Source organism: Lysinibacillus capsici, assembly GCF_003367505.1.
Taxonomy (GTDB): domain Bacteria; phylum Bacillota; class Bacilli; order Bacillales_A; family Planococcaceae; genus Lysinibacillus; species Lysinibacillus capsici.
In genome coordinates this window covers 1-57671 of the sequence record NZ_PXXX01000004.1, presented here as the reverse complement: position 1 = coordinate 57671, position 57671 = coordinate 1, and the positions used below count along the sequence as shown (strand labels likewise).

General features: G+C 36.9%; 42 protein-coding genes, 1 pseudogene and 1 riboswitch (1 of these 44 running past the window's edge). Of the genes and pseudogenes, 29 read left to right on the top strand and 14 right to left on the bottom strand.

The features are described from left to right. From C7B89_RS01755 to C7B89_RS01735, 5 genes are all read left to right on the top strand, one after another. A protein-coding gene (locus C7B89_RS01755; protein ID WP_066038051.1) for an FAD-dependent oxidoreductase crosses the window boundary here: on the top strand, positions 1-252 show its end. The gene continues 1083 nt to the left of window position 1, outside the view; the window shows 252 of its 1335 coding nt (coding positions 1084-1335); the start codon falls outside the window, past its left edge; the stop codon is at positions 250-252. A 14-nt stretch (positions 253-266) separates the two neighbouring features. After that, complete coding sequence (locus tag C7B89_RS01750; protein WP_048390772.1) at positions 267-743, top strand: glutathione peroxidase; 477 nt, start codon at positions 267-269, stop codon at positions 741-743. Between the two features lie 151 nt (positions 744-894). Beyond that, a complete protein-coding gene (locus C7B89_RS01745) occupies positions 895-1662 on the top strand; it encodes an ABC transporter ATP-binding protein (protein WP_115673059.1) in 768 nt (255 codons plus the stop codon). After that, complete coding sequence (locus tag C7B89_RS01740) at positions 1649-3517, top strand: ABC transporter permease (RefSeq protein WP_115673058.1); 1869 nt, start codon at positions 1649-1651, stop codon at positions 3515-3517. The genes C7B89_RS01745 and C7B89_RS01740 overlap by 14 nt, the downstream gene beginning before the upstream one ends. A gap of 1 nt (position 3518) precedes the next feature. Then, entirely contained in the window at positions 3519-3878 is a 360-nt protein-coding gene (locus tag C7B89_RS01735; protein WP_004233888.1) for a YxeA family protein, read from the top strand. 101 nt (positions 3879-3979) lie between these two features. On the opposite strand, the gene C7B89_RS01730 is transcribed toward C7B89_RS01735, so the two are convergent. Together C7B89_RS01730 and C7B89_RS01725 are read right to left on the bottom strand one after the other, a co-directional pair. After that, on the bottom strand, positions 3980-5365 hold the full coding sequence (locus tag C7B89_RS01730) for a sensor histidine kinase (RefSeq protein WP_115673057.1): 1386 nt from the start codon (positions 5363-5365) through the stop codon (positions 3980-3982). Beyond that, entirely contained in the window at positions 5362-6084 is a 723-nt protein-coding gene (locus C7B89_RS01725; RefSeq protein WP_048390763.1) for a response regulator transcription factor, read from the bottom strand. Before C7B89_RS01725 ends, C7B89_RS01730 begins: the two co-directional genes overlap by 4 nt. A 215-nt stretch (positions 6085-6299) precedes the next feature. Between C7B89_RS01725 and C7B89_RS01720 the strand changes: the two genes are divergently transcribed. The 4 genes from C7B89_RS01720 to C7B89_RS01705 all read left to right on the top strand — a co-directional run bounded on the left by C7B89_RS01720 (position 6300) and on the right by C7B89_RS01705 (position 10784). After that, the gene (locus tag C7B89_RS01720) at positions 6300-6914 is read left to right on the top strand and encodes a PH domain-containing protein (protein WP_048390761.1); all 615 of its coding nucleotides are present in this window, start codon (positions 6300-6302) and stop codon (positions 6912-6914) included. Positions 6915-6998: 84 nt separating this feature from the next. Then, entirely contained in the window at positions 6999-8357 is a 1359-nt protein-coding gene (locus C7B89_RS01715; RefSeq protein WP_054548908.1) for an acetamidase/formamidase family protein, read from the top strand. 198 nt (positions 8358-8555) lie between these two features. Continuing rightward, on the top strand, positions 8556-9110 hold the full coding sequence (locus tag C7B89_RS01710) for an HPP family protein (RefSeq protein WP_048390759.1): 555 nt from the start codon (positions 8556-8558) through the stop codon (positions 9108-9110). Positions 9111-9308: 198 nt separating this feature from the next. Continuing rightward, positions 9309-10784, top strand: coding sequence for a hypothetical protein (locus C7B89_RS01705; protein ID WP_115673056.1), 1476 nt, complete (start codon positions 9309-9311; stop codon positions 10782-10784). Positions 10785-10822: 38 nt separating this feature from the next. On the opposite strand, the gene C7B89_RS01700 is transcribed toward C7B89_RS01705, so the two are convergent. Continuing rightward, the gene (locus tag C7B89_RS01700; RefSeq protein WP_115673055.1) at positions 10823-12007 is read right to left on the bottom strand and encodes a CaiB/BaiF CoA transferase family protein; all 1185 of its coding nucleotides are present in this window, start codon (positions 12005-12007) and stop codon (positions 10823-10825) included. Positions 12008-12513: 506 nt separating this feature from the next. Between C7B89_RS01700 and C7B89_RS01695 the strand changes: the two genes are divergently transcribed. Continuing rightward, the gene (locus tag C7B89_RS01695) at positions 12514-14082 is read left to right on the top strand and encodes a sensor domain-containing diguanylate cyclase (RefSeq protein ID WP_115673054.1); all 1569 of its coding nucleotides are present in this window, start codon (positions 12514-12516) and stop codon (positions 14080-14082) included. Between the two features lie 340 nt (positions 14083-14422). Here C7B89_RS01695 and C7B89_RS01690 read toward each other — a convergent pair whose 3' ends face one another. Continuing rightward, complete coding sequence (locus tag C7B89_RS01690) at positions 14423-14779, bottom strand: winged helix-turn-helix transcriptional regulator (protein ID WP_048390751.1); 357 nt, start codon at positions 14777-14779, stop codon at positions 14423-14425. Positions 14780-14904: 125 nt separating this feature from the next. On the opposite strand from C7B89_RS01690, the gene C7B89_RS01685 reads away from it, so the two are divergent. Next, positions 14905-15531, top strand: coding sequence for a nitroreductase family protein (locus tag C7B89_RS01685; RefSeq protein WP_115673053.1), 627 nt, complete (start codon positions 14905-14907; stop codon positions 15529-15531). A 307-nt stretch (positions 15532-15838) separates the two neighbouring features. Then, positions 15839-20197 (top strand): S-layer homology domain-containing protein, encoded by a 4359-nt coding sequence (locus C7B89_RS01680; RefSeq protein ID WP_115673052.1) that lies wholly within the window; start codon positions 15839-15841, stop codon positions 20195-20197. Between the two features lie 63 nt (positions 20198-20260). On the opposite strand, the gene C7B89_RS01675 is transcribed toward C7B89_RS01680, so the two are convergent. The 5 genes from C7B89_RS01675 to C7B89_RS01655 form a co-directional block, all read right to left on the bottom strand. Continuing rightward, complete coding sequence (locus tag C7B89_RS01675; RefSeq protein WP_048390747.1) at positions 20261-21073, bottom strand: alpha/beta hydrolase; 813 nt, start codon at positions 21071-21073, stop codon at positions 20261-20263. Further along, positions 21070-22068 carry an ABC transporter substrate-binding protein gene (locus C7B89_RS01670; RefSeq protein WP_115673051.1) on the bottom strand — a complete coding sequence of 333 codons (999 nt, stop codon included), beginning with the start codon at positions 22066-22068 and terminating at the stop codon, positions 21070-21072. The genes C7B89_RS01675 and C7B89_RS01670 overlap by 4 nt, the downstream gene beginning before the upstream one ends. Before the next feature lie 45 nt (positions 22069-22113). Next, positions 22114-23298, bottom strand: a complete 1185-nt coding sequence (locus C7B89_RS01665; protein ID WP_115673050.1) for a helix-turn-helix domain-containing protein — start codon at positions 23296-23298, stop codon at positions 22114-22116. A 32-nt stretch (positions 23299-23330) separates the two neighbouring features. Further along, a complete protein-coding gene (locus C7B89_RS01660) occupies positions 23331-24965 on the bottom strand; it encodes a helix-turn-helix domain-containing protein (protein ID WP_048390744.1) in 1635 nt (544 codons plus the stop codon). Positions 24966-25062: 97 nt separating this feature from the next. Next, positions 25063-26019 carry an ABC transporter substrate-binding protein gene (locus C7B89_RS01655; protein WP_167444819.1) on the bottom strand — a complete coding sequence of 319 codons (957 nt, stop codon included), beginning with the start codon at positions 26017-26019 and terminating at the stop codon, positions 25063-25065. A gap of 222 nt (positions 26020-26241) precedes the next feature. Here C7B89_RS01655 and C7B89_RS23510 point away from each other — a divergent pair. Together C7B89_RS23510 and C7B89_RS01645 are read left to right on the top strand one after the other, a co-directional pair. Next, a pseudogene (locus tag C7B89_RS23510) lies at positions 26242-26693 on the top strand (MFS transporter); the annotation flags it as partial. A gap of 41 nt (positions 26694-26734) precedes the next feature. Then, positions 26735-26872, top strand: a complete 138-nt coding sequence (locus tag C7B89_RS01645; protein WP_233436282.1) for a helix-turn-helix domain-containing protein — start codon at positions 26735-26737, stop codon at positions 26870-26872. A 38-nt stretch (positions 26873-26910) separates the two neighbouring features. On the opposite strand, the gene C7B89_RS01640 is transcribed toward C7B89_RS01645, so the two are convergent. Next, positions 26911-27867 (bottom strand): ABC transporter substrate-binding protein, encoded by a 957-nt coding sequence (locus C7B89_RS01640; protein ID WP_115673049.1) that lies wholly within the window; start codon positions 27865-27867, stop codon positions 26911-26913. A gap of 99 nt (positions 27868-27966) precedes the next feature. On the opposite strand from C7B89_RS01640, the gene C7B89_RS01635 reads away from it, so the two are divergent. From C7B89_RS01635 to C7B89_RS01625, 3 genes are all read left to right on the top strand, one after another. Then, complete coding sequence (locus tag C7B89_RS01635; RefSeq protein WP_115673048.1) at positions 27967-29532, top strand: ABC transporter substrate-binding protein; 1566 nt, start codon at positions 27967-27969, stop codon at positions 29530-29532. Between the two features lie 101 nt (positions 29533-29633). After that, complete coding sequence (locus tag C7B89_RS01630) at positions 29634-30578, top strand: ABC transporter substrate-binding protein (RefSeq protein ID WP_054548929.1); 945 nt, start codon at positions 29634-29636, stop codon at positions 30576-30578. 179 nt (positions 30579-30757) lie between these two features. Beyond that, positions 30758-32680: an ABC transporter substrate-binding protein gene (locus C7B89_RS01625; protein ID WP_054548930.1), complete on the top strand. Its 1923-nt coding sequence runs from the start codon at positions 30758-30760 to the stop codon at positions 32678-32680. A 185-nt stretch (positions 32681-32865) separates the two neighbouring features. On the opposite strand, the gene C7B89_RS01620 is transcribed toward C7B89_RS01625, so the two are convergent. Continuing rightward, positions 32866-34143, bottom strand: coding sequence for a hypothetical protein (locus C7B89_RS01620; protein WP_066038069.1), 1278 nt, complete (start codon positions 34141-34143; stop codon positions 32866-32868). Between the two features lie 1544 nt (positions 34144-35687). On the opposite strand from C7B89_RS01620, the gene C7B89_RS01615 reads away from it, so the two are divergent. Then, positions 35688-36206 (top strand): bacterial transcriptional activator domain-containing protein, encoded by a 519-nt coding sequence (locus tag C7B89_RS01615; protein ID WP_244205548.1) that lies wholly within the window; start codon positions 35688-35690, stop codon positions 36204-36206. Between the two features lie 58 nt (positions 36207-36264). On the opposite strand, the gene C7B89_RS01610 is transcribed toward C7B89_RS01615, so the two are convergent. Then, positions 36265-37896: an FIVAR domain-containing protein gene (locus tag C7B89_RS01610; RefSeq protein WP_115673047.1), complete on the bottom strand. Its 1632-nt coding sequence runs from the start codon at positions 37894-37896 to the stop codon at positions 36265-36267. Between the two features lie 255 nt (positions 37897-38151). Between C7B89_RS01610 and C7B89_RS01605 the strand changes: the two genes are divergently transcribed. From C7B89_RS01605 to thiC, 3 genes are all read left to right on the top strand, one after another. After that, a complete protein-coding gene (locus C7B89_RS01605) occupies positions 38152-40251 on the top strand; it encodes a methyl-accepting chemotaxis protein (RefSeq protein ID WP_115673046.1) in 2100 nt (699 codons plus the stop codon). Between the two features lie 110 nt (positions 40252-40361). Beyond that, positions 40362-41291, top strand: coding sequence for an AEC family transporter (locus C7B89_RS01600; RefSeq protein WP_115673045.1), 930 nt, complete (start codon positions 40362-40364; stop codon positions 41289-41291). 60 nt (positions 41292-41351) lie between these two features. Continuing rightward, positions 41352-41466, top strand: a riboswitch (TPP riboswitch). A gap of 140 nt (positions 41467-41606) precedes the next feature. Then, positions 41607-43385, top strand: a complete 1779-nt coding sequence (thiC, locus tag C7B89_RS01595; protein WP_048390718.1) for a phosphomethylpyrimidine synthase ThiC — start codon at positions 41607-41609, stop codon at positions 43383-43385. A 123-nt stretch (positions 43386-43508) separates the two neighbouring features. On the opposite strand, the gene C7B89_RS01590 is transcribed toward thiC, so the two are convergent. Next, positions 43509-45014, bottom strand: coding sequence for a catalase (locus C7B89_RS01590; RefSeq protein WP_048390717.1), 1506 nt, complete (start codon positions 45012-45014; stop codon positions 43509-43511). A gap of 287 nt (positions 45015-45301) precedes the next feature. Next, positions 45302-46756 (bottom strand): response regulator transcription factor, encoded by a 1455-nt coding sequence (locus C7B89_RS01585; protein WP_115673044.1) that lies wholly within the window; start codon positions 46754-46756, stop codon positions 45302-45304. A 281-nt stretch (positions 46757-47037) separates the two neighbouring features. On the opposite strand from C7B89_RS01585, the gene hutH reads away from it, so the two are divergent. The 8 genes from hutH (at position 47038) to C7B89_RS01545 (ending at position 57393) form a co-directional block, all read left to right on the top strand. Next, a complete protein-coding gene (hutH, locus tag C7B89_RS01580) occupies positions 47038-48552 on the top strand; it encodes a histidine ammonia-lyase (protein WP_115673043.1) in 1515 nt (504 codons plus the stop codon). Between the two features lie 167 nt (positions 48553-48719). Next, positions 48720-50390, top strand: a complete 1671-nt coding sequence (gene hutU / locus C7B89_RS01575) for a urocanate hydratase (RefSeq protein ID WP_004233805.1) — start codon at positions 48720-48722, stop codon at positions 50388-50390. Further along, positions 50387-51664: an imidazolonepropionase gene (gene hutI, locus C7B89_RS01570; protein WP_115673042.1), complete on the top strand. Its 1278-nt coding sequence runs from the start codon at positions 50387-50389 to the stop codon at positions 51662-51664. The genes hutU and hutI overlap by 4 nt, the downstream gene beginning before the upstream one ends. Positions 51665-51817: 153 nt before the next feature. Continuing rightward, a complete protein-coding gene (locus C7B89_RS01565; RefSeq protein ID WP_048390712.1) occupies positions 51818-52618 on the top strand; it encodes an NUDIX domain-containing protein in 801 nt (266 codons plus the stop codon). Positions 52619-52698: 80 nt separating this feature from the next. After that, positions 52699-53253: a cysteine hydrolase family protein gene (locus tag C7B89_RS01560; protein ID WP_066038077.1), complete on the top strand. Its 555-nt coding sequence runs from the start codon at positions 52699-52701 to the stop codon at positions 53251-53253. A 19-nt stretch (positions 53254-53272) separates the two neighbouring features. Next, positions 53273-54730, top strand: a complete 1458-nt coding sequence (locus tag C7B89_RS01555) for a nicotinate phosphoribosyltransferase (RefSeq protein ID WP_054548939.1) — start codon at positions 53273-53275, stop codon at positions 54728-54730. 25 nt (positions 54731-54755) lie between these two features. Continuing rightward, the gene (nadD, locus tag C7B89_RS01550) at positions 54756-55370 is read left to right on the top strand and encodes a nicotinate-nucleotide adenylyltransferase (protein WP_048390705.1); all 615 of its coding nucleotides are present in this window, start codon (positions 54756-54758) and stop codon (positions 55368-55370) included. A gap of 169 nt (positions 55371-55539) precedes the next feature. Continuing rightward, the gene (locus tag C7B89_RS01545; protein ID WP_115673041.1) at positions 55540-57393 is read left to right on the top strand and encodes an SLC13 family permease; all 1854 of its coding nucleotides are present in this window, start codon (positions 55540-55542) and stop codon (positions 57391-57393) included. The last annotated feature ends 278 nt before the right edge of the window (positions 57394-57671 follow it).

The following is a 57671-nucleotide window of genomic DNA, read 5'->3' as shown; positions in this document are numbered from 1 at the left end:
ATAGCCGGCTATTATCCAGGTGCACAACGTATGTTTATAAAAGTGGTCGTTCGCAAGCGTGATCAATTGTTATTGGGTGCACAAATCGTGGGACCAGCGGGAGTTGATAAGCGTATCGATGTGTTTGCGACAGCATTATATAGTAAAATGACCTTACCTGATTTGCTAGATTTAGATTTGGCCTATGCACCACCATTCAACGGTGTTTGGGACCCTTTGCAGCAGGTGGCAAGAATGAATGGACGTTTATAATAGGAGGTAGAGAGATGAGCATTTATGATATTAATGTAACTTTAGAAGATGGTACTATCTATAGCCTTGAACGTTATAAAGGAAAGCCGATGCTAATTGTTAATACAGCTTCCAAATGTGGCTTTACACCACAATTTGAAGAATTAGAAGGTCTCTATGAAAAATATCAGGAGCAAGGTCTGGTTGTACTTGGTTTTCCATCAAATCAATTTAAACAAGAGCTAGCGTCAGCTGAAGAAGCGGCTTCCCAATGTCGACTAACATATGGAGTGACGTTCCCGATGCATGAGATCGTGAAGGTGAATGGTAAAGAAGCACATCCTATTTTCGATTATCTTACTTCCCATTCCAAAGGATTTTTAGGCAATAGTGTTAAATGGAACTTTACAAAATTCCTTGTAAACCGTAATGGAGAGGTTGTTGGACGATACGCCTCAGCAGATAAGCCAAGTAGCTTTGAGGAAGATATTCAAAAAGTATTAGCACAATAGATTAGAAAAGATTCATGCACAGTTTGTGTATGAATCTTTTTTTGTCTACAAATTTCAAAAAGCAGATGATTTAAGGTTGCTGTAAGCTTGCGACAAATTTGCTGTAAGTTTGAGGTCGTATACTAAAGTCAGAAAGAAGAGGTGAGCGTATATGACGCCATTATTAAAGGTACAAAACGTTGGGAAAAATTACGGCAAAGGCGCAAATACTTTTAAAGCGCTATCGAATATATCATTTGAAGTAGAAAAGGGAGAGTTTGTTGGGGTAATGGGTCCTTCTGGGGCTGGAAAATCTACGCTTCTTAATGTATTAGCAACGATTGATACGCCAACAACTGGTGAAATTATTATTGAAGATACTAATTTGGCACGTATGAAGGATGCTGAATTAGCGGATTTTCGTCGAGATAATTTAGGGTTTATTTTCCAGGATTATAACTTGCTCGATTCTTTAACAGTGCGAGAAAATATTGTTTTACCACTAGCGATTGCAAAAATGCCGACAAAGGCTATTAATGCAAGAGTTGATCGAATTGCTGCATTGTTTGGAATTAGTGATTTATTAAACAAATATCCTTATCAAATTTCAGGTGGGCAAAAGCAGCGTACAGCCTCGTCGCGAGCATTAGTGACAGAACCAAAACTAATTTTTGCCGATGAGCCTACAGGTGCGCTAGATTCAAAATCTGCAACCGATTTATTAGAAAGCTTAAGTGATTTAAACCAATCTCAAGCCGCAACGATTATGATGGTTACACATGATGCCTTTGCGGCTAGCTTCTGCCAGCGCATTCTATTTATTCAGGATGGACAGCTATCTAAGGAAATTCAACGTGGGACTCTAACGAGGAAGCAATTTTTCCAAGAGATCTTGCAGGTGCTATCTAGCATCGGGGGTGGAGTAAATGACGTTATTTAGTTTAGCGCGTAAAAATATTCAACGCAATTTATCGAATTACTTTTTATATATTGCCTCAATGGTATTTAGTATCGTTATTTACTTTACGTTTGTGACGCTCAAATATAATGATGATCTTTCAGCCTTAAAGCAATCGTCACAACAAATTAAAGGATTAATGAGTGCCTCGTCAGTCGTACTTCTGTTCTTCATTGTCATCTTTATGGCCTATTCCAACTCGTTTTTTATGAAGAAGCGGAAAAAGGAAGTAGCCCTTTACTCGTTACTAGGTGTACGTAAGCAAAAAATTGGCTTAATGCTCTTTTTTGAAAATTTAGTCATAGGGCTTGTCTCTCTTGTGTTTGGTATCCTTCTAGGTTTCTTTATGTCCCAAGGGCTATTAATGATACTAGTACGCTTAATGGGCTATGAAGTGGTTGGTAGCCTGACATTTTCAATGGAGGCACTAATTAATACAACGGGCATTTTTACACTACTGTTTTTATTCACATCCTTACAAGGTTACCGTGTGATATATCAATTTAAACTAATTGATTTATTTCATGCGGACAAACAGGGAGAGCAAATTCCACGTGCATCATTAGTAGCTGCTTTACTTGGCACTGTACTTATTGCATTTGGTTATTATACAGCTGCCTCTGATATGTTTACGAGTGAAATATGGAGATTCTTTACGGTATTAGGTACGCCATTAATGGTTATAGGGGTAACAATTGCAGGGACATACCTTCTATTCCATAGTGTGAGTGTCTTTGTATTAACAGCATTAAAGAAAGCAACATCATGGTCCTGGAAGGGTTTAAATTTAATCGGTGTTTCTCAGCTATTGTATCGTATTCGAGCCAATGCCAAATCGTTGTCAATCATTGCAATTTTAAGTGCCACTACGATTACAGCAGGTGGCGGTGTCTTCGGTATGTATTATAATGCAGAAGCTTCTGTACGTCAGATGCTGCCAAACACATTTATGTGGAAAGGCGAGACAGTAGAATTTTCACAACAGGATGTCTTATATAATGAAGCACTGGCTGTGAAAAATTTACGTGTGGATAATGAATTCTCATTTTTCGAATATACATTACTTAAGGAATCGGACTATAATCGCTTAGCGAAATTACAAGGCAAGGATAAAGAGCTACACATTGCAGAGGGTTCTACGGTTTTACTGGATGCAGCCTACGATGAACGATTTTCACATAATTTTACAGGTGAGGACTTTAAGCTACAAAACGGAGACTCCTTCCATGTAGAAAAGATGTACACGGAAAGCGTGTTAAACTTTATAGCAGCTGGAACAGTTCTCGTTGTGAATGATCAAGAGTTTAAAGCTACTGATGCCGATGAGATTATGATGCAGGTTGTTGGATTGGACAATGATTTGAAACAACAGGACGTGTCGAAAGACATTTACCAGCAGTTGTCTTCTGAACAACAAGAATCATTTTCTAGTGTACCGCAAAGCTATGAGGATAGTTTAGCAACAGTTGGTGCCCTATTGTTTGTGGGAAGCTTCCTAGGATTGGTCTTCCTAGCGGCAACAGGCAGTATTATCTACTTCAAAATTTTAACGGAAGCCGAAGAAGATCAGGCAAAATATGCTATTTTAAATAAAATTGGTGTAAATAGTAAGCAAATCTTAAAGACAGTAGCAGGACAGGTCGCTGTTATCTTTAGTGCGCCACTTATTGTGGGTATTGCACATAGTGTGTTTGCATTACTAGCATTTTCACAGCTATTTAACATGAATATTACAAAACCAGTCATCTTGTGGATGATTGCTTATTCAGCTATTTACTTTATTTATTATATCTTTACCGTTCGTTCGTTTTATAAAATAGTGAGACAGGGGAATTAATATGAAAAAAGTATTTTTCGGAATAGGTGCATTGTTTATCTTATTCGTAGCAGGGTTAATTGTATTGATGACTGTAGATTTTAACCGATTAAATAAAGATACCTACTATGTTCATATCACGGCTGATGGTGAGGTAGAGGAGTATAAAGCAGATAGTGGTGAAATCTTTAAAATGTATTGGTACGAGCTACCTACTTACGATAAAAATGGGGAAGAGAAAACATTAAAGTTTTCTGCTCATAAAAATTTACGCCAGGATGCTTATTTAAAGCTTTACGTGAAAAAGGAAACAGAAGTTACTTCATTTGATGAAGTGAAATTCCATGAATTACCTGCTAAAGTACAGGATCAAATGAAATAGCACAAAGAGGGAGTCTCAAATTTTGAGACTCCTTCTTTTCCACACGAAAGTTCAGTGCAAAGTATTTAGCGTTTAAATTCAACTGGTTAAATTTAGTTTATTTAGTATCCCTTTTGTAGATCAATAATAACGCATGTACCTTTTCCTTTTTCCGAGGTGATGGTTACTGTTCCTCCATGAGCCTCAATGATATCTCTAGCAATAGCTGTACCTAAACCAGTCCCAGCAGTATTGTCCGTATTTGTGCCTCGGTAATAGCGTTCAAAAATATGTTCTAGATCCTCTGGGTCTATCCCCTTGCCATTATCAGAAATTGTAAGAGTATGCTCATCAACAGACACATGGACAGATACATCGGGAGCATTATGAAGCAATGCATTGTGTAAAAAGTTCATGATAGCTCTGCGCATAAAATGTTCATCGATTTGATGCAGACTTTTCTCGGTTGTCGCCTCAAACATAAGATTAGCTTGTTCATATTGTGGTGTATTTAATGTTTCAATCACTATCTCTCGAATAAAAGGCACCATGTTCACTTCATTTAGTGTAAGTGGAAGCTGTTGATGTCTTAAACGCATCGTTAAATTTAAGTCATCCAGTAGATTTTGCATATGCAATGATTGTTTTTCTATAATTTGTGCATACTCCATTTGCTCAGTATTTGTTATTTGTGCATCATTCAATAGTTCTGCATAACCTCGAATAGAGGCAAGTGGTGTTTTCATATCGTGTGAGACATTACTAATCCATTCTTCACGCATAATCTCTAGTCTCTTTCGCTCCTGTTCATGGGCTGCCAATTCTCGTGATACTTCATTTAAGTTTTCAAAAACCGGCTTGTAGACACCACCAGGAGACTTAATAGACGTATGATCATGATTCTTTAAATGATGAATGCGATCTATCATCGCATAAAGAGGTTTCGTTAATGTACGACCAAAAAGCCACCCTACTAATGTAGCTACTAACAAGTCCGCAATCACGATGAACAAGCCAAATTTCCCTATAAACTGTAAGAGTGATGTGCCAGAAACATGCGTAACAAACCTTGTAACACCGCTACCTTTAATACCGATTAAATAACAAATGGAATCCTTACTGCCAATATACACAGTAGTATCTGAATCGAATTCTTTATATTTATATACTTGAATTAAGTCGATAGGTGCATAGTGCAATGGTGCTTTATCTGGTGCAAAATGAGCATCAATCACTTGACCATTTTCATCAAGCAATTGTATCCACGCATTTCTTTGATGCAATTGTTCGATTCCTTCTGCACGTATGGAAATTGCTCCATTTTTTATCTGGATATATTTTTGAAATTCCCGCACAAAGTTTTCCTCTTCTGTGGCAGAAACGCCTTCAGAGTCAGTTGCTAGCCGATAAGTAAGGAGTCCCATGAAGATAGCTGTATTGACGAAAATAACAATGATGACGATAGAAAGTACGGAAAGGAGAAAGCGAGCGGTTAATTTCCACTTCATTCTTGTGCCTCTTTTGGCATGACAAACTTATAGCCAAGTCCTTTTACAGTTGTGATATATAGAGGATTAGAGGCATCCTCCTCAATTTTTTCACGCAACCGGCGAATATGCACCATAACAGTGTTATCAGAACCGAAGAAATCCTCTCCCCATACACGTTCAAATAATGTTTCTTTACTTAAGATTCGATTGGGATTGTGCATAAAGCACGCCATTAATCCAATTTCCTTAGCTGTTAACTCCAATAATACGCCATTTTTATGGACTTCAGTTTCATCGGCATTCAACTGAAATGGTCCAATTTGTAGTGCTTTTTCAACAATATTCGTTATGGTATCTTGTGTTTGATAGCCAGCTCTACGTAGTTGCGCCTTCACACGATAGGCTACTTCTTTCGGGCTAAAAGGTTTTGTAATATAATCGTCTCCGCCAATGGCTAGTCCTAAAATTTTATCAATTTCCTCATTTTTAGCAGACATAAAGAGCACAGGGACATGGGATACTTCACGGATACGTCTACATAAATCGTAGCCCTCACCATCGGGAAGCATGACATCTAGAAGTATAATATCGGGTGTTGTTTGTTGAAAGCTTGTCCATGCATCGTGAATGGTACCAGCTGTATAAATTTGTTTGTAGCCCTCTTTTTGTAAGCTTACTTTTAGTAGATTCGCTAAATCTGCCTCATCATCCACTACTAAAATGGTTGGTTCTTGCACTTGTTCACACGACCTTTCGATTTGGAAGAATCTTTACTGACAATTATTATAAATGAAATGTATAGAAAAGAGGAAATGTTGGGTTGTATAGCTTAACCAGTAAATGCTTTTATTCTACAAGAGAAGAAGAACATTTTTTATATAAATCAATACATGGTGAAACCTTTACAGATTCTAAAGCGTAAAAAGAGTATTACAAATTAGGAGGAATGACGATGTTTAAAAAAATAGCAGCAGATGCACTTGGACTTTCAGATATTGGTGTGGTTGTGCCAAGAGAGGACTATGATAAGACAGATGCAGATGATTTTATCTTACATGAAATTGATGAAAAAATTTACTTTTTAATTAAAACGAAGGCAGATGAGTATTGCTTTACAAATCGTGCGATTATTCATGTAGATGGCGAAAGTGCTATGAGCAAGAAACGATTACTGCGACGCTATGACTATTCAATGTATACTGTGACAGAAGTTTTTCTCGAAACAGCAGGAACAATCGACCTTGATGTCGAAATTAAGTTTACAATCGGCAATTCCCCACTATCCATCGACATTCATAAACGCTTTATTGATGACATTAAAGATTTATATAAAGCACTACATGCCATTAGCTATGAACAAAAGAACAATGCTTATAAGCTAGAAGTAGCGGAAAAAAGTTTAAACATAGCATCATCATCACTTGGTCGAATTGGCAATGACAATATATCTCCTGCGTCGTCATTCAAAGAAATTACAAGCTTTGCGAATACTTGGATGATCGATCATAAAGATAAGTATAAAAAAGAAGACTTCTCACATATTTTTGATTTATATATGAACAATTGATAAAAATAGCTCTCTGCAAGTGTAGAGAGCATTTTTAACATATAACGATATACATAAAAATTATTCTAGGAGCGTGATTAGAAAATGACAAACGACATGCATGTGCTAGAAAAAGAAGAGGTAGAAAGTGATGATTTTATACAGCAACCTCAAGCCGCTGAAACATTGTTCGTAAATGAGTTTATTGATGGTATTTTAGATCCATCACAGAAGATGTTAGGGCCGCTTAAGGATGGTGGAACGATTATTGCCAATACAACACCTGGATGTTGGGGACCCATGCTTACTCCTACTATTCGTGGAGGACATGAAGTAACGAAGCCCGTGTTTGTAGAAGGAGCAGAGGTGGGTGACGCCATTGTTATAAAAATTAAATCTATTCAGGTCACATCTCTTGCAACTTCGTCTGGCCATGATGAAGCAATTGTAGATCGATTCATTGGTGATCCGTTTGTTTCTGTAAAATGTCCAGGCTGTGGCAAGCTTCATCCAAGCACAGTTGTAAAAGGAATAGGCCCACATGCAATTCGATGTTCTACATGTGATACAGAAACGGCACCCTTTAAAATGACAAACGGCTATACGATGGCACTAGATCATAAAGGGCAAATGGGTGTAACTGTTGGACGAGAGGGTGCTAGACGAATTGCACTTGATGCTAAAAACTACATGAGAACACCTGAAAATTCTGTACAAAATCCTGTTGTTGCATTGGCTCCAAGCGACTTAGTAGGTGTATTGGCGAGAATGCGACCATTTTTAGGTCAGCTTGGGACAACCCCTTCTAAAGCGATGCCTGATTCACATAATGCAGGTGACTTTGGTTCATTTTTAATTGGAGCACCACATGAATATGCTTTTACTCAAGAAGAATTGGATTTACATCGTACCGATGGACATATGGATATCAGCCGAGTACGAGAAGGTGCGACTATTATTTGTCCAGTCAAGGTACCAGGCGGTGGTGTATATATTGGAGACATGCATGCTATGCAAGGGGACGGCGAGATTGCAGGACATACAACCGATGTAGCGGGTATTGTGCAGCTTCAAGTTAAGGTATTGAAGAAAGTAGCTTTGGAAGGCCCAATTTTACTACCAAATGTAGAAGACTTACCTTATACAGCCAAACCCTTTACAAAGGAAGAAAAACGTCGCGCACGTGAGCTAGCGGAGGAGTTTGGTGTTAAACAGGTAGAGGATGCATTCCCAGTGTCGGTGATTGGTTCTGGTAAAACGTTAAATGAGGCGACTGATAACGCGATTAGTCGAGCTGCGAAGCTATTTGAGATGAGCGAACCAGAGGTTTTAAATAGAGCAACTATCACAGGCTCCATTGAAATCGGACGCCATCCAGGGGTTGTCACAGCCACTTTCCAAGTACCTAAAACTGTATTGAAAAAGGTAAGAATATATAAAACTATTAAAAAACAATATGACTAATAATGATTTCTTGAAAAAGCAAACTTTTAAAAGTTTGCTTTTTTGTATGAGCTACAAGTCAGATAAGTAAATGTTTGTCTGAAATTTGAAGTTTGGATTGAAATCTATTGTTGTGTTGATATAATAGTTAAAGTTTAAAAATGAATAACAGGACCTTATATAAAACAGATGAGTATAGAAGAGAAAAGTTGGTGTCTAATGACAGAAATTATAGGTGTGGAAAACAAAATAGAGAAAAAGAATAGTATAAAACCTTTTATATTAAAAATGAGAGGAGGAGGTCATGCTCCATCTCGAACAAATTTTGCTGATGCCTTTACTGGAGCAATAGGAGGATTAATATGCATTTTTGTGTTGCTATGGTTAACTAACATTACCAATTCACCTTGGTTAATGGCATCATTAGGCGGTAGCTGCGTTCTTGTATTTGTCGTCTGGAATGCACCTTTGTCCCAGCCCCGAAATATAATTGGAGGTCATTTTATTTCGGCATTTATCGGGTTGGCCATGTATTCATTACTAGGCTCCAATATATTGTCTATTAGTCTTGGTGTCGGATTAACTATATTTTTTATGGCCTTTTTAGGTGTCATACATCCTCCAGCAGGCGCCAATCCTATAATTATTATTTTAGGAGGTTATGGTTGGAGTTATTTACTAACTCCTGTATTAATTGGAGCAGTCATAATTGTATTTTTCGGTTTGTTGATCAATAATTTACGAGAAAAAAGAAAATATCCGTTGTTTTGGTAAAGATGATATCCATCTATAAAGTGTGTTCACTTATATAGGTGGTTTTTTATATTGTTAACGTTTTTGCTATGCATACCCATATTTTTTTAGCATATGTTAGTTAAGATTTGTTATATTGAAGAAAGAGTGTAAAAATCATGTATTTGAATGATAGGGGAAGATCTTTGTTGGTAGAAATTGATGGGAGGATCCATTTTTATGCTGTTGGACTGTGATGAGCAATTATTCATGGCTTATAAACAAAGAAGTAAAAAGGGTGCTGAAAATATACTAGCAACTTGGCTGGAGGCAGAGTCAAATCTGCAAGAAGATCCAAAAATACTTGGTACTTCGCTTTCACCCAATCTATTTTTAGTAAACGAAGAAACGGCTAAGAATATTACCTTTTCCACAGCACGTAAATATTGGGGTCATGTATCAACAGAAATGCAAATATATTTTGACAAATATGGTTTAGATTCAAAATTTGTGAATGAGCGTCTCAGTGCTTTTTTCTATACACAAAAAGGTAAAGATACTTTTTTTGAGCAGCTTTTTGCACAACATATAATAGACTTAGAACGATTAATTTGGTTAGTCTTTGGGAAACGAATGCAAATAGCTATGCCAGTTAATGAGCTACAATCAATTATTTTATATAAATTTCAAGATGAATATTTAGTGCATATGATGTATAAAGAGCATGCATCTTTTTGGCATTGGCTTTTCACAAAAAAAGTTTATTCACTGCTTATCCACAAACCTTTAGAGCAATTCACATTTCTTTATGAAATAATGGGACATTTCGAGCATTCTGTGAGAGAAAATTGTGAACATGTGGATAACTTTGTGAATAACTATAAAGCGATACTGGATAAGTGTATAACTCATGTGGATAAGCATAATGCTAGCTGTTTGGCAAAGAAACAGTTACGTCTATATCAAATTGTTACTCATTATTGCTTATCAGAAGGTGATTTTAATAGTGTCAAATCGTTTATTACCTCATTTGAAGCGGAATGGCGCTACTCAATGTATGCACTATCAGAGAAGGAAAAAGTGTTAATTGCCTATATTTTATTTCATATAGCAAATAGAGAACAGCAGAGTGAAAAGGTTATACACTATGGTGAATATTTATTAGAGGATGAACGAATAAATAATTATGCCATTGAAATATTACTAGAGTATAAAGAGCTATTACCAAATCGTAAACCAACACCACCTGCCATTATTAAAAATTATCAGTTAAATTATTTAGAAAATTTATATGCCATTCTACTAGAGCATTATGTAAAAATGGCACGTTATGAGGATGGCTTACTTTTATTAAAAGAGCATGTTTTAGCATCGAATAAAAAAATTAATTCTTCATTAGTACAAAAAAACTTTAGTAGTGAACAGCTTATTGCAATTGAAGCATATGTTCAACAGGATATAGCACTTCATGTGAATAACTCTCTACAACATATTGGTTTGTCTGTGGAAGAGTGGCGACGCAATTATCGTCAACCAAATGCACCATACTATGTTGTAGCACAAAGTGCCTCCCTGCATATGTTAAATATTTTAAGAGTTTTGTTTGTAACAGAGCAGTACGAGCTTTTTGAAAAGTTAATGGAGATTTACAAAAAATATCTACTAATAGATGATCATTTTGAAAACCTACGTATGTTTATTAGTGCGTATGTATAAAAAAGGTGTCTAATACATCACAGTATTAGACACCTTTTTTACTCTAAAACACCTTTTTCCTTCAAAGCCTTGATTTGTTCAGCATTAAAGCCCAGATATAGTAAAACTTCCTCATTATGCTCGCCTAATTTAGCACCAACATGCTTGTATTCAGGCTGCGTACCATCAAATTTAAACGGAGAGGCAATTTGTTTTTGCATAGTGCCATCGCTTTTGGGTATAGTCACAATCATTTCTCGTGCCTTTAGCTGTGGATGCTCACATGCTTCAGGAAATGTTAGAACTGGCTCTACACAACCTTCAAAATCCTCGTTAAACACTTCAAGCCATTCCTCATATGTCTTGGACAAGAAGGCATCGTGAACAGCCTCTTTAAAACGAATTTGCGTATAGTAGGAGTCATTGAAGGTATTATCGATCAATTCAGGAATATCGAGTGCTTCACAGAGCAATTTGCGAAATTGAGGCTCTAAACTACCGACAGAGAAAAAGCGCCCATCCTTTGTTTTGTAAAAATCATAGTAACTGCCTCCATTTAAAATTTCTTGCTCTGGCTGTGGTACACGTCCACCTCCAATAAATGCTGCACCATACATAGCATTAAGTGAAAAGACAGCATCTGTCATACTAATATCGATGAACTGTCCTTCTCCTGTTTTTTCACGATGAAGGGCAGCAGCCAGCACACCTATTGCTGCATGCATTGTCCCTCCAGCTATGTCTGCTAATTGAACGCCCATGGAAACAGGCTTTTTATCCTTATGGCGGGAATAGTCGAGTAAGCCAGCTAAGGATAGATAGTTATTATCATGTCCTGGTCGATTACTATAAGGCCCTGTTTGTCCGTAGCCAGTAATCGCACAATAAATAACCTTAGGATTTATTTCTTTAAGCGCTTCATAGCCGATGCCAAGTCGCTGCATTACACCAGGTCGAAATCCTTCGATAATAACGTCATACTCCTGTACAAGTGATTTAACAATGTCGATAGCTTCTGGTGATTTTAAATTTAGCGTTATAGATTTTTTTGATCGATTTAAATGTTGATGGATATATGCCTCGTGATCATCGTCATAGGGAGGCATAATTCGTGTTAAATCAACCCGCTTTGAAGATTCAACATGGATGACATCTGCTCCTAAATCAGCAAATATCATTGTCGCCATTGGTCCTGGTAGTAATGCAGAAAAATCGAGAATTTTTAACCCCTTTAAAATGCCCAAATCTTCCAACCCCTTTTTGTGTAGGCTACACAACCATCTGGATGATGATGGCGAGTAGCGCTTTTCTCATAATCCCCATTGTGTGAAAAGCGTATTCTATATACTGTATTATTACAGTTTATTATATTTTAATGAGTATTATAACAGATTAAATCTTAACTTGCCTATGCTAATTTTTATTATAAAATAAACGCTTCAACTTTTATATGTCAGAATAACAATAAAAGTAAAAAAATTTAGAATTTAGATTTTCTATCAAATTTCAGATAATTAGCGTCAGCTGTTGCAATCTTTAATCTAAATAACTAAAATGTTGGAATTTTGTTTGCCAGATTCTATATGATACATCCACGTTTATTGATACAATCCTAGAGGTGTGTTGGATTCTTCTTACACAATTAATACATGTTACTTTTACCTATAGGAGTCTTTGCTTATAATAGGCACTAATTGTTTAAGAATCTCTCAAAATATACATATAAAAAATCATAAATAGGAGGGGAAAAATGAAATCGCACCGATTAAAATTAAAGCATCTTATAATGGGCGTAGCAATGGCAGCATTCTTTTTAACAAGCATAGGTAGTGTTTGGGGCGGCTATAGGATGAACATTGATTCCATTAAGGAAAATACGCTAGAAACGAATAGAGTTTATGCTCAAAAATTGGCCTCAACTGCTGATTCCTATCTCCACGAAGCTTTCCAAATATTAGGATATAGCGCGGATCAGGTTAGGACGAAAATGGATGATGAACAAGTATTGAATCAGGAAACAGAGCGTTTGAGATTGCAAAATCAAATGTTCAATTCGGTGGTTATAACAAATTCAAAGGGACTTGTTTTATCTGTCTCTCCGCCATCTATAGAAATTAAAGGAGAGATTTTAACATCAATTGGCGCTAAAGAGGCATTAGCCAAAAAGACACCAATTATTTCTAAGCCATATGAGGCGATGACAGGGCGGCTCATCATTTTTATATCGCATCCTATTTTCTCGGAGTCCAATGAATATCTAGGAATGATTGCTGGCACTATTTATTTAAAGGAACCTAATGCCTTTAAAACCTTGTTGGGAGAACATTATAGTAAGGATGGTTCTTACGTATATGTAGTTGATTCAGAAGGACGAGTTATCTATCATCAAGATCCAAGTCGTATTAATGACATTGTAACGAAAAATAAAGTCGTTCAAGCTGTTACATCTGGCAAGGATGGTGCCCAACTGGTTGAGAATACAAAAGGAGTGAAAATGCTAGCTGGCTATAGTGCAGTGGCATCGACAGGGTGGGGAGTTGTTGCGCAGAAACCTTTAGAAGTAGCATTAGCCCCTTCATTTGATCGTGTACAGGAGGTCATTATAAAATCTGTACCTCTTATGTTTGTTTCCATTATCATTGTACTTTGGGCTGCAACACGTATTGCGAATCCCTTACAACAATTAGCATCATTAACAGAAGAAAGTTTAGATAAGAAAAATGTAGAAGGTTTAAAATCTGTTAGTGGATGGTACTTTGAAGCCTATTCTTTGAAGAATGCATTGGTTCGAAGTTTATCGTTTCTACATGGACAGGTCTCCTTTTTCAAAGATCAATCTACTGTTGATCCACTGACGGGGATTACGAACCGACGTACAATGGATTCAATGCTTGCTGAATGGTTAGCAAGTAAGGTACCACATGTCATTATTTTGTTAGATTTAGACCACTTTAAAAGTGTGAATGATACATATGGACATGCAGTAGGCGATAAAGTTTTACAATTTTTGGCTAGACAAATGGAATCAGTAGCTCGTGAAGGCGATGTATGTTGCCGGTACGGTGGCGAGGAATTTGTCATACTTCTGCCGAACACGACGGTAGAGGAAGCCACACTAGTCGCAGAACAACTACGAAAAACTTTGGCCGATACGGTCAGTCCATGTGGTAGACCAATAACATTATCTGCAGGAATAGCAGCCTATCCAGCAATGGCACATACAACTGAAGCGCTAATTGAAGCGGCTGATGACGCACTTTACCTTGCGAAACAAGAAGGGCGAAATCAAGTAAAAGTTGGAGTCTCAAAAAAGGGATAAAAAAATATAACAAAAGAGCTTACAACCCTAATTTTTGGGGTAATGATTAATGCAAACATCATTTGGGCAAGCTGTATATAAGTCATCAGCCACATGACTTTTAAATTATGTTCAAATGATATGTAACTCGGGCCACATCTCTTGATCGACTTGACAAGACGTAAGGTTATCCCCCTTTCCCTTATGACACCCCAAGTACGACTAGATGTATGCCTATATATCGTCAAAAGCCAAGCGAGCACCGATGCTCCTTGGCTTTTTAGCATTTTGTGGAATATTCTAACAGAGTAACAAGCTGTGGTTTTAATAGTGATTAGTACAAGGAGCCTTTAAGGAAAACTTAGCTTTCTTTTTGATGACAACAAATTTGTTGCTCCTTGGCAATTCCCTTTAAACGTGCATAATCATTTCCCCATGTACACATTGTATTTAAAACGGGTATAAATGACTCTCCTAAATCTGTTAAACTATATTCTACTTTAGGTGGTACTTCTTTAAATATTTCTCTCCGAACAAGTCCGTCTCTTTCTAACTGCTTCAATTGATCGGTTAGAACTTTTTGCGTAATTCCGGGTATTAATTCATAAAACTCTTTCGTCCTTACTGATTGTTGACTCAAGAAAAATAGTATTAAACCTTTCCATTTGCCACCTGCAATATCCATAAAAATATTGATTCCTGTATTATAGTTAACCATGTGCTTCCTCTCCTAAATAGGCACAAAAAAGTGGCTATACCACTTTTTTGTGCGTTATTTTCTTATTTATTATTGCTTACTATAATTAGAGGCGCAATACAATAAAAACTTAGGAGTTGTTCATAATGAGTGTAAAAGATATTTTAGAAAAAAGACGTTCAGTTAGACATTATGATTCAAATTATAAAATTAGTTCAGAAACATTGACTGCCTTAGTTGAAAGTGCAAGTAAGTCGCCTAACGGGAATAATATTCAAGCAACGCGATACTTAATAATCGAGGATGCGAACTTAAGAAATTTATTACTACCTATAGCTTTTAATCAACAGCAAATAGTAGAAGCTTCAACGTTAATCGTCATGTTGGGCGACTATCAGGCATTTAACAAAGGTAATATTATTAAAATTCATGAGGAGGGGTACCAGGCAGGTTATTTTGATGAATCATTAAGAGACTATCTTGCGAATGCTGCAATAAATTATTATGAAAGTAAGACAAAAGAAGATCTAAAGTTAGAGTTAACTAGAGATGTAAGTCTTGCCTCAATGTCCTTAGTTTTGTTAGCCAATGAAGCTGGTTTTGACACAATTACGATGTCAGGCTACGATTCTAAGAAATTGAAAGAGATCTTAAATATTTCTGATAGGTATCTAGATGTTATGCTGATTGCTATTGGTAAAGGTATAAAAGCAGGTCATAAGACTGTTAGGCATAATGTAAACAAGGTAATTTATAAAAATGAAATAATTTAGTGTTTTTAAACTAACCGAACTTTTAAAAGTCCAAAATTAATATCTAATAAAGAGAAGCCAATTATGAATGTAACTTTACTGGCTTCTTTTTTATGTATTGCAAACTATGAATTTTTAAATATTCAGTGATGGAAAGCTTATGGACTTGCATAGTAAAGAAATCGTATTTTAGTCTCTAACTCTAGAAGAAATTTACCCTACTATTTTAGATTTATCTATGAAGGTTCACTAGTCTTTGGTCGATATAAAGGATATGAGCAAATGATATTTGTACGTATCAAAATACATAAACGAAAGGAAGAGTGGAATGGATAAATCTAAAATCCAAAAAGTAAATAAAGCCTTGATTGCAACAGTATTTGCTTCAAGTGGGATTGCTGCAGTAGTATCGCCACCAAAAGCAGCAGCGGCTACTTCTCCCTTTACGGATATTAACCAATACTCGGATAATTATAATGAAATATTAAAACTATATTCTCAGGGCGTAATGAGCGGTTTTGCGGATAATACTTTCCGTCCTGATGTCAGTGTAACTCGTGGAGAGGCAGCGAAAATGCTGGCAACTGCGTTAAAATTGGATACAAAAAATATCCAAGATCCTTACTATAAGGATGTTCCAAAGGGCAATCAATATTATAAATACGTAGCGGCATTGCAAAATGCAGGTATTATGTCGGGCTATTCAAATGGCATGTTTATGCCGAATGAAGTGTTGACTAGAGGGGAACTAGCCAAAATGGTTGTAGTTGGATTCCATCTAGAGGTATCCCCTACATACAATAATATTTTCAAAGATGTGAATAGCAAAACAAACAATGCCATCTATATTCAAACTTTAATCGATTTGAATATTACAAAGGGCACAACTCCTGTTACATTTTCTCCATTTGATCCTGTTACTCGCGGACAGTTTGCTTCGTTTGTAGTGGGTTCACAAGAGAAGAAAAATAATGAAACATCTTACAAAATCACAAATGTGGATGATGACGCAGTTTATATAAATGGCCAGTCATATACAATTCCAGAGAGTCTTGCTCATATTTTTAACGAATATAATGCTCCGGTGTTAAAAGGTGCATTCATTGAGGGAGATTTATCGAGTAAGGGAATTCGCTCCATTTCAAAATTGACCCTTAATGCAAGTGGGACAAGCACACGTTCTCTAGATTTTGATGGAAATTACGGTTCTTTTGGTGCAACGATTGTAGTAAATGGTAATTATATAGAATTCTCGAATATGACGCTGACAGGGACAATGTTTGTCAACGAAACCGTTCGCCCACCATTGCATTTAGGGGCTACTTACAATCAACCATTAGCTCTTGGTCGTGTGGCAAGTAACAATATTTCATTTATTAATTGGTCAAACCCAGATAACAATAAAGGCGATGATTCGTCAAATAACAATTCGAACGATCTTCAAAATTGGACAAAACCAAATACTGAAAATGACAAGCCTTTTGTTAACTGGTCTAAAGAAAAAGAGGAAATGAAAAATGTTGAGAAGTATTTAGAATTCTATAACAGCAGTGTTTCTCGGCTAGTAGTTTCTCAAACTGGTACAAAAATTGAAACAAATACAAAACTACCACGTGTAGACATCATTGGGAATGTCCGAGAGTTTGAAATTCAAGGCAATATTGGCACGTTAAATTTAAATACTGAAACAAAGCTTACAATTTATGGTTCAGGAAATATCGATTGGATCAATTACAATAGCTACACAGATCTAGAGCTGTATATTGATGGACGAATTGGCACATTATTTGTTGATAATTCATATGGCAAAATTGATATTGGAGATTATACGTATATTGATAAGGTCATCTTACCTAAGGATGGATCACCAAATAATATCTTCGACGATTTCCTCGATGATAAAGATAATATAGGCAATATTACTGATCCAGATGGCAAACCAATTGATAAAGAGGAAAATGAGAATCAAAATCCTGATGATAAAACAAAACCAATCATTAGTATTACGAATGTAAAAGTCCTAAATGGCAGCGAAATTCAAGCAGATTTCACTTCTGATGAAGTCGGTACGTACTATTATATTGTGCGTGAAAAGGGCGCAGAGGTACCAAATAAAAGTGAAATGGTTAACCGTCTCTCAAATAAGAACGTAGCACATGGAACTGCGGCAGCCATCAAAGGAACAAACTCAATTAAGGTTTCTAATTTAGGTGAGAAAAAAGAATATGTTATCTACATTATGGTTGTGGATGGCTCGAAAAATGCATCGGACATAGTTTCTCAAGAGTTCCAAATGAAAGATGCTTCACCACCAGTAGTGAAATCCCTCCAAGTTACGCCATTACATGGAGGAACACGTGCTGAATTTACTTTTACAGCCAGTGAACCAGGAGACTATTACTATTATATACGTAAGAAAACAACAGCAACTGATCCAACAACGGCTGACATCGTTGCTAACCCAACAGGAAAAGGCGAAGCAAAAGCTGGTGAACTTGGCATAAAAGGCATTCTAACGGGATTAGATGCAGAAACAGAATATCAGCTTTACGTTGTGATGAAAGATAATTCAGGTAACTTTTCGATAGACCCTCCTGCGGTAAAAGATTTTAAAACTGGTGCGCTTGATAGTGTTCATCCATATGTAGAACAAGGAAAGTTAGTAAGGAAAAGCAATAATCAGTTTGAACTTACTGTTAGTGAAGCATTAGATCCAGAAAGTGCGAACGATATTAACAATTATTTATTAACGGGTACAGTTATTGTTAACGTAACTGGAGAAAAAGGAATCAAACCATCAGCTGTAGAGTATAAAGCAGGAGATAAAAAAGTTTTATTAACAATACCATCTGATACGGGGTTTGTTAATGGTGATACGTTGCGTGTAACGGTATTACCAGGTGTTAAAGATTTAGCGGATAATGCGTTTGAAAATACTGGCACAGTGAAGCCAGGTGACCCGGTTCGTAACTATGCTGAGTATAAACATGAAGACACTGTGGAACCAAAGATAACAATAAAAGATCCAGTGAATAAAGCGGATGAATCTGATGGTTTCCGTAGAGCTGAAATCGAATTTGAGCCTAATAAAGCGGGAACGTATTACTATATGATACTACCTAATACAGTAATAGATAATGGCGAAACGAAGACCTTCCAACAATATTTAACAGATCATAAAATTACTGAACGAGATTTCATTAATGAATTTGCAGGTGACACTGGTAAATCTGGTTATTTCCAAATTGGTGGAAAAGATATATATATTCAACGTGGCTCAGGGACAGCAGATTTAGAAACAGCTACGCAAAAATTCCCTGTATCTGTGGAACAAAATAAACTCGATCCGTTTAATAGCTATTCTATTTACATGGTACTAAGAGATCGTGGAGGAGAACTTTCTAAAATCGCAGGTCCTAAGACAGTATTCGAAGATACTAAGGCACCTTTAATTCGTAATTTAGAGATTAAGCCAAAAGAGAATGATGATACAAAAGCAACTATTAGCTTTGAGACAAATGAAACAGCAAAAGTTCATTACTGGTTTGTGGAAAAAAGAATTAAAGATAAGGATGGTATATTAATTGATAATCCTGATGCTAATTTAACCGCTCCAGCAGATGAAAAATATTTAGAAACAAAACTCAAAAGTAGTCCATCTGTTGAAAAGATTGGAAAAGGTCTGTCAGGGACGGTTGATGCCAGAGGCGTTACTTTAAAGCCACATACTGAATATGTGGTTTATGTTGGAGCAGAGGACACACCTGGAAACTTTACAATTTATAAAGCTAATGTTCCATATAATGATCACGATAGAACTTCAACAGGATTAATGAAACAAGATTTCTACTCTGATGGAACACCACCAAGCATTGGCATGGTTTCCCCATTGGATAACAAATATTATCCAGGTCTTATTTATCGTAACAGCGACGATACATTTACCATTACTTTTAGTGAAACAATTATGCGTGATGAAAATGGTAAGTCTAAACTTGTAAGTACAGGTGATACAGTTGTTGTTAATTTAGCAGATATTATGACGATTACGACAAAAGATTCCAATGGTAATGAGATTGATGTGACAGCTAAATATGCCCCTGTTACTTATACTACTGGAACAGATACAACGAAAGCTAGTAAGCTCATTATTAAATCGAAAACATCTAATGACGCAAATCAAACAATAACAGTTACAATGAAAGATAGTACTCGAGACTTTGTGATTCCAGGCTATGAAGGCCATAAGTTCGTTGATAAGGCACAATACTTATACAGAACATTGGATGCGAAGTTTATGGAAATTAAACTCGGCTACCTGAATACATCGGGTGACGATAGAAAAGTTCAAGCGACATTTGATTTACTAGGTTCTGCTCAACAATTCTATGAGAATGGCGAATCACTGAAGTACTATTATTTATCCGATACTGCAGGAACAAATGAAACAGTTATTGCTAATAGAACACCTTCACAAGTGATTCAAGCGGTTGTACATGGTACAGACAGTTCTTTAGCAAAGGGAACAGGAACAGTTGCTACTAATGTTGCTCGTGTTACAAAAGAACTAACACATCCAGCCAAATTCTTCAACGGAGACTGGGTGACAATTGTATTAGAAGACAAGTATGGTAATTTCCATAAGTTCTATGCAAAGGTTGGTTATAAAGACCCTTCAATACAATAATTATTAAAAAACCAAGTAGATTTATACAAGTCTACTTGGTTTTTGTTTATTATTAATTTCTCTTTATTTCCTTGAGTTAGAATCCAAAAACCGTGGAAGGCGGCCAAGCATACAAGGTAGGACACTCACATGGTCCACCTCATCAAACTTCACATAATTAGTATGAATGTTTTGGTCGCTTAAACGCTTCAGTCGTTCAGCCGCTAGATCAGCTCCCTCTAACATATCTGGCAACTCGTTAGCACCTATTGTGAGTAAGAGATTGATAGCATGCTGACCGTTCCAATCATCAAAACATCTGTCTATTACTTTTAGTACTGCATTGTCAGCCCACCAAACAGAGGGACTGCCAGCTACAATGTGACTGAATAAGTGAGGTTTTGCACATAAAGCATATAGTGTGAAAAGACCGCCTAAGGAATGACCAACAATCGCTTGCTTCTTTTTATTGATAGGCCATTCCTTTGCTATAGCAGGCATGAGCTCATGTTCAATAAAATCTAAGAACTCATTAGCTTTGCCATTTGGAGGCCAAGGCGTTCCATCTGGACGTGGTGGCAGATGTTCTTTGGTAACAGGTAGTGTAAAATCGAGACAGCGTCGCTCCATATCAAAAGGTTCCTTTGAGGGATAACCGATGCCAATAACAAGAATAGGATCATAGCCTTTTGGTTTACGTGTTTGTAATTTCACTGCCTCTGCAAGTGTTGGAAAAAGGGCGTCCCCATCTAAGGCGTAGATGACAGTATAACCATCTGCTGGTGGTTCATCTGTTGGGCTTGCAATTAAAATGCGATAATCTAGCTGTTGACGAGATGTCATGGCAACTTCAAAGTAGTTTTCTGATGTATAAGGTTTCTTTGTCATTGTTATCATGGCGCTAAAAACTCCAATACATCTTCTATCACTTTTCCTTGAGCATGAATACCGCCATTTAGCCAGTAATCCGCGGATGTCTCAAATACTTGATTGTTTTTGAAGGCTGCTGTACTTTGCCAAATTTTACTGTTCTTCAACTCATTTAAAAATTCATCCCCAAGATTACCATCATTGATTAGGAAAATATAATCGGCATCCAGTTCAGGTAGAATCTCCAATGATACTTCGAAGGCACCATTTTTCACGTAGCTGCTTTGTTCAAATCCTAATTCATGTGTTAAGACATACCCACTAAAATACTCATCTGTCATGAAAAACATACCTTTTGCATTAAAGCGAATTAACGCAATTTTTTTACCCTCTGTTATAGAGGATAGCTTTGTTTTTGCTACATCTACTTTTTCTTGATAATCCTGTATGGCTTGCTCAGCCTTGTCTGTTTCATCAAGTAGTTGCCCTAAAACTTTAATAGAGCCTTCTAAATCACTTGCAGCATTATTAAAAACATAGGTTGGTGCGATTTTTGCATATTTTTCATAGGTGCCATTTTCCACATAAAATGAATTGTGCAAAATAATTAAGTCTGGTTTATCTGCCATAATGGCTTCGGCTGATGGGGGACCGCTTGCAAAGCTAATTTCTGGTATACCCTGTAGCTGATCTTGTAAATAAAGCTGTGGCTTAACACCATTAGACCATTGCATAGTAGGCTTGATACCAAGAGCTAGTAAAGAATCCTCCATGACAGGTGCAAAAATTTTAGTAGGCTTAGCTGGTAGTGTTACCTCATTACCAACCTCATCTTTTAGTGTTAATGGATAAATACTTTGCTCCTTTGTACTTTCTGAGGATGCCTGCAATTCTACTTGTTCCACTTTATTGCTTGATTGGGTATTGCAGGCGGAAAGTATGCCGATAGTAAGCAAAAACATCGTTGATAAATAGGCAGATTTTATAATTGTATGACATTGAATAGGACAATTTTGTTTCATTGTTCATCAAAGTCTCCTTCCAGTGATAATCATTCTCAAATGGAATTATAAATCACTGTCTGATACGTTACCATGGACGGGGACAGGAAAAGGATTTGGATTTTTTCCGGTTAGCATAAGTAACATTTCATCTAGCATTCGGTTTATAGCAATAGCTGAGTATTCGAACCAAGGATTCGAAGGTAAAACATAGACATGTCCATTTTTTACAGCACGGAGCTCTTTCCAACGATCAAGGTATTGTAGAGTAAGCCAATAATTTCGGGTTGGTGAATCGGGACAAATGATAAATAGCAAACGGTCAGGGTCTATATTTACTAGCTGATCAAGTGTAATATGCTCATTATATGTTTGTTGGTGAGTATCGACAGAGCGAAGCTGTAAATCTGTATACAGTACATCCTGAATCCCTTTATTACAATACATAAATAATTGATCACCGCATAAACGAAGAACAGCAAACGTATCATTTTCAGCAACTTGATTAATTTCTAATCTCGCCTGTAATACCTTTTGTTCATATGTTTGAATGAAGTGCTCACCTACGCTTTGCTTTTTAACAGCTACAGCTATTTCTCTCAGCTGTGTTCGCCAATCCTTCGCTTGTATAAAGACACTTTTGATGCCAATAGTTTGAAGCCAATTAAGCATGGAGAGGGAGGGTTCCTCTTGAAAAATATGAATATCTGGCTTAGCGGAGGCTAATTTTTTGAAGTTATCCTCTGATTCTGTATCAAATATATTAACATGCACGGGAATTTTCTCTTGATAATGATTGTAATAATAAGGACTCCATTTAGCATTCAGCGGAGCCGCAACTGGTATGATACCAAGCGCTAATAAATTTCCAGTAGCGGAGACGGAAAAAGTAGAAATACGCTGGCGAGCCATCTCACTATAAGCAGAAGGTGAAATCCCAACTTCCTTTTTAAATTTTCGGCTAAAATAAAATTCGTCACTGTAACCTACTTTTCTAGCAATCTCACGAAGTAATAAATCGGTATCACGCAGTAATTGCTTGGCATGTCCGATACGTAGCGCCGTTAAATAATCTGTGGCACTTTGACCGAATGCCTTTTTAAATGCCTCTCCAAAGTAACTGGAACTCAGACCCGAAATGAGTGCTAGATGTTTAATCGTGAGAGGTTGATGATGGTTTTTAGCAATATAATCTCGAATATCCTTTAATGATATTTGAGTTGTCGTATCTGTTATACTTCCCTTTTTCATATAAATGTCACCCCTTATTATAAGTATGAGAATTACTTGGCAGTAACCAATAGTTTTGGTAATGCACCGAGTAACTTCTCTCTTGTAAAGGCATCTCCGTAATTCCACTTTGTTGCATCCACTAAATAAGCATGGTTAGTTTGTACAGCAGGAAGTCCTTTCCACATATCGCTATTAATCAATTCCATCGTAGCCATTTGCGATTCGGGTTTATCAGATAACAACATAAAGATACGGTCACCAGCATACTGAGGTAAGTGATCTATTGGTATTTCTCTATACCCTTCGCCTGCTTGAAGTAGCTTTTTGACTTGTGGGTGAGGTTGAAAACCATCTGGATGAAAAAGAGCAGGGGATAGACCTGTACAGCCCATAATAAAAAGGCGTTTGCCATGATCAAAAGTCAAAACAGATGCTGTTTCGCCAGGCTCTATCACTGTTTGTAGCTGCTGCCACATAGTATTTTCTTGGATTTTAAAATATTCTAGCCAATCTTCTGCACGCTGTTGTTGGCTAAGCCACTGCCCTAATAAAAGAACTCGTTCCTCCAATGAATCCCAGGAATTTAGGGTAACTGTTGGTGCAATAGAAGATAGTGCTTGATATTGCTGCTCGTCATTATTTGTAAAGATAATTAAATCAGGGTTCAGCTTCGAAGATTTTTCAAGATTGATTGGAAAGGCAACATCTTGAATATAAGGAACATGGTTTTTATAGAAGGATTTACTAATAGAGTTTTTGTTACCACCTATTGGCTGCACATCAAAAATCAACATATCCCCAAACGTTTCTCCATGATAAATAACACGATGCGGTGAACGAGGAATGGCTACCTCGTGTCCTGTCCAATCTTTTACAACAGTTTTTTGTTTATATTGTCGTGCAAACTGTTTTGGAGGTATTCCAATTACCTGTCGGAAGCGGCGATTAAAATAATATTCATCATCAAATCCCACTTGCTGCGCAATATCTTTTAATGGCTCATTTGTTTGTAGTAATAATTCCTTGGCATTTGTAAGACGTAAATCTGTAATATAATCAAGCGGTTTCTTCCCAGTTAAGGTTTGGAAGATCGTACTATATTGCCATTGAGCTATACGAGCGAGTTCCGCTAGCTTTTTCACTGTTAAAGGCTGTTGAAAATAGTTATGTATATAGTCGATAGTTTCTTCAACCGCCTTTGTCATTGTCAACTGGTAGTTCATATGAAGCTGATGTTCAAATAATAAATTTAAGAGTTCATACAAGACTCCTTGTTGTTTAAGAAAATCCAATTTAGGATTTAAATTATACAGATCTTCGCTAAGACGAATTAATCGTGTATACGGATAAATTGTATATTCCACTTCATCAGAAAAAATAGATCCTAGATGTGGGGAAGGGTGCTTATGTTTTAGCTGAAAGGCTGAAAAGGCAATTTTATAGAAACGGTAACCATGATTTATATCCGATAAATCAATCATAGAATGGGGCTGAACAAGAAAAATTTTTCCTTTCGTCACCAAATAGGGTATATCATCAATCGTTAATGTCCCACAGCCATTTGTAAAAAGTATCATCGTATGATGAGAAGTCGAGATAAACGGATAGCTCTGCGAAATACAGTCAATATCTTCTAAATGAAATAGTAAATCATTGTTAATAGAAGCTGATTTATTGTCTTCCATCTGTTCACTTCCTTAGTAAATGAAAATGATTATCAATTAACTGTATTGTATAAAAAGTAAAGAGACATTTCAACAAAGATGAAATGTCTCTTGTTAGTTATTTTTTTAACATAGTAGGTAATTGTGATAACAGCCATTCTCTTGTTGAGGCATCGCTATCACTTTTTTCAATATCAAATGTGTAGACATGACCGTTCTTCACTGCCGGTAGGTTCTTCCAAATTGGACTTTCCATCATTTCTTTTGTCGATTGTTTTGCTTCATCATCGACTGGTGTGAGGATGAAAATTCGATCACCAGCATATTCAGGAAGAAGTTCTGGGGAGATTTCAGCAAAGCCTGTTCCATCATCAAGAATTTTTTGTATTTTGTCGCCAGGCTTAAGCACATTTGAATCGTATAAAACTTGAGAAAGTCCAGCACGTGCCATGACAAATAATCGATCTCCTGGATAATATGTTAAAACCGATGCCGTTTCATCTGGTTTAATGATGTCATCAGCTACAAGCGACTCCCACATTTTATCCGCTTTTTCTGTATAAGCATCCATCCATTGAGTTGCTTCTTCTTTTTTATTAAGTATATCGCCCAGCTCTGTTAAACGTTGGTTTAAGGGTGCAAAAGTATCAAACACGATAGTAGGGGCGATTTTAGAAAGCTGTGAATATGTTTTTTCATCTGAAGTACCAATAATGATAAGATCAGGCTTTAATGACAATGTTTTTTCCACATTAATAGGAAAACCAACGTCCTCCACATCTTTTACGCGATCTTCCCAAGCGTAATTTGTAATCCAAGAGAAGCCAGCACCAACTGTTTTGATATTCAATGCAAGTAAATCACCGTATCCTTCTCCATGATAAACCACTCTCTCAGGATCTACAGGAATTTCAACCTCATGACCTAAATAATCCTTATAAACACGAGTGGTTGATGCTGATGTTGTTGTCTCTTCCTTCTTCGTTTCTTCATTGGTAGAACCACAAGCAGCTAGTATGATACTAACCAGTAATAATAGGCTATAAATGAGCATATGTCGCTTTAATTTTTTCATGTCTCTTCCTCCGTAAATGATAATCATTATCGATATAGGTTAGCATAAATTAGTCAATGGCCTAGAACAATGGATAAAATGAAAAAGGGCCATTAAGGTTTATCCAAAAATCTAACTGTAACTTTAAAATAAAATCTGTTTTACCGTATAAGTATCCTTCCATTGGTGGAGAATGGACCTTTCATTGGACTAAGATTCGTGTGTAATGAAAGGGGGTAAAAAATGAAAAATTGTTGGATATTTGTCATAACAGGAATGCTATTAATTGTTACAACTACGGGATTTGGTCGCATGGCATATGGAGTTATATTGCCGTTTATGCAGGAGGGAATGAATTTCACGACCACTCAATCTGGTTACTTAGTTAGGGTTAATAGGACTGGTGTTTGTTGCAAATTTCTGGAGGGCAACCATCACATTGTTCCTTGCTTGCTGGGAGTGCACTTGTCTATACGCCACTACTATCGATAGCCATTAACCTGTATCCTAAGAAACGAGGTACTGTCATGGGACTGTTAATGCGTGGAGCCGGGATAGGAATGCTTTTATCAGGTTTGATGGTACCTTTCTTGCTTCATCAACTTCCTGAGTTAGGTTGGAGAGGAGCATGGCTAATTTTCGCGGTTTTGACACTAATCGTCGTATTGTTAGCGTTTTGTACAATTAAGCAACCAAGTTCTAAACAGAAAAACAACGTTTGGAGAAGGCATGTTATTTGTTACAAATTGGAACAATGAATATTATGGAAGTAGCGAATGCTGTTGGGTATTCTAATCCGAGTCATTTTGCAGAGGTTTTTAAGGAGAAATATGGGCTGAATCCGCGAGACTTTGTCAGATACAGATCACAATAAAACCCTTCAGCTTTTGGACAAAGCTGAAGGGACTTTTTTTACTTCACTATGCTATCCAATACATTTTCAATAATTTGGCGATTGGCAATAGCACCTGAATATAACCAACTTGAACTTGAATCGAATTCATAAACATGACCATTTTTAATGGCAGGTATATTAGCTAGCAGAGGATCGCTTAGCAATTCAGAGCTACCTGCACTATCACTGTTAATAACAAAAAGATAGTCAGCATCTATTTGAACGAATTTTTCTAAAGAAACTTGCGACCAATCACCAGCAGCAGAAGCTGACATCTCTTTCACAAGGCTTGGAGTTTGTAACCCAAGATCCTCATAAAGAACAACACCGCTAGAAGCTGTGTCACTTACCATATAGATTGAATTTTTGATATTCCAGATCACAGTGGCTGAAGGCTTCCCGACTTTGTTGTGAATTTCTTCTTTTGCTTCTTTAGCGAATTGATCATAATCTGCTAGAACTTCCTTTGCCTTATCTGTTTGACCAAAAATTTCGCCCATTTTTAATAGTTTATTGCGCCAATTATTATCCTCCGTTCCCATCACATACGTAGGTGCAATTTTGCTATATTGCTTATATTTTTCACCTTCAGCAATTTCAGGAGAACCGATTACAATTAAATCTGGATTAAAGCTTGTCACAGCTTCATAGGGAAGATCGAATTCAATTGTTGGAATATCCTTTAATGAATTCTGGAGATAGTCTTGGATAGAAGTCCCACCCTTTACGGACCATTGTGCAACGGGCTTTAAACCTAATGCTACAAGGTGATCTTCTAGATAAGGAGCTATGATGCGTTGGGGATTTTTAGGAATGGTCACTTCATGTGCTATTGAATCTGTTAATACTCGATTGGAGTTTTCTTCCTTTGCCTTCTCTATTGTGGAAGAAGATTGAGTTCCGCATGCAGCCAAAAGGATGGAAATAATTAAAATGCCAGTTAAAAAGGCATTCTTTTTTATAAATTTTTTCAAAGCTATAAGCCTCCTATTTCAATTGATTTCTATCATTCTATTTCATTATAATGAAAATGATAATCAATATCAATTTGATGTTTAGGAGATAGAGTTTAAATGTACAAAGACAATCAGCTACTGTCCCATATTTTTTATCAACCTATACAAATAGTGAAATTAAATGAAATGTTAAGTGACATAGAAACACAATTCACCTACCCATTTATGGTCATAGTGTATGAGGGATATATAGAGTGTACGCTTCAAGGTAGGCACATTAGGCTTAGTTCAAATTCTGTTATGCTTTTAGATAATACTGACGATTTTCATCTTCTAGAAACATGTGAAAGCAGAGGGATCATCATTCAATATCGTGTTTATGGCTACAAAATTGATCGTTTATTGCAAGCTTCTATCTTAATTGAGCAATGCTCCTATCGACTGATGAAATTAGCTAAAGAAGTAGAAAAAGAAGCAAACACTGAGAGCAATAATCCGTTTCGTTTACAAAAATTATTTGGTGAAATGCTAGAAGTGCTATACAGCCTTTTACGTGATAAAAATCAAAAAAAAGAAGAACTATGGATTGATAAAGTACTTCATTATATTAATCTACATTTCCGTGAGGAATTAACAAGAGAGCAGATGGCCAAAAAAGCACAGGTAAGTCCAGAGCATTTTTCTCGGACGTTTCATAAGCACACAGGCTATACATATAGTGAATATTTAACATGGCTAAGAATACGAGAATCACAGAAAAGGCTATTGTTTACAATGCCTAAATTAGATGAGCTTGCCGAGGAAGTTGGCTACAATGAGGGAACTTATTTAAGTCGGAAATTTAAAGAAAAAGTAGGTGTATCACCAACAGTCTATTATCAGAAATCGAAGCGTGTCCTTGCACTCAATACCAATCATACAGCATGCTTACTAGCTCTTGGTATTACGCCGGTGTTGGGTGTATACTCTCCATTTCTAGAGGGTATCAAGCCTGTCCCTAATACGCATAAACTAAAAGGCTATGAGTATGATATTGCTTCAAATTATCAGGCAATCACCGAAGCGTGTCCTGATATCATTATTAACTACAGTGGTGGTGATGAAAAACCATTATTACTGTCAGTAGCTCCTATATTCGAGCTACCATGTAGAGAATTAAGCTGGCGAGAGCAATTTGGGTTGATTGCCCATATCGTTGATAGACAAGAAGTATGTAAGAGCTGGCTCCAGCAATATGATGAACAGATAGCTCAGTGTAACGATATTCTTGACCAACAACATGGAGCAAGAGGGACTGCTATTGTTTGGGAAATAGGTAGTCATCAAGCATATTGTTTAAATAGTAGTCATGGAAGAGGGAGTCATATACTGTACGAAGATTTGGGCTTTAGTCGACCAGCTGCGATTGTCACACGAAATATTGAACAAACAGGTTACTTAACAGTAGATATTGAGGATATTGCTTATTTTCCAGCTGATTATATATTCGTCACTGCTCTTCCTACAAAAGATTTTGGAAAAGAGCATCTCTTGAGGGTATTACATTCGGAAAAATGGCAGTCACTTACAGCGGTGCAAAAGAAACAGGTGTACTTTTTGAATCAGTATGAATTATTTTATGGCTATGACCCATTATCTACAGCTATGCAATTACAAAAATTAATGGAAGTATTAACATCATAAATATACAGAGCAACAAATCACTTTTATACATAGACAGTTATTTTACATTCTTCTACAATTAGTGAGAATGATTATCAACTGGCATGTATGGAGGGAAAAAATTGCTGACACAAAATAGAAAATTCATAGCGCCACTATTTCTTTTAATATTACTTCTGTTAACGGCTTGTGGAGAAAAGGAGAAAAATACTAGTCCGACTACAGTGCAAGATACAAAAGAAGCAGAGGCAAAAACTGTTCAGACGACAAATGGTGAGGTTGTTATTCCGACTAGTCCTCAGCGTATTGTAGCAGAGGAGTATATTGCAAGTTTGCTTGTATTAGATGTGAAACCTGTGGGAGCTCCTGGGTTGGCACTTGAAAACTATTATTTAAAGGATGCATTAAAAGATGTAGAAGAAATCGGTGACTATGGGAAACCGTCGATTGAGAAGATTATCGCGCTCAAACCTGACTTGATTATTACTGGCAATGGGGAAAATTATGATGCTTTAAGTAAAATTGCTCCTACAGTTGTCATTCCCTATGGTGAATTAAAGGATGCGCACGAAGAACTTACTTATTTCGGTGAGTTGCTTGGCAAAGAGCAAGAAGCTAAGGATTGGCTGGCGCAATATGATCAAAGGATTGCCGATGCCAAAGCACAGGTAGATGCGATTATTCCAAAGGATGCAAGCTTCTCTATTATGGAGGACGCAGGCAAAACGTATTATGCATATGGTGATAATTTTGGACGTGGTGGGCAACCAGTCTATCAGGCACTTGGTCGCAAACCACCTGCTAAAGTAGCAGATGAAATGATGGAAAAGCAGTGGGCTGAAATTTCCGAAGAGGTGCTGGCAGATTATGCAGGAGACTACATTATTTTGACTTCAGATGATCGTACAGTTGAAGATTTTAAGAAAGATCCAATATGGGGTAGCTTGCCAGCAGTAAAAAATGATCATCTTTATGTTTGGCCTGAGGAGCGTTCATGGTATTATGACCCAACAGCCGTGTTGGCTCAGGTAGAGGAATTAACAAACTGGCTCACGAATAAAAAATAAGCTAAATAATTGAAAATGCTAGTACAACATACTAAATAAAATTAAATGAAATTCCATAAAATCACTCAGGCATTGGATTGTTTGAGTGATTTTTCTATGCTTATACAGGTTTATATTGAGAACGATTATCAATTATAATAAACTTGTAGGTAGTGAAGAATTGGAAGGAATGATGTAGGATGCTACCAAAAGAGGAGTTTCTATTTCTTTGGAATCACGCAACGATCAAAGTGCTCGATATAAGATATGAGCTATTCAAACCTGAGGAAATCGGAAAATCATATAAATTGCCTGCAAATATGTTTCTTTATGCCACAGGTGGTGGTGCGGAAGTTCAAATCGATTTAATAAACTATACACTAGAGGGCTTTCATCTTATTCACGGTGGAAAGGGCACCACACTACAAATAATGGCTACAGACAAAGGCTTTGAATATTTTTTAATATTTTATCGAGCTTCCATTCCTTTAACCTCAAATAAAATGATAGCAAGGGCGTTACAAACAAATAATCCTTTCAACTATCAATACAGTCTTGTTCCTAACTCGCCTATTACAATGTTTGAAAAAATATATTTTATGTATAAGAAGTGGGAAAATGCCAATAGCCTCAGCAAATTTACTGTTAAATCGCTATTCTATCAATTATTAAATGAAATTTTTATGCAGCTAGATCAGGACAGTGTCGACATTCAAAAATTAAATGTCTCTAGTCAAATTAAAGCCTATCTAGAGCAAAATTATGCACAGCCATTGACCTTAGAATCCATTGCGAAGGCATTGCGCTATAGTCCATCTCATTTATCCATTCAATTCAAGCAACAATTAGGTTGCAGCCCGATTGAATATTTAATTCAACTACGGATTGAAAAAGCTTCTATTTTGCTTGAGAAGACGAATGCTAGCTTACGCGATATCGCTATGGGTGTGGGCTATAGTGATGTCTATTATTTTAGTAGACTTTTCAAAAAGAGAGTAGGCGTTTCTCCTACAAAATTCCGTCAAAAGCAAAAAGTAAGTGATCTGATAAAAGATAGTCCTTCAATGTCTGAAAGATACTCCATTGTCGATTGGAGCTTCCAAGATTATATTGAGAATGGTTATCAATATAATGAAAGGAAGTATGAACCAATGAATAAAAGAGGTTTATCAGCTTTTACAACACTCTTTCTATGTCTGACGCTTTTATTAAGTGCTTGCAGTAGTGGGGCATCAACCAGTACACAGGGCGGGGAAAAACAAGCCTCTACCACTCAAACAGTAAGCGAATCACAAACAAAAACTGTCTCTACTATGAAAGGAGACGTAGAAATACCTGTTAACCCTGAGCGAGTAGTGGTGATGTATTATACAGGTGATGTACTAGCATTTGATGTGACACCAGTGGGTTCTTCTAAAATACAAGAGGGAGCAGCATTTGAGGAAGAATTAAAAACAGTTGAAAGTTTAGGTGAATGGTTTGAACCAAATGTCGAGGCAGTAATCCAATTAAAACCTGATGTCATCATTATCCCAAGTAAGAATGAGCTTTACGATCAAATGGAGAAAATTGCACCTACTGTCATGATCGATTTCTCAACCTCTCTAGATGAACGTTTAACAAAGATTGGTGAAGTACTAGGGAAAGAGAAAGAAGCAAAAGAGCTTTTAGCTAATTTCTATACAAAAGTAGAGGATAGCCAAGAGAAGCTAGAAGAGGCAGGTATTTCAGATAGAACGGTTAGTATTATGGAAGGCGGCAAAGGAAAAATGTCTGTTGTAACAAGCTATACCTTTGGACGTGGTTCTCAAGCTATTTATGAGTATTTAGGAATAAAAGCACCAGATATTATTCAAAAGAAAATAGATGATAAAAACAACACCAATGAGGCAATCGATGTTTCTTTAGAAGTATTAACAGATTATGCAGGAGATTATGTGTTCCGCTCATCTTATGAAGGAATGGTAGATTTAACAGATCATCCAGTTTGGGCTAATATTCCTGCCATTAAAGAAGGAAGGCTTATCGAAATGGATTTTGGTTTTTGTTACTACAACGACATTTATTCATTATCAAAACAGCTAGATTTCATTGTGGATCAACTAGTTGCTACAACTAAATAAGTTAAAAAATGGATGGTTTACCCCATAAATGTTTATTGATACATAATATTTATGGAGCGGTTATATTTTTATTTACGATGAGATAAATTTGATTATTTGACTTCGAAGTGCACTTGTAATAATAGAGATTATTTTTCAAAAAGAAAGCACTAAAGAAACCAACATTGTTTCTTTAGTGCTTTAATTTAATTTCTTATGATTTGGAACGTGCCAGGAGTAGTAGTTTGGATAATATGACGATTTCCACTGATGATAAAGTCAGCTGGAACTTGCTTGCCAAAACCATTTGAGCGATTGAAGGAAGAATTGGCTGGTAAGCCTTCTATAATGATTTCCATATTAGCATCAAAAGTTACTGGTTCCTTGTTTAATGTTGCTATAAGTGTAATGCGATTGCCCCTTTTTGTAACTTGAATGTCCATCACCCCTTCATCTTCATTGACAAGTGTATAAAGTGGAGGAATGATAATGGTCATTTTGTCTTTTGTTGTTAGAATAAAACGTTCCGTGTCATTTTCTGATGCGGCTACATTAATTTTGGCTTTATAGATATTTTTATTTTTTGTCATAGCTGTAGTTTTCCCTGGGACAGCTGCTGCATCAGTTAAAACAGGTGTTTTAGGGATGTTATCTTTTGTAGGAAGTGTGTGTTTTCCTTGTACAAAATCCACTAAAGTCCATACATTTGGGACGAGTTGCTGTTGAACAGGTGTTAATGCTTCAAAAGAAGTTTTGACTGCCTGCACATCCTGAGCTGTCGATGTTTTTGGTGATAAAGCTGCAATAGCGTTTTCAACTTCTTTAGCTGCTGCCTTATCCTTTACAACCAACTGTTCTGCATCAAGTAATTGTTGCTCGATACCTACAGGTAAAGAAATATTTGAAAACCTACGTAATGCATTAAGCTCTGCTCGGGCATTGGCTACATCTTTATGGAACGAGAGACGAGATGAATTAATCAATTGAATTTTATTAACCACCTTGTCAACAGATGTATTTGGCGCGATATAGGAAGTTAGAATTTTTTGCGCAGATGCACTTACAAAGGTTTTTTGCGCTGCATTCAGGGTATTATACCAATCTTTTGTTTCAATAACATTTTGATAATAATTAGAGGACGTAGAATCCACAGAATACAATTTCTCTTCAATTTGTGCTGCAAGCTTACGATAAGCAATTCTTGTCTGCTGATGTGCTGACAATGTGGAGTAGTTCGTAACATACTGTTTTTCTGTTTCCGTTAAAGCATTGTAAGCCTTCAAAGCTGCCTCTAAATTTGTTTGGAAAGTAGAAGTTGTATTGTTAATGTTGTTAATTAGTTGTACAACATTTGCCACGTTAGCATTGTAGCTAGCAAGTATGTAGGCTGGCTTTAAAATTTCGGTAGCCGATGCTGGTGCGCTGTAAAGAAGGGAGGGTACTGCCACTAAAGACAGTAATACTAATTTTTTTTTATTTTTCATATGATGAGAAACCTCCTATTTCCATAATTATTATAGATAAAATTGGCCTCGGTTCGCAGAGGTTTATCCAATATATGGTGTTGTTTTAATTTTATCATAGCCTAGGATATTTTTAAGCATTTTTAGATGAATAGGTAGATAGTTGATAGTTTTTTTGCCTATCTTTCGACTCTAAGTGAAATACTCATTGTGACTTATTGAAACAAATCGTACAGCCAGTTTCATTAAGGGCTTAGAGGATGATAGCTTCAAACCAAATGCATCCTTAACACAAGCCAAGCAGTTGTGGTGATGAACCGTATGTTTGAGCGCGGGTGTGTGAGGAGGCCACAAATTCTCACTTTTATTTTATCAAGATGTGACAGAACAGCTTTCAAAATATTAAATATTAGTGGCAAGAGGTGCTTGTTAATGTTTAGAAATTGTTGAGGAGGTTATGTTAATTTTTGATTGTTGTGATTATTGTGAGAATCATAGCGTACAATTTGAAGAAGAACTAGATATGCTATTATCTAGTTCTTTTATTTTTTAATAAGGGATTGCTAAATTTATGAACGATCTCTACAAGTAAGTTATGTTGGTATGGTGGCTGATTTATTGAATTACTTAACTTGTTCAGGATTTGTTTAGAAAAGTGTAGTAAGCTATTATTTGTAATCTTGTCAATGTCTTAAATCTTAAATTAACCGAGAAAGACTTGGCTTTTTTGTAAGCCTAGTCTTTTTTGGTTACTAAAAATGAATATTATCCTAATTTCAATAATCAGCTTATTGGAATGAGCCTCCTTATTGTAATGGTAAAATGCCATGCTGAATTGCATTTTCCACAAGAGTTTGTATCGACAATGGAGGAACAAATAGCTTTATTTTTGGGGGTACGTCCCATATGATTTGTACTCTGTCACCAAAGCGTATTTGTTCTATAGGCGCGTCAAGTTATAATTCGAAGTCAATTGGTACAGTTAAATCGACATTCTAAAATCAAAGCTCATTTATAGATAATCACTAAAGGCGAGTAACAATTCCTCCATCTTCTCTCATTATCAACACCATGTAAGGAAATAATAGAATTCAGTGTATTAAAGAAAAAACGGATCGGAGAGCAGCTAAAATAAATAATAATAGGTAGCACAGATCCATGGTTTGAATTCGCATATTTTCCTTCATCAATTCAGGTAGGAATAAAAATAGAAAAACTAAGCATACTGCTAATTGAGTTCCTTTAGAAAAGTTTGTGGTGCGTTCCATTGTCAGTAAATCTCCTAAAATTATTTCTCTATTAAAGCCACCTTGTATATAGTGATTGGAGCATGAATGCCATAATAATGTCGCTTTCGGTGGTATTTAGCGTAAAATAATATGTAACAGGTCTTTTTATAGGAGCATCCTTTGCTTACATGCTAGAGCATAAAAATAAAATGATTTTTCCGTGATACGATTCTAGAGTTATTTTGGCCAGAGTCTGATGTTGATAAAGCATCAAAACAGCTTTAAACAGCCACTTATACCATACGGAAAACATTAAAAAACTATTGGGTTGAGGGCGTGAAGATTTTAAGTCCATTGCTGAGTTCTGGATACAAACTAGTAGTTGAAAATATTGTAGTGGAAGTAGAACAATGGCTATCTCGCTTAAAATCATTACCTTCAATACAGCAGACAACAGTCGATAAACATGAACAAGTATTCCAGATGTATACGGGTGATTATTTAGGAGACTGTGATTATTTATGGGCGGAAAGTGAAAGAGAACGTTTAAGGAGACTGTGGTTGCACCATGCTCAGCAACTAAGCGAATTTTACATAAGAAATGAAAGTTACAATGCTGCTATAAAGGTGCAGGAAAAAGTGCAAGAACTATACGCTGATGCAGAAGATAACTATTTTACTTTAATGAAGCTTTATGAGCTACTGAGTAATTCAGCTGCCGTTGAGGAGCAATACTGGCTGTTAAAAAAGATGCTTCAAGAGCACTTGGCAGTGGAACTAAGTGAGGAGGTTGAGGTTTGGTATCGTAGATGGAAGCAGGCAAATGCTATAATACAAGTAGATGCTTTTAACTAGATAGTTTTTTAAACAGGACTCTGTAGCTTTCAGAGTCCTGTTTTTAACTTCAAACAGCCTAATTTTTACCTGGCTTATACTGTCCCGTGTAGGTAGAAATCGCACTATTTAATTGATCTACCGCATATGAAACATCCGATTGAGTCGAATTGCTATTAACTAAAAGTGATTCAGCGTGTGAAATGGCTGAGTTAAAAATATACCACTCATTGTATGTTGTCCAATTAGTAGTTGATGGTATACCTATCCCATTTTCTGAAACCATCACGTACATATCTTTTGCATGATTTACAAGTGATTGTAGATAAGTTTTATCAACATATTGTCCACTATTTCCAGGTTTATAGGCATTCTTATAAGTCCAAATAGCATTATTTAAATTATTGATAGCATTGGCAATATCTGCTTGAGTAGCATAATAATTATTTACGACTGCTTGAGCAGATGAAACAGCAGAATCAATTGCGTTTTTCTCTGATTGAGTAGTCCATTGAGAATTATATGGAATATTCGATCCATCCCAAGACACTGTAACATATTGAATAGAATTAATTAAAGACTGTAGTGATGCCTTATCACCGTAGCCATACTTTGTGCCATTCTTTTGTGCAGCCTGGTAGACTACCAGTGCATTTTTATATTGAATGATGGCGTTCTTCACTTGTTCTTGAGAGGCGCTATTATTGTTCGCTACAGCTCTTGCAGTCACTACAGCAGAATCAAATACTGCACGGTCTGTATGTGTTGTCCATTTATCCGTATTTAATATATCATAGCCGTTTACAGATACTTGTACATATGGCGGGGATGCAATTAGTGCATTAAGTTCTTTTTTATCAATGACAGGGAGCGTTACTGAGATACGGCTATCGTTAACCTGTACATTATTTACTAGATGCCCTGAATCTAAAGCTACTTTAGCTCCATCTTTTACAACGATTTGCTCAATTTTACCTTCTCCATAAAGGTTGAAATCTTTTGTTACATCAATTGTAAGTTTTTCAATATTAGCCATTGCTCCAAAGGATTCTACTTTGCCTACTACCTCTACTTTGGAAAGAAGTTGATCAGACGATACGTTGACTTTAGTACGGGCTAAATTGATGTTTGATGATTTCATATCGATTAAAGTAACGTATAGCCAACTTACCTTTTTCGTTACAATTGGTTTTAGTGTAATTGTTTCACTTACTACTACATCATCAAGTGTAACAGCTTTTTTTACTCTGTTTGTAATGATAAGCTGACCATCCACACTAACGTTTTGAACTTTTACATAGTCCGCGTTAACAGTGAGGTCTCCAGAGATTTGTGCGTTACCTCCATCAAAATAAACAGATTTTTTGCTGGTACCTGCTTTGTTTAATATTAATGCTGTAACGTCGGTAAGTTGTCCGTTTTTCACTACAATAGTTGCTCGGGCATTGGATAATGCTGTTTTATTTGATGTATTGAATAGGGGCTTTAATGCAGATTGAATTCTAAATGTACCGTTAGATGTTATCACAGTATCTTTTGTTATATTTTTGATCGTTACGGATTCACCTATCACCTTTTTGGCTGCTGCCACCTGTGTCTCATATAAATTTGATTGTATTTGAGATGTTGTGGCACTTGCCGTAGACATTGGTAATACTAGTGTCGCTGTAATAGCCGTGACCATTAATGTTGATAGCGCTTTATTTTTCAATTTAAGTCACTCCAATCATTCTATTTAATAGTTAATATATCATATTTTTCTATAATTTAGAATTAGAAGAGGATGTTTTACTATGAATCTCCATTCAAATAAGTCATTAGTCCTTTATATTGAAAAATAAATGTTTGGTGAAGTATCGGTATTTTTCTCTATAATTCTGTAAATTTTCTACTTTATTCGCTAAATATTTTATTGTGATACAATCATCCATCCATTATTATTAGTATAAAAGTGGGGGTGTTAGTTATGAAAAAATCAAGAGGAATTGCCTTAAAACTTTCTTCCCTTATAATAGGATTATTTCTTATTTTATTTTTATCCTATACTGTCATAACGGGGATTATTATAAAAAAGCAAAGTGTTGAAGACGCAGAGCATGGAACATTACAATCGGCTGAATCTTCTGCAGCTATTATGAGTGAAAGATTTAAGAAAGCCAATACGACATTACAAACAACAAAGCGTATCATAGAAAGCATGGAGAAGAATAATACGTTGTCTACCAAGGGTGTCATAGACGTAATGGAAAACAATTTAGCTAGCAATAATGACATTCTTGGAGTAGGAGCAATCTTTGAGCAAGATTCTATTATTTTAGAACCAACTGAAGCTGCTTTAGTAGATACTAAAAAACGTTTTATCCCTTATTTAAGTAAGAACGGAAATGATATCTCGACTGCTCTAATCGAAGGTATTGATGATAAGAGTATTTCTGAATGGTATTGGGTACCAAAAGAAGAGAGACGTGCAGTTTTGACAGAGCCCTATGATTATAATGTAAACGGCCAATCCGTATTAATGACAACCATTTCAGTGCCATTAATCAATGCTTCCGGGACATTTTTCGGTGTATTGACTGCCGATGTATCAATAGATTTTTTAAATGATTTAACAAAATCGAATGCCCCAGAAGGCGGTTATGCGGCAATTATTACGAATAAAGGTGTGCTAACAGCTAACAGTTTTGGTGATGAGCTAGTTGGGCGCAATATGCAAGAGGATCCTACTTGGACAAGTATTAGTAAGACAATGGAAAATGGTGAACTAACAAGTATGTACGTTGACTCTAATCAACTGAAGGAAAAGGCCTATAATGTTTTTGCTCCAATGATTTTAGAGGGTATTGACGAAACATGGACTGTTCAAGTCGTGTTAGCTGAATCAAAGATTCTAGAAACATATAATCATGTATTTGTATTTACGATTATTGCTTCCATTATTATGGTGGTTTTGATGACAGCTGCAAGTGTGTTATTCATCTATAAACAATTAAAACCACTTAAATTTTTACGTGCATCGATTGAAACTGCAGCCGAAGGGGATTTAACACAAAAGGTAGAAGAGCGATATATTAAGCCTGATGAAATTGGTGCAGTTGCTGTGGCCTATAATAATATGTTAGATAAAACCAATAGTGCGATTCAAACTGTACTAAATTCCGCGAGGTTATTGAACCAATCTTCTAATCAGGTAAATGAGGCATTTAATGAGGTAGTTGCTTCTAGTCAGGAGGTTTCCGTAGCTATCAACGAGATTGCACAAGGAGCTTCGAAGCAATCAGAGGATACAGAAGAAACAAATTATCGAATGATGGATTTATCAGATCAGATTGATGCTATTACGGCTCTTTCTAATGAAATGGATGAGCTATCTCATAAAACAGGTGTAACAACGGAAAAAGGATTGCATGAGGTTGAAAGTTTAAGAGAACGTAATATGGAGACAAATGAAATGAATGGGCGTATCCAGCAGCAAATGGAATCATTAGCTTCTAATATTGCCAATATTAATCAGATTATTGCTTCGATTCAAAGCATTACCGAGCAGACTAATCTGCTAGCTTTAAATGCAAGTATTGAGGCTGCACGTGCTGGTGAACATGGTAAAGGATTTGCTGTAGTTGCAGAGGAAGTTAGAAAGCTAGCAGAACAATCTAAGAATGAAACAGAAATTATTAAGAGTACAGTAGAAAGTATTCTTGAAAATTCTCAGCAGACGGTTGCTGTGATTGCATCTAATGCAGATTTAATGCAATCTCAAAATGAGTCCGTACAAAGCACGCAACTAGCATTTAAAGATAGCAGTGATTTGTCGGGTTCAATTGCAAATTCTATTAGTGATTTAATGAATAAACTATCTAGCATGTTAGAGCATAAAAATCAGGCAATCATGGCTATCCAAAGTATTTCGGCTATTTCAGAGCAAACAGCAGCCTCTGCGGAACAAGTAAGTGCTTCTGCAATGGATCAACAAGTAGAATTACAAAAAGTAGCAGAGTCTATTCAAAATATGAACGATATTTCAAACGAGCTACAAGAAGTTGTAAACCGATTTAAGCTTGCTTAAAAAGAAAGGCTGCCTTCAATATAGAGGCAGTCTTCTTTATGGTGAAAGCCGGAGAAATTGACCTAGAAGGAATTCAACACTACTATTAACACTGGAAGGGGGACATTGATATGATATATCTCGGAATGATTTTCTTTCAAATTGTTGTACCTATTTTAGTGTTACTTGTAATAGGCGCTATACTACAAAAGAAATTTCGCTTTAATTTAAAAGCATTGTCTCAGCTTATTACATATTGCTTTATGCCAGCAGCTGTTTTTGTAAATTTATATGAAACACATGTGGAATTAACTGTACTGGGAGAGGTCGGATTATTTATTGTACTCTTTATCGGTAGTCAAATGATACTCAGTCACTTTATGGCAAAAGGGTTAGGTTTAGCTAGAACAGAGGCAGCTGTCTTTAAAAATAGTGTTGTGCTCATTAACTCGGGTAATTACGGTATTCCAGTGGCTCAAATGATATTTGCCACGCAACCTATTGGAGTAGCCATTCAGGTCATGCTCGTAATCTTTCAAAATATGACTACGTATACATATGGTTTATACAATTTAATTTCTTCTACAAAGTCAGGTATGACAATCATCAAGGATTTCTTTAAAATGCCTATTATTCATGCGCTTATTATAGGTGTCGCTATGAATTATTTTGATATCGGTATTCCACAGTTTATCAAAATACCAGTAGAACATGTGGCAGATGGATTTATTGCTGTGGCTCTAATTACTTTAGGTGCGCAATTATCACAATTAGAGATGAAATCAATGTTTAATAAAACCGTCTTTATCAGCTGTTTGACGCGATTAATTATTGGACCATCTGTTGCATTGGCCATTATTTATATATTGGGATTAGATGGAGTCGTCGCACAATCACTGTTTATAGCTAGTGCTTTTCCAACATCCCGCAATAGTTCTAGTCTAGCATTGGAATATGATGTAGAATCAGCAACAGCCGCGCAAGCTGTTTTATTTTCAACCATTGTAAGCTGTATAACTGTAACCATTGTGATCTATTTTGCAGAAGTATTATTTACCTAGTAAGATAAAAAATAGCTTCCATCTCTTAGTATTATCTGCTACACTAGCATCAAACTAAATAGTATTAACTAGGGGAGTCTGATGAGTCAGGCTGAGAGGGAAACGCTACGAAGTTTCTTGACCCTTTGGACCTGATCTGGCTCATACCAGCGTGGGAAAGTTAAGAAGCTATTGCAGAGTATGCAATCAATAGACCTTTACATTCGTGGCCGGATCCAAATAATTATTTTGGATTCGGCCTTTATTTTTTGGATTGTTGGGGTGAGCTAGAATCGGTCCTTATATCAAAATAAATTTAAGGGAGAGAAGTAGCTCATGTCAGCAATTAGTGAAAAGAATATTACCATTATGTCCAGCTTTGAAGGAAGCAAAAAAGTATATGTGGAAGGATCACGCCCAGATATTCTAGTACCTATGCGAGAAATTGCATTAAGTCCGACAACAGGCAGTTTTGGAAATGAAGAAAATGCTCCTATTCGAGTATATGATACGAGTGGGCCCTATACAGATCCAGCCTACCAAGTAGATATTACGAAAGGTTTACCTGCCTTACGAAATGCATGGATTCAAGAGCGAGGGGATGTAGAAGCATATGAGGGACGCTCCATTAAACCGGAGGATAATGGCTTTCGTCATGTTGATGACCCGCGTATTCAAGAAAATGTCTTCCCTGAGTTGGCGAGAAAGCCTTTGCGTGCTAAAAAAGGTAAAAATGTGACACAGCTTCACTATGCACGAAAGGGAATTATAACGCCTGAAATGGAGTTTGTAGCGATTCGTGAAAATATGGATCCTGAATTTGTACGTTCAGAAATTGCAGCTGGGCGTGCTATAATGCCTTCTAATATTAATCACCCTGAGGCAGAGCCAATGATTATTGGGCGTAATTTTCATGTAAAGATCAATGCGAATATCGGGAATTCTGCTGTATCTTCTTCCATTGCAGAAGAAGTTGAGAAAATGACCTGGGCAACTCGATGGGGCGCAGATAATATTATGGATTTATCGACTGGTAAACATATTCATACAACTAGAGAATGGATTATTCGAAATGCTGCAGTGCCAGTGGGAACAGTGCCAATTTATCAGGCTTTAGAAAAGGTAAATGGTGTAGCAGAGGATTTAACGTGGGAGGTTTATCGTGATACTCTCATAGAACAAGCCGAGCAGGGTGTAGATTACTTCACCATTCATGCAGGTGTCCTTTTACGCTATGTACCACTAACAGCAAATCGTGTGACAGGTATTGTATCTCGAGGTGGCTCTATAATGGCACAGTGGTGTTTATATCATCATCAAGAGAATTTCCTGTATACACACTTTGAGGAAATCTGTGAAATTATGAAAGCCTATGATGTTGCTTTTTCCTTAGGTGATGGTTTACGCCCAGGCTCAATTGCAGATGCCAATGATGAGGCACAATTTGCAGAGCTTGAAACACTAGGCGAGCTAACACAGATTGCTTGGCAGCATGATGTTCAGGTAATGGTTGAGGGACCAGGTCATGTACCAATGCATCTGATTAAAGAAAACATGGACAAGCAATTAGAGGTTTGTAAGGAAGCGCCCTTCTATACATTAGGACCACTCACAACAGATATTGCTCCAGGCTATGACCACATTACATCAGCCATTGGGGCAGCCATGATTGGCTGGTTTGGTACAGCGATGCTTTGTTATGTGACACCGAAAGAGCATCTTGGTTTACCGAATCGCGAGGACGTTCGTGTGGGCGTTATCACTTATAAAATTGCTGCACATGCTGCTGATTTAGCAAAAGGTCATCCAGGTGCACAACAACGAGACGATGCACTGTCTAAAGCGCGCTTTGAGTTCCGTTGGCGTGATCAATTCAATCTGTCACTAGATCCCGAGCGTGCAGTGGAATATCATGATGAGACATTGCCAGCAGAGGGAGCAAAAACAGCACACTTTTGTTCTATGTGTGGGCCTAAATTCTGTAGCATGAGAATTTCACAGGATATTCGTAATTATGCGAAAGATAAGGATTTGAATACGACTGAAGCGATCCATCAAGGTATGAAAGAAAAGGCTGAGGAGTTTAAAAAAGCAGGCAGTCAAATTTACCAATAATGAAAGAAAAGGCTTATGTCAAAAAAATAGACATAGGCCTTTTCTTAATAAAAAAACTCCATGTGAATAGTGGATTCACATGGAGTAAAAGTTGGATTTGGATATCAATAATAAAGTGGAATATTAAACGTTTGTTGGTTGTTTTACATATGGATTTGTAAGGTCCATACCTTCTAAGGAAAGACCCATCGCTTTAGCGACACCTTCACCATATGCTGGGTCAGCTAGATAGCAGTGAAGGATGTGACGGCGTTTGATGAACTCTTCAACAGAAGCCATATCGTTCGCGGTATTTTCAAATAAGCGTTGCTGCTCTTCCGAAGTCAATAGACGGAATAGTTTACCTGGTTGTTCAAAGTAATTATTATCGTCTTCACGGAAATCATGAATACCTGCATGACCATCAATACGTAATTCAGGCTCTTTATGGTCTAAATTATGCTCCCACTCACCATAGCTATTTGGTTCATAGCTTAATGTCGAACCAAGATTGCCATCAAAGCGCATTGCTCCATCGCGATGGAAAGTACGGAATGGACATTTTGGTGCGTTGACAGGAAGCATATAGTGGTTTACACCAAGACGATAGCGTTGGGCATCGGCATATGCAAAGATACGACCTTGTAACATTTTATCTGGTGAGAAGCTGATGCCAGGAACAATGTTAGATGGTGCGAATGCAGCTTGTTCAACTTCTGCAAAGTAGTTGTCTGGATTTTTGTTTAACTCGAATTCACCTACAGGAATTAATGGGAAGTCTTTTTTATACCATACCTTTGTTAAATCAAATGGGTTGTATGGTAGCTCACGAGCTTGTTCCTCTGTCATTACCTGAATGTACATTTTCCATTTAGGGAAATCGCCTTTTTCAATTGCTTCATATAAATCACGTTGTGAAGATTCGCGGTCTTGACCAATAATCTCATTAGCCTCGGCACCAGTTAAGTTCTTAATGCCTTGCTCTGTACGGAAGTGGAATTTAACCCAAACACGTTCATTATTAGCATTGATAAAGCTATACGTATGAGAACCAAATCCGTGCATATTACGGTAACCAGCTGGAATACCACGGTCAGACATAACAATTGTCACTTGGTGAAGTGCTTCAGGTAATGAAGTCCAGAAATCCCAGTTAGAGTTGGCATTTTTCATATTTGTACGTGGGTCCCGTTTTACCACATGGTTTAAATCTGTAAAGTGTAACGGGTCACGGAAGAAGAATACAGGTGTATTGTTCCCTACTAAATCCCAGTTTCCATCTTCTGTATAGAATTTAAGGGCGAAGCCACGAATATCTCGCTCTGCATCTGCTGCACCACGCTCACCCGCTACTGTAGAGAAACGTGCGAACATTTCAGTTTTCTTGCCGATCTCTGAGAAGATTTTCGCTTTAGTATATTGTGAAATATCATGCGTTACAGTAAAAGTACCAAATGCACCTGAGCCCTTTGCGTGCATACGACGTTCTGGAATTACTTCACGGTTGAAATTTGCTAGTTTTTCAACTAACCATACATCCTGAAGTAAAAGAGGGCCACGTGGACCTGCTGACATAGAGTCATGGTTACTTACTACTGGAGCACCACCTGCTGTTGTAAAGCGACGGCTACGATCATTTGCGTTTGTCATATTAGTTTACCTCCTGAAAAAAATGTGAGTCAAACTCTTCGTCTATAACTATAACAAATATAAAATAGAATTGCTAGTACATTATAATAATTATCGTTAAAGAATTTTTATATTTAAGTATAAACTATAAATATATGCGCTAGACATAGGGTTTATACATAGTTTTTAACTTAAATTTATTTTATTTAATCTCAATTTTATAGATAATTGTCATATTAAGATCAAGATAATGACATCATGATAAAATCTTTATTGAAAATAAAATCAACTAATTGAAAATTAATCTTTTAATTTTTTCTATATCGGTTAGGCGTAATACCAATTTGTTGCTTAAATAATTTTATGAAATAATTTGGATCATCAAAACCGTTTAAATGAGCGATTTCGCTAATAGCAAAATCTGTTTCTCGCAGCATTTTTGTGGCATGATGAATTCTTACTTGCTGTAAATAGCGCTTAAATGGCAAGCCTTGTTTTCTTGAGAAAATTGTACTTAAATAATTGGGGCTTATTCCAAGCTTATGAGCGACAAAGGGAAGAGACAGTGCGCTATCTTTAAATTGTTGATCAATTATTTCTATAGCTAGTTCAACATAATCAGCTCGTTTCTCTATTCGAGCTTCCCTTGCTAACTCAATTAATGTCTGCGTGAAAGAAATAATCCCATTGAGTATCGTATAAAATATAGGATGCTCAATGATTAAATGAAATAGCTGACGGTAGTGTTGTTCGATAACCGCTTTTTCATGTAATTTATATTTCAGCATAAAGCGTCTAATTTGTGCTAAGACACTCGTCAAATGAATGCGTAAATCGTCTTGCTCATAATATATGCCTTCATTAGAAAGCCGATATAAAAATGTTTTAACGGCCTCTAGGTTTCCATCTTCCAAACTACTTATTAGTAATTGTTGCTCTTCTGGTGTCAGTAAGGGATCAAAGGGCTGAGTTTCATATTGTTTGCTCGCATAAAAAATATGGCCAAAGCCCTCATAAAAACTTTGATGTAGTGCACGCTTTGTTAATGTATACATAGTTTTAATGGTTGTAGGTTTTCCATCATATATGCCGATATTTAAAGAACTATTACTAATCAAACGCCATTCCTTCATAAGTGTACGTACATCTTTTTCCACAATCCTTATATCATTTGTTTGAAAAAGACATACGATTCTATTAGATAGAGGGTAGGTTTTCATATGAAAGTGAATCGGTGTTTGTTGAAGCCAATTGTAAAGCTTATTGAAGGTTTCAGTATGCTCGGGTTCAATCATTGTGAAATGTAATGTTGTCTCAATTGAACTTGATTTATTATCTAAAAATAATTGATTATAAAAGGAATCGTTTGTAGTCTCTTGAGCATCTTCTGTAATCTGTGGTGTGCGAAGAGAAATGGTTGTGAGTTTTTTCTTTAATAGCTCTAAATCAATAGGCTTCACAAAAAGATGAGCCACTTGTAAATCAATTGCCTTCAAAGCATTTTTAAATAATGGCTCAGTTGTCATTGCTAAAATGGCACCAGAAAGCTTTTGTATATCGCGATAAAGAGCTGCTAAGCGATTATTAGGAAATATATCGATATTTAACAGTATGGCATCAGGTTCAAATTGTTTAATGCTATGAGACACCTCTGAAATACTTGTACACATTTCAATAAAAACATCTCCAGGGAAATATGTATGTAAAAACCACTTTATTCCTGCTAGGTCGGTCGGATCGCGATCAATTAATAACAGCTTCATACCATCAGCCCTTCTTAAAATATTCTAGTTTCATACAAAAGTACGGTTATATTAATAAAAATAACATAGTAATCTGAAAAAAGTCTTGTTTTCTCTATTAAAATTCTCTATATTCTGAAAAAGGTAGTTAGTACAATGTAAATAGAGTAATTGATCATCAGCAGAAGCCAACTTTTGTTATGAAAACGCTTAAAAAGTTTGAGGCTGATGTTTTCATATTACGAAAATATGAATGAAGATAATTTATTTACATAGCCATATAGGGAATAGGGGGATGTCATGTGAAGTCAATCATCGAGCTTGATGGCACTACATTAACAAGACAACAAATAGAGGAAATCGTGAAGGGGCAAGCAACAGTTGCACTTGCTACAGAGAGTTTGGAACGTATTCGTTTAAGTAGAGAGCGTATCGAAAAGCGTTTAGCTGAAGGCCAAACAATTTATGGTGTGAATACAGGGTTTGGTAAACTCAGCAATATAAAAATTGAAGAAGAAGACATTGAGCTATTGCAGCTAAATTTATTACGATCAGATGCAACCGGTGTTGGTGAACCATTCCCAACAGATGTTGTACGTGCAATGATGGTGTTACGTGCCAATGCTTTGGCCAGAGGATTTTCTGGCATTCGTGAGGAAACTGTCCAACTATTGTTGAATCTTATTAATAAAGGTGTTCATCCAATTGTTCCGTCACAAGGTTCAGTAGGAGCGAGTGGTGATTTAGCGCCTTTATCACATTTGGCATTAGTGTTAGTGGGAGAAGGAAAGGCTGAGTTTAACGGAGAAATCATGAGTGGTAGTGACGCGCTAAAGCAAGCAGGATTAACCCCTGTTAGACTTCAAGCTAAAGAGGGGCTAGCATTAGTTAACGGTACACAAGCTATGACGGGTATAGGTGTATTAACGGTCAATGAAGCTGAACGAATCGGTCTTGCAGCGGATATGGCTGCTAGCTTAACACTGGAAGCTTTAAAGGGCATTACCTCGGCATTTGATCCAGCACTTTTAGCAGTAAGACCACATCCAGAGTTAGAACTAGTGGGCGGGCGTATTCGTAAGTGGCTCGATGGCAGTAAACGTGTGACAAAGCAGGGTGAAATTCGCATGCAGGATGCTTATTCACTACGTTGTATACCGCAAGTACATGGTGCTTCTTGGCAGTCATTTTTCTACGCACAGGACCGTGTTCAAACAGAAATGAATGCAACAACTGATAATCCAATCGTTTTAGAAAGCGGGGAGGTTTTATCGGGTGGGCATTTCCATGGACAGCCAATAGCTTTGGCAATGGACTTTTTGAAAATAGGTGTATGTGAGTGGGCCAATATTTCAGAACGACGTACAGAACGTATGGTAAACCCTCAACTTAATGAAGGGCTACCACCGTTTCTAGCAACAAACCCTGGGATTGAATGTGGGCTTATGATTGCTCAATATACAGCAGCCTCTATTGTCTCAGAAAATAAAGTTTTAGCACATCCTTCGAGTGTGGATTCTATTCCTACATCAGGTAACCAAGAGGATCATGTAAGTATGGGAACAACTTCGGCACGTCAAGTACGTCAGATTGTTCACAACGCTGCTCGCGTTATAGCTATCGAATTGATTTGTGCATCTCAGGCTATTCATTTAGACAAGGCAGAAGAGCAATTATCTCCTACTACAAGTAAATTCTTAAAGAAAGTGCGTGAATTTTGTCCACCATTACTAGCCGATCAACCAATTGGCGATGAAATTGAAGCATTGGCGAAATATTTACTATTAAGTAATGATTTAGTAAATGAGTATGTGTAAATTGGTTTAAGTTTTGATATGAAAGAGCAAAGGCGTCGCTCGGTTTATACACCGAGTAGCCTCTGCTTTGAAAATATTTATATGTATTTAAGTCTGAATATTCAGTTATTAATAGCTTTAGACAGCAACATTCACATTTTTTTAATAGGAAAAGGAGCGTGTTTTTAATGGTATTTAAGACAGATATTCGTGCACCACGTGGAAATGAACTAACATGTAAGGGATGGACACAGGAAGCAGCAATGCGTATGTTAATGAACAATCTTGACCCAGAGGTAGCAGAGAATCCAGATGAACTGATTGTTTATGGGGGTATTGGTAAGGCTGCTCGTAACTGGGAAAGCTATGAACAAATCATTGCATCTTTGAAAGAATTAGAGAATGATGAGACTCTATTAATCCAATCTGGAAAGCCAGTAGCTGTATTCCGTACACATGAGCATTCCCCTCGAGTGTTGATTGCCAATTCAAACCTTGTACCAGCATGGGCAAATTGGGATCACTTTTATGAATTAGAAGAAAGAGATTTAATGATGTATGGTCAAATGACTGCTGGGAGTTGGATTTATATTGGTGCTCAAGGAATTTTACAAGGAACTTATCTGTCCTTTGTAGAAGCAGGCAAAAAGGTATTTGGCACTGCTGATTTACGTGGTAAATTCATCCTTACAGGTGGTATGGGCGGTATGAGTGGTGCACAGCCATTAGCAGGGAAAATGGCTGGTGCTGTAATCTTAGTTGTTGAAGTTGAACGTGCTCGCATTGAACGTAAAATCAAAGAAGGTTACTGTGATTATATTGTAGAAACTGTAGATGAAGCAATTGCATTAGTTAATAAATTACGTGACCAAAATGAGCCAGCATCCATTGGCCTTGTTGGTAACTGTGCTGATGTTAATCGTGAGTTGTTGAATCGTGGAATTATTCCAGATTTTGTGACAGACCAAACATCTGCGCATGATCCGATTAATGGTTATGTACCTAATGGCATGACCTTTGAAGAAGCGCTAAAACTTCGCAAAGAGGATGTAAAAACATATGAGCGTAAAGCAAAAGAAACAATGGCAGAGCATGTTCGTACAATGCTAGAGTTCCAAGAGGCAGGCGCAGAAGTATTTGATTATGGGAATAACATTCGTGCCTATGCCAAAGAAATGGGTGTGACAAATGCCTTTGATTTCCCAGGCTTTGTACCAGCGTATATTCGTCCGTTATTCTGTGAAGGAAAGGGCCCATTCCGTTGGGCGGCGCTTTCAGGAAACCCTGAGGATATATATAAAACAGATGCACTGGCAAAAGAGATGTTTGCTGAAGATGAGGGTCTAGTCAATTGGATTGATATGGCACAAAAAATGGTGAAATGGCAAGGGCTACCTGCACGCATTTGCTGGTTGGGTTATGGTGATCGTCATCGTTTTGCATTAAAGGTCAATGAAATGGTTGCAAATGGTGAATTATCAGCACCAATTGTCTTTGGTCGCGATCACTTAGATTCAGGTTCTGTAGCATCACCAAATCGTGAAACAGAAGGAATGCTAGATGGTTCGGATGCGGTATCGGATTGGCCAATTTTAAATGCTCTTGTTAATACTGCGAGTGGTGCAAGCTGGGTAAGCGTACACCATGGTGGTGGTGTAGGAATGGGTTATTCACAGCATGCAGGTCAAGTCTTAGTAGCAGATGGATCAGAGCTTGCCGCTGAAAAAATTGCACGTGTATTAGTTTCAGACCCTGGAATGGGCGTTGCTCGTCATGCTGATGCAGGCTACGATATTGCTATCAATACAGCAAAAAACAAAGGTGTCCATATACCAATGTTAAAGGGTGATGTGAAGTGACCATTCTAATAAAAAATGCAAATGAAGTAATTACCTTGAAAAGTAATGTACAAGGACCACGTACAAAAGAACAAATGCAGGAAATTGCAGTAATAGAATATGGCAGTGTTCTAATTGAAGAAGAGCGTATTGTAGCAGTAGGAGCGTATGAGCAACTAGAAGCTGACTTCCCAGAATTAATAAAGAAGGCAGAAACGATTGATGCTACTGGTAAGATTGTTATGCCTGGCTTAGTGGATTGTCATACACATTTGGTGCATGGTGGAACACGCGAGCAAGAGTTTAATATGAGATTAAATGGTTCTACCTATATGGAAATCATGAATGCAGGCGGTGGCATTCATGCTACAACAAAGCGTACACGAGAAACAAGCTTTGATGAATTATATGTAAAAACGATGCAGCATTTAGATGTATTTTTAAAGCATGGTGTAACAACAGTTGAAGCAAAATCAGGGTATGGCTTGGACTGGGAAACGGAAAAGAAACAGCTAGAGGTCGCAAAAGAATTACAAGCTGCACATCATATTGATGTCATTAGCACGTTTATGGGAGCCCATGCAGTTCCTCGTGATTATAAGGGGCGTGAGGATGAATTTGTGGATGTGGTGGTCAATGAGATGCTGCCAAAAGTAGCAGAACTAGAGTTGGCTGAATTTAATGATGTATTTTGTGAAAAAGGCGTCTTTACACCCGAACAATCACGACGCATTTTAGAGGCTGGAAAAGCACTAGGCTTAACCCCAAAAATACATGCGGATGAAATCGAACCTTATCAAGGCGCCGAGCTGGCTGCGGAAGTAGAGGCCATTTCTGCGGAGCATTTGTTAGTTGCTTCTGATAAGGGAATTCGAAAAATGGCTGAAGCGGGTACAATTGCTGTATTGCTGCCAGGTACTGCATTCTTTTTACGTGCACCTTTTGCAAGAGGGCGTCTAATGATTGACGAGGGAGTGCCTGTGGCGATATCAACAGACTTTAACCCTGGGTCATCCCCAACAATGAGCCTACCCTTCATTATGAATTTAGCTTGCATGCATATGGGTATGACATTGGAGGAAGTATTAACGGCAACAACAATTAATGCAGCATATGCCCTAAATCGAGGCGAGCAAATTGGTTCCCTTGAAGCACATAAAAAAGCTGACGTACTTATCCTTGATGTTGCTAATTACAAGCAACTGCAATATTTCTACGGCATGAATCATACACATACAGTAATCAAAAATGGGCAAGTTGTTGTACAAAACGGAATTCTGCTGAAAGATCAATAATAATAATGGGCATAAATAAGGCGGAGTAGCTTTATTTATGCTTTTTTTTATAAATTAGTTGCAAATGCTTTGATGAAAGATTATAATTCTAATAAATAGTAATTATAGAATTACAAATTACTTGAACCTTGTAATTATAGAAGGGGTTATACAATGACAAAATTTCGTACCGAAGAAGAAGTGCTTGCACATTATGATTCTTCAAAATATCAAACACCCGATGGATATACCGCAGATATTGCTATTTTTACAATTACCTCAGAGAAAACAGAGGAAAAAGCACCGCCAAACATGACGCTAAAGATTATGTTAATTAAGCGTGCTACTAGGGATGCTGAAGGAAATCCCAATATTGAAGGAGGAAAATGGGCACTTCCTGGGGGCTTTGTAGATGCAAATCAAAAAGAAACTGCCTTTATCGCAGCAAAGAGAGAATTAAAAGAAGAAACAAATGTAGAGGGTTTACATGTTCAACATTTTGGTGTTTATGATGAGATCGATCGAGATCCACGTGGTTGGATGATTTCAAATGCATTTTATGCCATTGTTCCTGAGACATATATTGAGCAACGTCAAGCGAATGATGATGCAGACGATGTAGAACTGTTTGATATAGAAAGTGTATTTACGCTTCCATTAGCTTTCGATCACCGAAAAATCATTTCCGATGCGTTGCATTTTATTAAAAGGGATATGATTCAGACAACTGTTGCTAAAAACTTTTTACCACAAGAGTTTACATTATCAGAATTGCAACGAGTACTTCTAACAGTTGGAGAAGATCCACGAATCTCTAACGATTCCGTATTCTTTACAAAAGCACCTAAATTACCATTTATCGAAAAAGCATTGGATGAAGAAGGAAAACCAAAGAAAACAAAAAGAAATTCGTTCCGGCCTTCCCAGCTCTATACATTTAATGATTTCGAAATGGTAGAGTCTATATATCATTAGGAAAGATCCGTCTTTCCTGATTATTTTAAAGAAAGTAATTTGTAATTTAAGTATTACTAATTAAAAACTGGAGTGATGAAATGATGAAAAAGCGTGCATTAATTAATATTGATTATACAGTGGATTTCGTAGCGACGGATGGGGCTCTTACTTGCGGAGAGCCTGGGCAATTGCTCGAACGTGCAAATGTTGATTTAACAAAGGAGTTTATTAAGAGGGGGGATTTTACAGTATTTGCGATAGATGTTCATGAAAAGGGAGATGTTTATCATCCAGAAACAAAGCTATTCCCACCTCATAATATTCGTCATACAGAAGGTAGAGAGTTATATGGTGCATTAAACTCATTATATGAAGAAAATAAAGACCAAGATTTCGTCTATTACATTGATAAAACGCGTTATTCTGCTTTTGCAGGAACAGATTTAGAATTGAAATTGCGTGAAAGAGGAATTGCTGAGCTGCATTTAATCGGCGTTTGTACAGATATTTGTGTTCTTCATACAGCAGTAGATGCTTATAATAAAGGGTTCGATATCGTCATTCATAAAAATGCTGTCGCCTCCTTTAATGAAGCTGGACATGAGTGGGCGTTAAATCATTTCGAGCATACTCTAGGTGCCACTATTATTTGACATGAATGGAGGGGAAAATATGAAATATGTAGATGATAGTTTCATGTTACACACGGATCTATACCAAATTAATATGGTTCAAACTTATTGGCAAGATGGTGTTCATCAACGTAAAGCTGTTTTCGAACTATATTTTAGAAAGCTTCCATTTGGCAATGGCTATGGAGTTTTCGCTGGATTGAAAAAAGTGATTGAGTTTATTAATAACTTTGGTTTCTCTCAAAGCGATATTCAATATTTACGAGAAGAGGGGAAGTATCCCGAGGAATTTCTTGAATACCTAAAAGAACTTAAATTTACAGGGACAATTAAGGGGATGAGAGAGGGAGAATTGGTCTTTGCAAACGAGCCTATCCTGCGAATTGAAGCACCATTAGCAGAGGCTCAATTAATTGAAACGCCGTTGTTAAATATCGTTAATTACCAAACCCTGATTGCAACAAAAGCTTCACGTATCAAACAAGTGACGGGTGAGGATGTTGTAATGGAATTTGGAACCCGCCGCGCACACGAATTTGATGCTGCTATTTGGGGAACTCGTGCTGCTTATATAGGCGGATTCTCTGCAACAAGCAATGTAAGAGCAGGAAAATTATTCGGTATTCCTGTGTCAGGAACACATGCCCATGCGATGATTCAAACCTATCGAGATGAATATACTGCGTTTAAAAAATACGCAGCAGCCCATAAAGACTGTGTTTTCCTAGTAGATACTTATGACACACTACGTTCTGGTGTTCCGAATGCTATCCGCGTAGCGAAGGAGCTAGGGAATCAAATTAATTTTATTGGTATCCGTTTAGACAGTGGAGATTTAGCCTATCTCTCAAAACAGGCAAGGAAAATGCTAGATGATGCAGGATTTACTGCAACTAAAATTATGGCTTCGAATGATTTGGATGAATATACAATTATGCATTTAAAGTCACAAGGGGCGCAAATTGATGCTTGGGGAATCGGAACTAAGCTGATTACAGCCTATGATCAAGCAGCTCTTGGTGGAGTATACAAATTAGTTGCAATAGAAAACGAAAGTGGAGAACTAGTTGATACCATTAAAATTTCAGCAAATCCTGAGAAAGTGACTACACCTGGACGTAAACGTGTTTACCGTATTATTAATGCAGAGAATGGTCATGCTGAAGGAGATTATATTGCGTTAGATAATGAAAACATACAGCAAGAAGAAAGATTGAAAATGTTCCACCCTATTCATACGTATATTAGTAAATTTGTTACAAATTTTACGGCGAAAGAGTTACATGAAAGTATTATAGAAAATGGAAATATTGTTTATGAGGAGCCAACTATTCAAGAAATACAAAAATATGTACAGGAAAACTTACATTTATTGTGGTGTGAGTATAAACGAACAATGAATCCTGAAGAATATCCTGTCGATTTAAGTCAAGTATGTTGGGACAATAAAATGGCAAGCATACAGGCAATAAAAGAAAAGGTTTCACAACGTATTTAAAAGTAACTGCTAGGAGGTAGAGACGATGGCGAGAATAGGTATTTATGGTTCATCATTTGATCCTATTACCAATGTCCATCTTTGGACAGCAAGCACTGTAGCACATCGGTGTAAGTTAGATAAGGTTATTTTTTTGCCTTGTTCAAATAAACGCAAAGATAAAACCATCAAAACAGCTGATACACATCGTTGGAATATGCTTCAGTTAGCTATTGCTAAGGACGATCGTTTTATCGCAGATTCCTATGAAATGGATCAAGAAGGCTGGAATATCTACACATATGACACTATGAAATACTTTAGAGAGAAGAACCCAGAGGATGAGGTGCATTTTATTATGGGTGCTGATTTACTAGTGGATATTGGTGCGGGTTTATGGAAAAAGGGCGACGCATTAGTAGCGGAGAATAAATTTATTGTAATGGCACGACACGGCATTGATATGCTCTCAACCATTAGTCGTTCTCCGATTTTAAGAAATAATGATGATGGAAGATTTCATCTTATAGATAAAGGGCTAGCGATGGAAATTAGCTCTACCTATATTCGAGAAGAATTCGCAATGGGAGGAGAACCGAGATACCTCTTGCCTACTGCTTGTTACAACTATATTAAAGAACATCATCTTTACCAAAAATAAAATAGTGAAGCTATCATTATAAGTGTGGATGACTACCACACTTATTTTAATTTTGAAAAGATGGTGAATTTTATCATATAGAGCTCAGGGTAAGCTATAATAAAAATAGTAATGAAGTACAATTTTTTGCTGTCAATTTTTAATAATGATTAATGTTAGAAAGGAATTCATGAATGTGCAGCTTACATTAACATTTCTTATTTTAGGAGCAACAATTTTCGCATTTGTGACCAATAAAATACGAGCAGATCTTGTAGCAATTGTGTCACTATTAGCATTTGTCATTATGGATATTTTGACGCCCTCGGAGGCATTAGCTGGTTTTTCAAACTCTGTAGTTTTAATGATTGCAGGGTTATTTGTCGTGGGTGCAGGGATTTTACGTACGGGCCTGGCAGGCATGGCGGGGCAACTCTTACTAAAATGGTCAGGCAATAGTGAGCTGAAGTTATTTGTGCTACTGCTTATTATTGTAGGATCGGTTGGTGCATTTATGAGTAATACGGGTACTGTCGCCTTAATGATGCCAATCGTTGTAAGTATAGCAATAAGTATGAAAGTCAGCCCTTCTAAATTTCTACTACCACTCTCCTATGTAGCAAGTCTTTCTGGTCTGATGACACTGATTGCGTCCCCAACCAATTTAATTGTCAGTCAGTTATTGGTTGATCGAGGCTATAACAAACTTGGCTTTTTTGAAGTAACTCCTATTGGTATCGTGGGGATGATTGCTGGCATTTCCTATTTAGTACTTGTAAGAAATATTTTATTACCAAAGGATCAAAACCGTACACAGACTAATGAAGGCTATAAACTTTCACCGAAAAAAATTATTAAACAATATGATTTAAATAATCGTCTATTTAAAATCTCCGTCCCTGAGGAGTCACCTATTATTGAAACATCGTTAGCGGAATTAAAACTACCAGCTAAGTATATGCTTTGTATGATGAAAATTCATAGGAAATCACAGGAGGGCATTAATTTACTACCGATGACTTATCAAGAAATGGCAGGACCAACTAGTGTCATTCATGCCAAGGATGAGTTATATGTTCAAGGAGAAATAGAGGATATTCGGCGTTTTGTTGAGGATTATCATCTTGAGATGCAAGGATTAGTTGAAGGAGAAGCCGATGAATTGGTATCGAAGCATCTGGGTATTGCAGAGGTATTGCTTACCCCGAATTCGAGCTTTATCAATGAAACGGTTAGTTCCCTTGGGTTCCGGGAAAAATACAATCTAAATATCATTGGTATTAATCGTAAGGGTGGTTACAAGCTTCAGGATATGGTGTCTCACAAATTAAAATTTGGGGACGCAATATTAGTACAGGGAGCATGGGATGAAATTCTTTTGTTAGCAAGAGAAACGCAAGATGTCGTGGTTGTAGGACAGCCGAAAGAACACGCAAGTGTGGCAGCAGCTACAGGCAAAGCTGGAATTGCGGGGATTATTATGTTATTCATGATTATTTTGATGGCATTTGAAGTTTTTCCTGCTGTCATTTCTGTGATGATTGGTGCTGTACTTATGATTTTAACAGGCTGCTTGAGAAACATGGAAGATGCCTATAGCAATATGAATTTTGAAAGTATTGTATTAGTAGCTGCCATGTTACCAATGGCGACAGCGTTAGAAAAAACAGGAGGCATGACCATTTTATCTGATGGTATTATTAATGCTTTAGGTGGTTTCGGACCATACGGTGTACTCATAGGAGTTTATATTTTGACAGCTATTTTCGGTCAATTTATTAGTAATACGGCAACTGCTGTATTGTTTGCACCCATTGCCATGAGTGCAGCCATTGCAATGGAGGTTAGTCCCACAACATTTATGATTGCAGTCGCAGTTGCAGCAAGTATGGCATTTGCTACGCCAATTGCTTCCCCTACGAATGCACTGGTAATGACAGCGGGGGGCTATAAATTTATGGATTTCGTAAGAATAGGGGTTCCGTTACAGCTTGTTATGTTTATTGTGATGATGATAGCCATCCCGTTCTTTTTCCCATTTTAAAAACTCGGTTTCTTTACCGAGTTTTTTGTTTTTTTAAAGATCTATTATTTTTTTGTAGGAAATTATGATAAAATTATTTTCTAGTTCATGGTCTAATATTGAACTAGCTTGTGAATAGATTTGTTAGTTATTAATATAGGAAGTTTTACTTTGGTAATAAAAAAAATAAAGTTTTTTATTAAAAAGTGTTGACCTTTTAAAAATAAGGGTGTAGTATTATACAAGTCGCCAGGGTGACACGCTAAAATAAAGCAAAACATGAACCTTGAAAACTGAAC

Excerpts from the sequence above, each read along its gene's own strand:
- C7B89_RS01605 (WP_115673046.1), top strand. The coding sequence starts at position 38,152 with ATGAAAAAATCAAGAGGAATTGCCTTAAAACTTTCTTCCCTTATAATA.
- nadD (WP_048390705.1), top strand. The coding sequence starts at position 54,756 with ATGGCGAGAATAGGTATTTATGGTTCATCATTTGATCCTATTACCAAT.
- thiC (WP_048390718.1), top strand. The coding sequence starts at position 41,607 with ATGTCAGCAATTAGTGAAAAGAATATTACCATTATGTCCAGCTTTGAA.
- C7B89_RS01680 (WP_115673052.1), top strand. The coding sequence starts at position 15,839 with ATGGATAAATCTAAAATCCAAAAAGTAAATAAAGCCTTGATTGCAACA.
- C7B89_RS01745 (WP_115673059.1), top strand. The coding sequence starts at position 895 with ATGACGCCATTATTAAAGGTACAAAACGTTGGGAAAAATTACGGCAAA.
- C7B89_RS01600 (WP_115673045.1), top strand. The coding sequence starts at position 40,362 with ATGATATATCTCGGAATGATTTTCTTTCAAATTGTTGTACCTATTTTA.
- C7B89_RS01590 (WP_048390717.1), bottom strand. The coding sequence starts at position 45,014 with ATGACAAACGCAAATGATCGTAGCCGTCGCTTTACAACAGCAGGTGGT.
- C7B89_RS01690 (WP_048390751.1), bottom strand. The coding sequence starts at position 14,779 with ATGGTTAACTATAATACAGGAATCAATATTTTTATGGATATTGCAGGT.
- C7B89_RS01735 (WP_004233888.1), top strand. The coding sequence starts at position 3,519 with ATGAAAAAAGTATTTTTCGGAATAGGTGCATTGTTTATCTTATTCGTA.
- C7B89_RS01665 (WP_115673050.1), bottom strand. The coding sequence starts at position 23,298 with ATGAAAAAGGGAAGTATAACAGATACGACAACTCAAATATCATTAAAG.
- C7B89_RS01625 (WP_054548930.1), top strand. The coding sequence starts at position 30,758 with ATGCTACCAAAAGAGGAGTTTCTATTTCTTTGGAATCACGCAACGATC.
- C7B89_RS01560 (WP_066038077.1), top strand. The coding sequence starts at position 52,699 with ATGATGAAAAAGCGTGCATTAATTAATATTGATTATACAGTGGATTTC.
- C7B89_RS01750 (WP_048390772.1), top strand. The coding sequence starts at position 267 with ATGAGCATTTATGATATTAATGTAACTTTAGAAGATGGTACTATCTAT.
- C7B89_RS01705 (WP_115673056.1), top strand. The coding sequence starts at position 9,309 with ATGCTGTTGGACTGTGATGAGCAATTATTCATGGCTTATAAACAAAGA.
- C7B89_RS01720 (WP_048390761.1), top strand. The coding sequence starts at position 6,300 with ATGTTTAAAAAAATAGCAGCAGATGCACTTGGACTTTCAGATATTGGT.
- C7B89_RS01545 (WP_115673041.1), top strand. The coding sequence starts at position 55,540 with ATGAATGTGCAGCTTACATTAACATTTCTTATTTTAGGAGCAACAATT.
- C7B89_RS01740 (WP_115673058.1), top strand. The coding sequence starts at position 1,649 with ATGACGTTATTTAGTTTAGCGCGTAAAAATATTCAACGCAATTTATCG.
- C7B89_RS01730 (WP_115673057.1), bottom strand. The coding sequence starts at position 5,365 with ATGAAGTGGAAATTAACCGCTCGCTTTCTCCTTTCCGTACTTTCTATC.
- C7B89_RS01620 (WP_066038069.1), bottom strand. The coding sequence starts at position 34,143 with ATGAAAAATAAAAAAAAATTAGTATTACTGTCTTTAGTGGCAGTACCC.
- C7B89_RS01670 (WP_115673051.1), bottom strand. The coding sequence starts at position 22,068 with ATGAAACAAAATTGTCCTATTCAATGTCATACAATTATAAAATCTGCC.
- C7B89_RS01660 (WP_048390744.1), bottom strand. The coding sequence starts at position 24,965 with ATGGAAGACAATAAATCAGCTTCTATTAACAATGATTTACTATTTCAT.
- C7B89_RS01555 (WP_054548939.1), top strand. The coding sequence starts at position 53,273 with ATGAAATATGTAGATGATAGTTTCATGTTACACACGGATCTATACCAA.
- C7B89_RS01635 (WP_115673048.1), top strand. The coding sequence starts at position 27,967 with ATGTACAAAGACAATCAGCTACTGTCCCATATTTTTTATCAACCTATA.
- C7B89_RS01655 (WP_167444819.1), bottom strand. The coding sequence starts at position 26,019 with ATGAAAAAATTAAAGCGACATATGCTCATTTATAGCCTATTATTACTG.
- C7B89_RS01565 (WP_048390712.1), top strand. The coding sequence starts at position 51,818 with ATGACAAAATTTCGTACCGAAGAAGAAGTGCTTGCACATTATGATTCT.
- C7B89_RS01710 (WP_048390759.1), top strand. The coding sequence starts at position 8,556 with ATGACAGAAATTATAGGTGTGGAAAACAAAATAGAGAAAAAGAATAGT.
- C7B89_RS01685 (WP_115673053.1), top strand. The coding sequence starts at position 14,905 with ATGAGTGTAAAAGATATTTTAGAAAAAAGACGTTCAGTTAGACATTAT.
- hutU (WP_004233805.1), top strand. The coding sequence starts at position 48,720 with ATGGTATTTAAGACAGATATTCGTGCACCACGTGGAAATGAACTAACA.
- C7B89_RS01715 (WP_054548908.1), top strand. The coding sequence starts at position 6,999 with ATGACAAACGACATGCATGTGCTAGAAAAAGAAGAGGTAGAAAGTGAT.
- C7B89_RS01695 (WP_115673054.1), top strand. The coding sequence starts at position 12,514 with ATGAAATCGCACCGATTAAAATTAAAGCATCTTATAATGGGCGTAGCA.
- C7B89_RS01675 (WP_048390747.1), bottom strand. The coding sequence starts at position 21,073 with ATGATAACAATGACAAAGAAACCTTATACATCAGAAAACTACTTTGAA.
- C7B89_RS01585 (WP_115673044.1), bottom strand. The coding sequence starts at position 46,756 with ATGAAGCTGTTATTAATTGATCGCGATCCGACCGACCTAGCAGGAATA.